This window comes from Paenibacillus sp. YIM B09110 (assembly GCF_037167145.1).
Lineage (GTDB): Bacteria > Bacillota > Bacilli > Paenibacillales > Paenibacillaceae > Pristimantibacillus.
Genome location: NZ_JBANSP010000001.1, coordinates 228,747 through 286,417, shown reverse-complemented (window position 1 = coordinate 286,417; position 57,671 = coordinate 228,747). Strand labels below are relative to the sequence as shown.

General features: G+C 43.5%; 48 protein-coding genes (2 of these 48 cut by a window edge). 39 read left to right on the top strand and 9 right to left on the bottom strand.

Features of this window, described 5'->3' with window-relative positions; translation table 11 throughout:
• The 8 genes from V8F51_RS01350 to V8F51_RS01315 all read left to right on the top strand — a co-directional run.
• On the top strand, positions 1 to 357 hold the 3' end of the coding sequence (locus V8F51_RS01350) for a cation diffusion facilitator family transporter (protein ID WP_337098232.1). The gene continues 537 nt to the left of window position 1, outside the view; only the last 357 of its 894 coding nucleotides appear in the window; its start codon lies off the left edge, out of view; its stop codon occupies positions 355 to 357.
• 206 nt (positions 358 to 563) lie between these two features.
• On the top strand, positions 564 to 2,162 hold the full coding sequence (locus V8F51_RS01345) for a response regulator (RefSeq protein ID WP_337098231.1): 1,599 nt from the start codon (positions 564 to 566) through the stop codon (positions 2,160 to 2,162).
• Positions 2,163 to 2,237: 75 nt separating this feature from the next.
• Positions 2,238 to 2,783 (top strand): hypothetical protein, encoded by a 546-nt coding sequence (locus V8F51_RS01340; RefSeq protein WP_337098230.1) that lies wholly within the window; start codon positions 2,238 to 2,240, stop codon positions 2,781 to 2,783.
• A complete protein-coding gene (locus V8F51_RS01335; RefSeq protein WP_337098229.1) occupies positions 2,695 to 3,972 on the top strand; it encodes a sensor histidine kinase in 1,278 nt (425 codons plus the stop codon). Before V8F51_RS01340 ends, V8F51_RS01335 begins: the two co-directional genes overlap by 89 nt.
• A gap of 17 nt (positions 3,973 to 3,989) precedes the next feature.
• Positions 3,990 to 5,279 (top strand): ABC transporter substrate-binding protein, encoded by a 1,290-nt coding sequence (locus V8F51_RS01330; RefSeq protein WP_337098228.1) that lies wholly within the window; start codon positions 3,990 to 3,992, stop codon positions 5,277 to 5,279.
• Positions 5,280 to 5,546: 267 nt separating this feature from the next.
• Positions 5,547 to 7,196, top strand: coding sequence for an extracellular solute-binding protein (locus V8F51_RS01325; RefSeq protein WP_337098227.1), 1,650 nt, complete (start codon positions 5,547 to 5,549; stop codon positions 7,194 to 7,196).
• 73 nt (positions 7,197 to 7,269) lie between these two features.
• Positions 7,270 to 8,160 (top strand): ABC transporter permease, encoded by an 891-nt coding sequence (locus tag V8F51_RS01320; RefSeq protein WP_337098226.1) that lies wholly within the window; start codon positions 7,270 to 7,272, stop codon positions 8,158 to 8,160.
• 84 nt (positions 8,161 to 8,244) lie between these two features.
• Positions 8,245 to 9,135, top strand: coding sequence for a carbohydrate ABC transporter permease (locus V8F51_RS01315; RefSeq protein ID WP_337098225.1), 891 nt, complete (start codon positions 8,245 to 8,247; stop codon positions 9,133 to 9,135).
• 88 nt (positions 9,136 to 9,223) lie between these two features.
• Here V8F51_RS01315 and V8F51_RS01310 read toward each other — a convergent pair whose 3' ends face one another.
• The 3 genes from V8F51_RS01310 to V8F51_RS01300 form a co-directional block, all read right to left on the bottom strand.
• Positions 9,224 to 9,826 (bottom strand): YqaA family protein, encoded by a 603-nt coding sequence (locus tag V8F51_RS01310; protein ID WP_337098224.1) that lies wholly within the window; start codon positions 9,824 to 9,826, stop codon positions 9,224 to 9,226.
• Between the two features lie 333 nt (positions 9,827 to 10,159).
• Entirely contained in the window at positions 10,160 to 11,575 is a 1,416-nt protein-coding gene (locus V8F51_RS01305) for an NAD-dependent malic enzyme (RefSeq protein ID WP_337098223.1), read from the bottom strand.
• A gap of 89 nt (positions 11,576 to 11,664) precedes the next feature.
• A complete protein-coding gene (locus V8F51_RS01300) occupies positions 11,665 to 12,780 on the bottom strand; it encodes an MGDG synthase family glycosyltransferase (RefSeq protein WP_337098222.1) in 1,116 nt (371 codons plus the stop codon).
• A gap of 202 nt (positions 12,781 to 12,982) precedes the next feature.
• Between V8F51_RS01300 and kapB the strand changes: the two genes are divergently transcribed.
• Positions 12,983 to 13,381 carry a sporulation phosphorelay system protein KapB gene (kapB, locus tag V8F51_RS01295; RefSeq protein WP_337098221.1) on the top strand — a complete coding sequence of 133 codons (399 nt, stop codon included), beginning with the start codon at positions 12,983 to 12,985 and terminating at the stop codon, positions 13,379 to 13,381.
• 47 nt (positions 13,382 to 13,428) lie between these two features.
• Here the strand turns inward: kapB and V8F51_RS01290 are convergent, their stop codons facing one another.
• Positions 13,429 to 14,745 (bottom strand): stalk domain-containing protein, encoded by a 1,317-nt coding sequence (locus V8F51_RS01290; RefSeq protein ID WP_337098220.1) that lies wholly within the window; start codon positions 14,743 to 14,745, stop codon positions 13,429 to 13,431.
• Positions 14,746 to 15,234: 489 nt separating this feature from the next.
• Between V8F51_RS01290 and gltB the strand changes: the two genes are divergently transcribed.
• From gltB to V8F51_RS01270, 4 genes are all read left to right on the top strand, one after another.
• On the top strand, positions 15,235 to 19,845 hold the full coding sequence (gene gltB / locus V8F51_RS01285) for a glutamate synthase large subunit (protein WP_337098219.1): 4,611 nt from the start codon (positions 15,235 to 15,237) through the stop codon (positions 19,843 to 19,845).
• 231 nt (positions 19,846 to 20,076) lie between these two features.
• Positions 20,077 to 21,543 (top strand): MBOAT family O-acyltransferase, encoded by a 1,467-nt coding sequence (locus V8F51_RS01280; RefSeq protein WP_337098218.1) that lies wholly within the window; start codon positions 20,077 to 20,079, stop codon positions 21,541 to 21,543.
• Positions 21,544 to 21,558: 15 nt separating this feature from the next.
• Positions 21,559 to 22,647, top strand: a complete 1,089-nt coding sequence (locus V8F51_RS01275; protein ID WP_337098217.1) for a hypothetical protein — start codon at positions 21,559 to 21,561, stop codon at positions 22,645 to 22,647.
• A 153-nt stretch (positions 22,648 to 22,800) separates the two neighbouring features.
• Entirely contained in the window at positions 22,801 to 22,935 is a 135-nt protein-coding gene (locus V8F51_RS01270) for a hypothetical protein (RefSeq protein WP_337098216.1), read from the top strand.
• Here V8F51_RS01270 and V8F51_RS01265 read toward each other — a convergent pair.
• Positions 22,924 to 23,292: a helix-turn-helix domain-containing protein gene (locus tag V8F51_RS01265; protein WP_337098215.1), complete on the bottom strand. Its 369-nt coding sequence runs from the start codon at positions 23,290 to 23,292 to the stop codon at positions 22,924 to 22,926. The genes V8F51_RS01270 and V8F51_RS01265 overlap by 12 nt on opposite strands.
• A 132-nt stretch (positions 23,293 to 23,424) precedes the next feature.
• Between V8F51_RS01265 and V8F51_RS01260 the strand changes: the two genes are divergently transcribed.
• From V8F51_RS01260 to V8F51_RS01235, 6 genes are all read left to right on the top strand, one after another.
• Positions 23,425 to 23,913 (top strand): hypothetical protein, encoded by a 489-nt coding sequence (locus tag V8F51_RS01260; RefSeq protein WP_337098214.1) that lies wholly within the window; start codon positions 23,425 to 23,427, stop codon positions 23,911 to 23,913.
• Positions 23,910 to 25,172, top strand: coding sequence for a sugar phosphate nucleotidyltransferase (locus V8F51_RS01255; RefSeq protein ID WP_337098213.1), 1,263 nt, complete (start codon positions 23,910 to 23,912; stop codon positions 25,170 to 25,172). Before V8F51_RS01260 ends, V8F51_RS01255 begins: the two co-directional genes overlap by 4 nt.
• Positions 25,173 to 25,182: 10 nt before the next feature.
• Positions 25,183 to 25,653, top strand: coding sequence for a hypothetical protein (locus tag V8F51_RS01250; protein ID WP_337098212.1), 471 nt, complete (start codon positions 25,183 to 25,185; stop codon positions 25,651 to 25,653).
• Positions 25,654 to 25,742: 89 nt separating this feature from the next.
• Positions 25,743 to 25,988 (top strand): hypothetical protein, encoded by a 246-nt coding sequence (locus tag V8F51_RS01245; RefSeq protein WP_337098211.1) that lies wholly within the window; start codon positions 25,743 to 25,745, stop codon positions 25,986 to 25,988.
• A gap of 144 nt (positions 25,989 to 26,132) precedes the next feature.
• Positions 26,133 to 27,053 (top strand): ABC transporter ATP-binding protein, encoded by a 921-nt coding sequence (locus V8F51_RS01240; protein ID WP_337098210.1) that lies wholly within the window; start codon positions 26,133 to 26,135, stop codon positions 27,051 to 27,053.
• Entirely contained in the window at positions 27,046 to 27,852 is an 807-nt protein-coding gene (locus V8F51_RS01235; protein WP_337098209.1) for an ABC transporter permease, read from the top strand. Before V8F51_RS01240 ends, V8F51_RS01235 begins: the two co-directional genes overlap by 8 nt.
• Positions 27,853 to 27,946: 94 nt before the next feature.
• Here the strand turns inward: V8F51_RS01235 and V8F51_RS01230 are convergent, their stop codons facing one another.
• The 3 genes from V8F51_RS01230 to V8F51_RS01220 all read right to left on the bottom strand — a co-directional run bounded on the left by V8F51_RS01230 (position 27,947) and on the right by V8F51_RS01220 (position 31,781).
• Positions 27,947 to 28,396 (bottom strand): bactofilin family protein, encoded by a 450-nt coding sequence (locus V8F51_RS01230; RefSeq protein ID WP_337098208.1) that lies wholly within the window; start codon positions 28,394 to 28,396, stop codon positions 27,947 to 27,949.
• Between the two features lie 5 nt (positions 28,397 to 28,401).
• Positions 28,402 to 29,367: a peptidoglycan DD-metalloendopeptidase family protein gene (locus V8F51_RS01225; RefSeq protein ID WP_337098207.1), complete on the bottom strand. Its 966-nt coding sequence runs from the start codon at positions 29,365 to 29,367 to the stop codon at positions 28,402 to 28,404.
• A 155-nt stretch (positions 29,368 to 29,522) separates the two neighbouring features.
• On the bottom strand, positions 29,523 to 31,781 hold the full coding sequence (locus V8F51_RS01220; protein ID WP_337098206.1) for an O-antigen ligase family protein: 2,259 nt from the start codon (positions 31,779 to 31,781) through the stop codon (positions 29,523 to 29,525).
• Positions 31,782 to 32,015: 234 nt separating this feature from the next.
• Here V8F51_RS01220 and V8F51_RS01215 point away from each other — a divergent pair, with 234 nt between their 5' ends.
• The 7 genes from V8F51_RS01215 to cysQ all read left to right on the top strand — a co-directional run bounded on the left by V8F51_RS01215 (position 32,016) and on the right by cysQ (position 39,519).
• On the top strand, positions 32,016 to 33,926 hold the full coding sequence (locus tag V8F51_RS01215) for a class I SAM-dependent methyltransferase (protein WP_337098205.1): 1,911 nt from the start codon (positions 32,016 to 32,018) through the stop codon (positions 33,924 to 33,926).
• 73 nt (positions 33,927 to 33,999) lie between these two features.
• Positions 34,000 to 35,049: a class I SAM-dependent methyltransferase gene (locus V8F51_RS01210; protein WP_337098204.1), complete on the top strand. Its 1,050-nt coding sequence runs from the start codon at positions 34,000 to 34,002 to the stop codon at positions 35,047 to 35,049.
• Positions 35,050 to 35,233: 184 nt separating this feature from the next.
• Positions 35,234 to 35,794, top strand: coding sequence for a dTDP-4-dehydrorhamnose 3,5-epimerase family protein (locus V8F51_RS01205; RefSeq protein ID WP_337098203.1), 561 nt, complete (start codon positions 35,234 to 35,236; stop codon positions 35,792 to 35,794).
• Positions 35,795 to 35,812: 18 nt separating this feature from the next.
• Complete coding sequence (locus V8F51_RS01200; RefSeq protein ID WP_337098202.1) at positions 35,813 to 36,745, top strand: Gfo/Idh/MocA family protein; 933 nt, start codon at positions 35,813 to 35,815, stop codon at positions 36,743 to 36,745.
• Positions 36,746 to 36,831: 86 nt separating this feature from the next.
• The gene (locus tag V8F51_RS01195; protein ID WP_337098201.1) at positions 36,832 to 38,013 is read left to right on the top strand and encodes a glycosyltransferase family 2 protein; all 1,182 of its coding nucleotides are present in this window, start codon (positions 36,832 to 36,834) and stop codon (positions 38,011 to 38,013) included.
• Positions 38,014 to 38,111: 98 nt separating this feature from the next.
• Complete coding sequence (gene cysC / locus V8F51_RS01190; protein WP_337098200.1) at positions 38,112 to 38,747, top strand: adenylyl-sulfate kinase; 636 nt, start codon at positions 38,112 to 38,114, stop codon at positions 38,745 to 38,747.
• Between the two features lie 16 nt (positions 38,748 to 38,763).
• Entirely contained in the window at positions 38,764 to 39,519 is a 756-nt protein-coding gene (cysQ, locus tag V8F51_RS01185) for a 3'(2'),5'-bisphosphate nucleotidase CysQ (RefSeq protein ID WP_337098199.1), read from the top strand.
• Positions 39,520 to 39,631: 112 nt separating this feature from the next.
• Here the strand turns inward: cysQ and V8F51_RS01180 are convergent, their stop codons facing one another.
• Positions 39,632 to 41,632: a hypothetical protein gene (locus V8F51_RS01180; protein ID WP_337098198.1), complete on the bottom strand. Its 2,001-nt coding sequence runs from the start codon at positions 41,630 to 41,632 to the stop codon at positions 39,632 to 39,634.
• Between the two features lie 225 nt (positions 41,633 to 41,857).
• Between V8F51_RS01180 and V8F51_RS01175 the strand changes: the two genes are divergently transcribed.
• The 13 genes from V8F51_RS01175 to V8F51_RS01120 all read left to right on the top strand — a co-directional run.
• Entirely contained in the window at positions 41,858 to 42,874 is a 1,017-nt protein-coding gene (locus V8F51_RS01175; RefSeq protein ID WP_337098197.1) for a glycosyltransferase family 2 protein, read from the top strand.
• Positions 42,871 to 43,656, top strand: a complete 786-nt coding sequence (locus V8F51_RS31520; RefSeq protein WP_442956386.1) for an ABC transporter permease — start codon at positions 42,871 to 42,873, stop codon at positions 43,654 to 43,656. Before V8F51_RS01175 ends, V8F51_RS31520 begins: the two co-directional genes overlap by 4 nt.
• A 12-nt stretch (positions 43,657 to 43,668) precedes the next feature.
• On the top strand, positions 43,669 to 44,412 hold the full coding sequence (locus V8F51_RS01170; RefSeq protein WP_337098196.1) for an ABC transporter ATP-binding protein: 744 nt from the start codon (positions 43,669 to 43,671) through the stop codon (positions 44,410 to 44,412).
• A gap of 58 nt (positions 44,413 to 44,470) precedes the next feature.
• The gene (locus V8F51_RS01165; RefSeq protein WP_337098195.1) at positions 44,471 to 47,905 is read left to right on the top strand and encodes a glycosyltransferase; all 3,435 of its coding nucleotides are present in this window, start codon (positions 44,471 to 44,473) and stop codon (positions 47,903 to 47,905) included.
• Entirely contained in the window at positions 47,902 to 49,062 is a 1,161-nt protein-coding gene (locus tag V8F51_RS01160) for a hypothetical protein (RefSeq protein WP_337098194.1), read from the top strand. The genes V8F51_RS01165 and V8F51_RS01160 overlap by 4 nt, the downstream gene beginning before the upstream one ends.
• A gap of 38 nt (positions 49,063 to 49,100) precedes the next feature.
• Positions 49,101 to 51,359, top strand: a complete 2,259-nt coding sequence (locus V8F51_RS01155; RefSeq protein ID WP_337098193.1) for a hypothetical protein — start codon at positions 49,101 to 49,103, stop codon at positions 51,357 to 51,359.
• A gap of 64 nt (positions 51,360 to 51,423) precedes the next feature.
• Positions 51,424 to 52,167, top strand: coding sequence for a sugar phosphate nucleotidyltransferase (locus tag V8F51_RS01150; protein ID WP_337098192.1), 744 nt, complete (start codon positions 51,424 to 51,426; stop codon positions 52,165 to 52,167).
• A 15-nt stretch (positions 52,168 to 52,182) separates the two neighbouring features.
• Positions 52,183 to 52,740, top strand: a complete 558-nt coding sequence (gene rfbC / locus V8F51_RS01145; RefSeq protein WP_337098191.1) for a dTDP-4-dehydrorhamnose 3,5-epimerase — start codon at positions 52,183 to 52,185, stop codon at positions 52,738 to 52,740.
• Between the two features lie 98 nt (positions 52,741 to 52,838).
• Positions 52,839 to 53,822, top strand: a complete 984-nt coding sequence (locus tag V8F51_RS01140; RefSeq protein WP_337098190.1) for a class I SAM-dependent methyltransferase — start codon at positions 52,839 to 52,841, stop codon at positions 53,820 to 53,822.
• Between the two features lie 219 nt (positions 53,823 to 54,041).
• Positions 54,042 to 55,064, top strand: coding sequence for a dTDP-glucose 4,6-dehydratase (rfbB, locus tag V8F51_RS01135; protein ID WP_337098189.1), 1,023 nt, complete (start codon positions 54,042 to 54,044; stop codon positions 55,062 to 55,064).
• Complete coding sequence (gene rfbD / locus V8F51_RS01130) at positions 55,061 to 55,915, top strand: dTDP-4-dehydrorhamnose reductase (protein WP_337098188.1); 855 nt, start codon at positions 55,061 to 55,063, stop codon at positions 55,913 to 55,915. Before rfbB ends, rfbD begins: the two co-directional genes overlap by 4 nt.
• A gap of 169 nt (positions 55,916 to 56,084) precedes the next feature.
• A complete protein-coding gene (locus tag V8F51_RS01125; protein ID WP_337098187.1) occupies positions 56,085 to 57,491 on the top strand; it encodes an undecaprenyl-phosphate glucose phosphotransferase in 1,407 nt (468 codons plus the stop codon).
• A protein-coding gene (locus tag V8F51_RS01120; protein WP_337098186.1) for a glycosyltransferase family 2 protein crosses the window boundary here: on the top strand, positions 57,481 to 57,671 show its 5' end (the start). 766 nt of this gene lie beyond the right edge of the window; the window shows 191 of its 957 coding nt (coding positions 1-191); its start codon is at positions 57,481 to 57,483; its stop codon lies off the right edge, out of view. The genes V8F51_RS01125 and V8F51_RS01120 overlap by 11 nt, the downstream gene beginning before the upstream one ends.

Sequence of the window (57,671 nt, the reverse complement as noted above, 5' to 3'; positions counted from 1 at the left end):
GATCCTGTAGCGGCCATCCTTGTAGGCGTCATCATCTGCAAAACGGCTTGGGAAATCTTCTATAGCTCGACTCATGCGCTTACTGACGGCTTCGATGCAAAGGAGCTGATTTCGCTTCGTTCGATGATTGCCGGAACGAAAGGGGTCAAGTCGATCAAAGATATAAAAGCCCGCGTACATGGGAGCAATGTGCTGATTGATGTGATCGTACAGGTTGATCCCGGGTTATCGTTGATCGAAAGCCATCGCATTAGCGACGAGATTGAGAAGAAGATGGGCAAGAAGCACAATATTATGAGCGTTCATGTCCATGTCGAGCCGTTCGAGGATACAGTGAGTCCGCTCGGGCAGCAATAGAAGAGAATAGAGATGGTTCGGATGCAATATCTGTTCCATCTTTTTTGTTATGGGGCGATGCTGCAAATTTCAGCATCGTAATTTACGGAATGAGTAACAGAGTGTATAGTGAAGTTACTATTAATCGATGCGCAAACCATTTTTATGTAAGCGGTTTCTATTGTTCGAAATCCGCGTAAATCATATTATCACAACGAGGGATCCCAATGTTAAAGCTAATGATAGTGGATGATGAATTGTTAATGCGTATCGGCATCCGTTCTATGATCGATTGGGAAGCGCACGGATTCCGAATCGCCGCCGAGGCAGAGAACGGCAAGGAAGCGCTCGAATTAGCCCAAACGTTGAGACCTGATCTGATCATTACGGATATCAAAATGCCCGTCATGGACGGCTTGCAGCTGATCCGGGAAACATCAAAAACGGTTGCCGATTGCAAATACGTAATATTGAGCAACTTTGACGAATTCCGGTATGTGAAGGAAGCGCTGCAGCTTGGCGCAATCGATTACTTGATCAAAAGCGAGATAACAGCGGATGCTCTGGCCGAATTGCTTGCCGGTATCAGGCGGAAGTGGGAGCTCGGAGGAAGCGCGAAACCGAATATGCTGCTGACCTCGCACATTTCGCAAAGCTTATCCCATCTGAAGGAAAGCTTGTATAAAGACCTGATCAGCGGCTTACTGGGCGATAGTGAAGCGGCCGAGAAGGCAGAGCAATTGCAGTCGCGCTTGCGTTCGGAGGATTTGACGGTCGTCAAGCTTCGCATCGACCGATTCGCGAGTATACGTCAAAAGTACGTGGAGAAGGATGAGAAGCTGTTAAGGTTCTCCATTCTCAATATATTGGAGGAGATTATTCCGGGCAAATGGCGCAAGGAGCTGGTCGTCGAAAGCTCCTCTGAATATTTGCTGATTGCCAATACACTGGGGGATGCGCGCTCGGACATCGCCAAGCTTTGCGGAGCCATTCAACGGACGATGAAGGATTTTATGAATATGTCTATCACAATAGGCGTAAGCTCCGTCGTTCCGGGATTTCGGTATATGAAAGCAGCATATCGGGAAGCTGATAACGCGCTCCTACGCAGTTTTTTTGCGGGGTACGGATATATTTTGTTCTTTGAAGACAAGGTGGATTGTCCGAATGAGGAGATTATAGCGCCTGAGCCAAGCGAAGCGAACGAGTCAAAAGATCTTGCGTTGCGCCGCGTTCTCGATAGCAATAATGAGGCAAAGTTGACAGAGTTTCTGATCGATTTCCGAGGCGAATTAGCGGCCAAACGGGCGAATGAGCGCATGATCCGCGAGGCGTACGTGGGACTGGCCGAAATGGTCGGAGCGCATATGAGCTATTTGACGAGGCCCCGACTTCAAGTTGCGGACAAGCTTCCTTATGAAGCGGTCCTTTCCGCAGAGACCTGGGATGACGTTCACCGCATTGTGCTTGATTATGCAACACTTTGCTTAGCTGCGGACAGCGGCTCGACAGAGCAAAGAAGCTATGCGGACATGGCGGTCGAGATGATGCACCGTTATTATGCCGAGGATATCTCTCTTCAGAGCGTTGCCGGTCAAATTAACGTCAATCCCTCGTACTTAAGCCGAATCTTCAAGCAAGAGAAGGGGGAAAACTTCATTTCTTGCTTGACTCGCATCCGGATTGACCGGGCGAAGTCGTTTCTGGAAAGCCGTAAATTTAAAGTGTACGAAGTGGCTGACAAAGTCGGCTATCATAATTACACGTACTTTAGCAAAATATTCAAGAAGGTCGTCGGAGTCAGTCCGGAAGATTATCGCGGATAATACGGTCCGTCGCGGCCTTGGAATGCGAGACGATGTATGCGAAAACGATTTCCATTCATTAGTATCAAATCGAAAATGCTGATTATATGCTTGACTGTCATTATCGTGCCGATTTTCGTCATGACGGTTATATCTTACGCTTCATCCCAGCGGCTGCTTGAGCAAAAGTATACGGAGCTGCTGATGGATATTGCCAATCAGACGAACGTCAGCATCGACGATTATCTAAAGGAAGTGGAAAAAATATCTCTGGTTGCCAGCTTCGGCATGAACAGCAGCGTAAAGGCGGCAGCCGAAGACAATTATCCGCTTCAGGAATATTTGCGCGACGACAACGAGGAGAACGAGAACACGGCTTACGGCATGCTGATGAACTACATTATGATGAAGGACCGGGAAATTTCCTTTTACATCTATAACTTGAACGGGGGGCAGGACTTGTTCGTCGGCACCGATCTCCCCTACGATTACAGCTATGATGCGAAGGAAGAAGAATGGTTCAAGTTTTTTCAGGTGTCGAACGAACAGCAAGATGATGACGCTGGATACGCATGTCGACCACCAGACAAAAAGCAAGAAGCTCGCCATCTCTCATGCCAGAAAAATATTGGATATGGATAGCGGTACTCTGCTCGGGATTATGGTTGTGCGAATCGATCTGAGCGTCATCGAGGTCGTCAACAGCAGGTTGCAGCAGGCGCTGCGTTCGCGGTTCACGATCGTGGACGAGGCGGATAACATTATTTTCAATGCCAATACCGGTCTTATCGGACAAAAGTTTACGGAAACGATTCAGCCGGATAAACGCGACCATATTATCGTGGCCAGCCCGTTCGATCGGCAGCGATGGACGACCTATCTCTATATGCCGAAGAGCGAGTTGACGGCGGAAGGCGATCTTTTGCGGCAAAACATTTATCTTCTGGCGGTTCTGATGCTCCTGTTTCTCGCGATTATTTCAATCTACTTGTCAAGCGTCATAACGAGGCCTATCAAGAAGCTGATGAGCAACATTTTGCTAGTGGAGAAGGGGCAGTTCGAGCATGTCGAAGACATTCATTCACGCGACGAAATCGGATTGTTAGCGACAAGGTTCAACCGGATGTCCCGCGAGCTGAAAGGACTAGTCTCTCAAATTCAGCAGGAGGAAATGAAAAAGGCTGCCGCGGAAATTCGAGCGCTGCAATCCCAAATCAACCCGCATTTTCTGTACAATACGCTCGGATCGGTGAAGTGGATCGCCTCGATGCAGCAGGCCGACACCATTGTGGTCATGACCGATGCGTTGATTGCCATGCTGCGTTATGCCGCCCGCGCTGAGGGCGCAATGGTATCCGTACGCGAAGAGTTCGATAATTTGCGGAACTACATGACCATTCAGCAGGTTCGATATTATAACCGGATTCGGATGGATGTGTTTGCGGACGATACGCTGCTCGAACAACGAATGCCTAAGCTGATTCTTCAACCGATTGTCGAAAACGCTATTTTTCATGGACTTGCGGAAACGGAAGAGGATGGCGTCGTAACGATTCGCATTGCGCGCGGCGACCATTGTTTTACGATTGACGTTCATGATAACGGCGAAGGGATGGACGAGGAAACGTTAAGGCTCATCAAGGCCTCGCTCGCGGGGGAAGCGGATAATGGGGAAAGTATCGGCCTGCATAACGTGCAGCGCCGGATTCAGCTTCATTACGGAAATAGATACGGAATCGATTGCAATAGCGCTCAGGGAGCCGGCACGACGTTCCGCATTTGTTTGCCTGTGGAAGAGTACTCGATCGAAATGGAGCACCGAGGCGCATAAACGAGGGGGACGGTTCGGTGGCAAGAGGTTTAAAGCTTTTGTTGTGGATTGGCGCAGCGGCTGCCGTTCTGTTGACAGGTTGTTCAGAGAACGACCCGGCAGCACGTTCCGATACGGAAACGCCGCCTAAACCTGTCGTGCTTAGATATACAAGCTTCATGCTGGATTCGTCGCAGACGGCAAGCTATTACTTCGATGCTATCGCCGAATTTGAAGCTTTGAATCCAGGGATACGCATTGAGGTTGATCATATTCAGAACATTAATTATATGGCCGGCTTAAAGACAAGACTGCTCGGAGGCGAGCAAATGGACGTGTTCGACGTGTGGTCGCCCAGTCTGTTCGAGGAACTCAGGCGGCTGGATGACAACGTCTATTTGGATTTGAGCGACGAGGATTTTTTGAACGATTTTTTGCCGGCGGCTTTGGAGCCGGTCACCTTAGACGGTCGCGTGTACGGCGTTCCCGGTATGATGCATACGGACGGATTGCTCTATAACAAAACGATGTTTCAAGAGCTTGGGCTTTCTGTACCTGGAACATGGGATGAGTTTATTCGGCTATGCGAAAAGTTGAAGACTCTAGGAATCGTTCCGATAGCGCTTAATTCCGAATGGTGGGTTCCGCAATTTTTTTTCGGTTCGCTTATGTCTAATGCCGGCGCGGGTGAGGCCTGGACCGCAGAGCTGGAGCAGGGCCTTGTGAAAACGGAGCATCCGATACTAATTAACGCCATGAAGATGACAAAGGAAATCATCGATCGCGGCTTTGTGCCGGACGACTGGGAACAGCTCAAGCATGAACAGTCAAGAGATCTGATTACAGGCGGCAAGGCTGCCATGATCATTACCGGTACCTGGGATCTATCGGAGCTGAATGCGAGCGGAACCGGACAGGAAATCGACTTTATGATGGTGCCCGGAAAGGAGCACACGATTCCGAACCTGAATATCGGCTCCTATAAAGTCGTTAGCGGGAGCAGCGAGCATCCGGAAGAAGCCAAGCGATTTCTGGCCTATATGAACGGAAAAGAGATTCAAGAAAAGCTGGCGGATAAAGTGATGGCTGTACCTTCCGTTAGCGGCGTTTCGCTCCATGACCCCATTGTACGGCGCATATCCGATCTAATGACAGGCAGAGAAGCAATGATTTATTGGCCGCATATGGTGTCGACGGAGTCGCTGCAGTTGTCGGTGATCGACAGTCTGAATGAGTATCTCAGAGGAGCCGATCTGGAAGGCGAATTGGAGAAAATACAGCATGCGATTGACAGAGCCGGCGATATGGAGACGCAACCGACAACTTAATCAGCTTTGGCAATTGACCTCAATCCTTCTCGCAAGAGAAGGATTGTTTGTTTTGTCATGATTTGATTGAAGGATGTTTATTACACTGCTTCTTGCACTTTTTTTAGGTGCACATCCATTATTTTTACTTTTGGGCCATGAATGCGGAGAGCTCGTTCCAACGAGTAAAGAAAAGAACAGCAACTTGTCAATTGCGTTGATTTATCCGATTGTCTGTTTTTTTTACAATAAACTAGTATCCTACAAATGACAAATGGGGGGCTAAACATGAGTAAAAAGCTGTTGACTATCGTAACGGTGCTGACGCTCGTCTTTCTGGCGGCATGCAGCGGAAATTCCGCAAATAAGGAGAATGATTCGAAGAACTCGCCTGCGCCTGAGCAATCGGTGAACGAAGAAGGCGAAGTCGATTACGCGTTCGGAGCCTATGAGGAGCCGGTCACTGTTCATACCGTTAGAGCTGAATATTCCTCGGCACAATTCCCGGAAGGCGACAATATGGCCAGCAACATTTGGACTCGCGCCTACAAGGAACGGTTCAATATTGACGTCGTGACGGATTGGGTAACCGACGAATACGATACGAAACTTAATCTTGCCATTTCGTCCAACCAATTGCCCGATGTGTTCCACGTCAACGCTACGCAACTGCAGCAGTTGATCGAAGCGGATATGATTATGGATTTGACGGAAGTGTTCGACAAATATGCGTCAGAACGCTTGAAGGGTTATATGGAGGCGGACAGCGCCAGTTACGAATCAGGCAAAAAGGACGGCAAGTTTTACGGCATTCCGCAAATGCACTGGGGATTCATCGACCAGCCTGACTACATTTGGATTCGGAATGACTGGAAAGAAGAGCTTGGCCTTCCCGATCCGAAAACAATTGACGATATCAAAAACATTGCGCTGAAGTTCAAGGAAGCGAAGGGCGGATACGGAATTGCGGTCGACCAGACGCTGGATTACTTAAATCTGCTCGCAATCGGCTGGGGAGCGCATCCGGACATGTGGATTCCAGGCGCCGACGGCAAGCTCGCGTACGGCTCGGTGCAGCCGGAAATGAAGGATGCCCTTGCGGCATGGGCCGAATGGTTCAAGCTTGGACTTATTGATCCGGAATTCCCGATTAAAGATTTCAGCGCGATGAACTCCGGCGTTGTATCCGGCAAGTCCGGGATGCAGCCGTACTATCAATGGTGGGGCTATAACCCTGGCGTCGATACGGTAACCAATCAGGGCAAAGAAGCGGTGTTCTACCCGTATCTGATTCCGACCGTCGACGGTCAAGTGGCGACGCAATCCGTATTTTTCGCGAACGGCTCCTACACGGTCGTGAACAAGAAGTCGAAGCATCCTGAAGCGGCCATCAAGCTTCTTAACTTCTATGCATACATTCTCGACGAAGGCACCGGCAATGAAACGCCTGAGACGCTTTCCGCCATGCTGGACAAAGACATTGCTCACGTTACGGGCGCGTTCAAGATCATTAATCCAATGACGGATTATGAGCAGTTCTCGCAAGTGAGCGAAGCGCTGAAATCAAAGGATACGAGCAAATTCACGACAAGCGGCATGTGGCAAAAATACAATAACAGCGTTGAATTTTTGACTAACGGCACTCCGGCGGCAACGGGCGACTATTTGCAGCAAGGCTCGCCGAAACCTGCTTACGGTCTTGCCAAATCCATTCTCGACAACAATCAATATATCAAGACCGCAATGTGGGGAGCGCCGCCGAAAGAGCTTGCCAAATACGGTTCAACGCTCGATGACATTTTGACGGAAGGCTTCACGAAGATCATTATGGGCTCGGAAAGCATCGATTATTTCGATACGCTCGTCAAAAACTGGCATGCTGCCGGCGGAGAGGAAGCGACCGCGGCCGTAAATGCAATGTACGGCGGTCAGCAGTAAGCTGAAACAAGGAGGCGAATATACGCTCGCCTCCTTTCTATTCACGCTACACCAGAGAACGGAGGAGCAGAACATGTTATTTAAGCTTAAGCAGCAACGGGCATTCCACCTTATGCTCATTCCGAGCGTTATTCTCGTTATTATATTCAGCTACCTTCCGCTTTATGGAATGATTATCGCGTTTCAGGACTATAATCCGGGTTTAGGCTTTGGCTCGCCGTGGGTCGGGATGGATAACTTCGAGCATGTGTTCAGACAGCCGAATTTCGTGCGGACGATCTGGAACACGTTGTATATGTCGTTCTTCAAGCTGATCGGAGGCATCGTCGTGCCGGTTGTGTTCGCTTTATTGCTGAACGAGGTAGCGCGCTCGGCGATGAAAAGGTCGTTCCAGACGCTCGTCTATATTCCGAATTTCCTGTCGTGGGTCATTATGGCGGGCATAATGATCGATATTTTAGGCTCGGATGGCATTGTCAATTCGTTCATTAAGCTATTGGGAGCTGAGCCCATTTCCTTTCTCGGCAGCCCATCGATCTTTCCTTGGACGATGATCGTGACCGATGTCTGGAAAGGCTTTGGCTTCGGAACGGTCGTCTATTTGGCTGCGTTGACCAGTATTGACCCTGGGCTCTACGAGGCGGCATTGATCGACGGCGCCAAACGATGGAAGCAGACGATTTACATTACGCTGCCGCTGCTCATGCCGACGATCATATTAATGACCGTTCTGTCGCTCGGCAATATTTTGAATGCGGGCTTTGACCAAATATTCAACCTGTATTCACCCGTTGTTTATGAGACAGGCGATATTATCGATACCTATGTGTACCGGCTTGGCATTCAACAGGCGCAATATTCAGTAGCCGCCGCAGTCGGGTTTTTCAAGTCGATCGTTTCTTGTATTTTAGTAATCGTATCCTACATTCTTGCTTATCGCGTCGCAGGATACCGTATCTTCTAGAGAAATGATGTTTTGCTTACGCAAACATTAAGCCTATGCTTACGAAGTATGTTTGCTTACGCAAACATTTAAGGAGGGATGATCGTGGTTCAAGATAAGAGCCTGGGGCGAAAGCTGTTCCATGTCGTCAACTACATGATTTTGATTTTGGTTTCGCTGATCTGCGTGCTGCCGTTCGTTAACCTGCTGGCCGTCTCTTTCAGCAGCAGCGCCGCGGTGTCTGCAGGCGATGTCGTATTTTGGCCAAACGGATTCAATACAAAAGCCTATGAGTTTGCGCTAACCGGCGATGCATTTTTTCGGTCTATGGGAATTTCGGTTCAACGCGTCGTATTAGGAACGCTGGTTAACCTTATATTGATGGTGCTCGCGGCATATCCGCTATCGAAGACGAAGGAAAAGGTGATGGGACGCGGTTATTATATGGGCTTTTTCGTCTTCACGATGCTATTCAACGGGGGACTGATTCCAACCTATTTGATCGTCGTCAAAACCGGGTTGATCGACTCTATCTGGTCTCTGATTTTGCCGGGAGCGATCCCCGTATTCAGCATGATTATTCTAATGAACTTCCTCAGAGGGCTGCCGGAAGAAATAGAGGAATCGGCAACGATTGACGGGGCAGGGCCCGTTCAAATTTTGGTGATGATCTTGTTGCCGCTTTTGAAGCCTGCGCTGGCCACAGTCGGACTATTCAGCATCGTCGGCCATTGGAATTCGTGGTTTGACGGCATTATATATATGAACGATACGGCGAACTATCCGCTGCAAAGCTATTTGCAGACGCTGCTGCTCAGCTTCGAGCAAATTATGCTGAGAGCCAGCACCGACTATACCCAACTGCTTGCGATGATGAACGTGCGCACCGGCCGCGCGGCTCAAATGTTTCTGGGGGCACTGCCGATATTGGCGATTTATCCTTTTCTGCAAAAGTATTTTACGACCGGCCTCGTTCTCGGCAGCGTAAAGGGTTGAGCATGACAAAGTCGAACAAAATAGAAACGGGATGGAGCAGATATAACATCTGGCCATCCCGTTTCTATTTTGTCATATGTTCTCATTATTAGCTGCCGCTGCTGATTGACTCCTGATTGTCGGCTGCTGCGCGCTTCTTACTGCGATGTCTGCGAATAAGCAGGAAGATAATGATAAGCGGAACGCCGACGAGGAAAATATAAAGCGAGACGTCCTTGACCATATGCTCCGCGGCACGGCCGTAGAAATAGAACAAACAGCCGACAATATAAAACTTAAGACCGCGGCCAATTGCAGCATAGCCGATCAGCCGCCATAATGGAAAATTCAAGCATCCGGATAGGATGGTGAACACTTTGAAAGGAATTGGCGTGAACGAGCCGATCAGAATAGCAGCCTCGCCGTTTTTCTGAAACCGGTCGGTTGCCGCGTCGATCCATTCTTTTTTGAGAAATTTGTAGAGGACGGATTTCCCCATTACTTTGCCTAGATAATATCCGACAGGCGTACCGATGAGGCAAGCGATATAACCGACAGTGGCAAGCCATAGCGCGGTAGAGGGATTCATAAGACTAAGCGTTACTTGCAAGAAAAATGCGGGTATCGGAAAGATGACTGCATCGAGGAAAGCATGAATGGCTAATCCCCAAGGACCGAAGTCGGCCAAAAAATCGACAATGTTCTGAAACATTAACAGGCTCCTTTACCGTTAGCGGACCTGCACATAAAGCTAGCTTAACAATGAAATGGCTAAGACTGGAATAAGGACTTTATATGCTTAATCATAGTATGAGTTGGCTTGGATATGTCATTGCTTGATAAGAATTTTACACGGCATAAGCCATAAGTCATGCATACCGTTTCATTATAGCACACAAACCAAGCTATAAAGTAAACAGCTATTCAATGCGCGCCATCCGAGGCCGGTGGTCATAGCAATACGGCTTAGAGCGCTTCAGGTTTCATAAAAATAGGAGCCGGACCATGTGGTCTCAGCTCCTAAAGTTATACTCCCTATCTAACGCTATTCTCTCGTCTGCCTGCGAGACACGCCGCTCTGCTGCGCCGCTTGGATGACGCGGCGGCGAACCTCCTCGACGACGCGGCCGTTGAAAACGCTTGGCACGATGTACATTTTATTAAGCTCATCGTCGCTTATGACAGAAGCAATCGCTTCCGCGGCCGCAACCTTCATCGCCTCATTAATGACGGCAGCGCGGCTGTCAAGCGCGCCGCGGAAGATGCCCGGGAAGCACAATACGTTATTGATCTGGTTCGGGTAATCCGAGCGCCCCGTAGCGAATACAGCAACGATATCTTCCGCAAGCTCAGGAAGAATCTCTGGCTCCGGATTAGCCATGGCGAATACGATCGGCTGTGGCGCCATTGTCTCGATATGCTCTCGCGTAAGAATGCCGCCGGCCGATACGCCAATGAATACGTCGGCGCCTGCGAGCGCCTCCGCCAATCCGCCGCTGCGGCGTTCTTGATTCGTGTTGTCCGCATACCATTGCCACATCGGATTATCGTAGCTGCGATCGGCCGTCAGGATGCCTTCGCGGTCCACGCCTACGATATGGTTGGCTCCGCCGGCAAGCAGCATCTTCGTGCAGGCTGTGCCGGCCGCGCCGATGCCGCAAATGACGATCCGTGCTTCGCTAAGGGTTCGCTCCGTAAGCTTAAGAGCGTTCAGCAGGCCGGCGTAGAGCACGACGGCCGTACCATGCTGATCGTCATGAAATACCGGAATATCGAGCTCTTCGCGCAGACGACGCTCAATTTCGAAGCAGCGCGGCGCGGATATGTCCTCGAGGTTAATGCCGCCAAAGCCCGGCGCGAGATGCTTGACCGCCGCAATAATCTGCTCTGTATCCTGCGTGTCCAAGCAGATCGGAAAGGCGTCGACATCCGCGAATTGCTTGAACAGCATCGCCTTGCCTTCCATGACCGGCATTGCCGCATATGGCCCGATATTACCTAGGCCAAGCACGGCGCTGCCGTCGGAGACGACTGCTACGGTATTGCGTTTAATGGTCAGCGTATAAGCTTTGGAAGGCTCTTCATAGATAGCTTGGCATACTCTGGCGACCTCCGGTGTATAGACGCGCGACAAGTCGTCGCGATTCTGAATCGGGGTTTTCGGTTGAATTGCTATTTTGCCGCCTAGATGGAGCAGAAATGTCCGGTCGGAAATATGAACAAGCTTTATACCGGGAAGTGACTTTAGCGCTTCTGTTAGCCGCTCCGCCGCTCCGTGTTCGGCAATCTTAACCGTAAGATCGCGAATGCTCTTATTTTTGTCTGTATGTATGACGTCAATGGCGATGATATCGCCTCTCGCTTGTTCTATGGCTGTAGCCGCACGGCCGAATTGAGCCGCATTGGTATCAATCTCAAGTCTTAAAATAATCGTCTTGCCGTCTGCCATCTGTGACTTCATCCTTCAACAGCTCCCTTCTTCAGTTATACTATGCATTTAACCAGATAGTATTTATGCTAACCAAGTCGCGCTGAAATAAAAAAAAGCCGTTACTGCATTAATTGCAGTACGGCTCTCGGACAGCTCTTCGGATCGTATTGTAGATTGCGTTTCGTTAGCAGGCTGTCACGGAATTGTCCTGACGCGTAAGGCTCATGGATCAGCTTGAACCAGCGGTCTACCGTATCGTTGGAATCAAGCATTTCGCCGAAGCCATTGCTTATAAAGTATTCGCAATTCTCTTCTTCCTGACCTGGAATCGGTTCGTAGAACAGCATCGGAATGCCTTTGCTCATGCCTTCCGTGCAGGTCATCCCGCCCGGCTTCGTCACGAGCAGATCGGAGGCGTCCATAAGCTTGTTCACCTCGCGGGTGAATCCCATGATGCGGACATTCGGATGCTGGAACAGCGGGTCCGCCTGCATTTTTTCTTTCATCTTCTCATTAGATCCGACACAAAAAATAAGCTGGGTCGTTTCACGCCATTTGGTCATATATTCAAGCGCGTTATCCTCGTACATAATGCCCCAGCCGCCGCCCATAATGAGCACAGTAGGCATCGCCTTCAAGTCGAATTGCTTTCGAACTTCCGCCTTCTCATATGTATGCCAAAAGTTAGGGTGAACGGGAATGCCCGTAACTTCTACGTGGTCTATGGATATGCCTTTATCAACCAACAGCTGCTTTACTTGCTGTGTAGATACAAGGTATTTGTTTACTTCCTGATTAACCCAAGAGCCGTGCGCATCGTAATCGGTAATGACCGTAAGCAGCTTTATGTCGAGTCCGAGCCGCTTGAGGCGAGCGACTACCGAGTTGGGAACGGGATGTGTACATACGATAACGTCTGGCTTAAGCTGCGAAATGACCTGGGAAGTCTGGGTATAAAACACACGATGAAGAGCGAGCTGCGTTAATCGATTCAGTGACTTCTTATAACCGCTGCGATACATAAGGCCGACCATCTTAGGCTGCTTGCTGACGGTTTTCCGATAGGCGGAGACAATCAAAGGGCCAATCACTGGATTCAAAAATTTGCCAAGCTCAATGACGCGTGTCTGAACATCCGGGCTGAGCTGCTTTAACCCGGTTGCAAGCGCATAGGCTGCTTGCGTATGGCCGGAGCCGAAGCCTTCTGAGAGCAGCAGCACTCTTTTCTTACGCATACATGTCACCTTCTTTTCTATTTCCATATTACGATGCAAGCGCTGTTAACACAAGTTATATCCGGTCAGGCTTGCTAATATTATGGACAATAAACTATCCTTAATGGCATACGCAAGCAAGGTCAAGCTGACTAATCGGCCTAATAGGCGATTGCTAACGAAGTGTGTTTGCTTCGCAAACACTTAAAGGAGGAGCATAATGATGGAAACGATAAATCGCAATGAGGTAGGCTTCAAGGTTGGAGATGTTGTTCGCGCAGAAGTACGCACGGGTCAATATGCCTGCGAGCTGATGGAGCTGAACGGTCCGCGTGCGCTTGTGAAGGTGCTGGCGGTATTGAAGCATCCGGAGCAGGGGGATCTGCATAACCCGTATAATCCCGACGTACCGATGTTTCACGAGCGCCGCGCGCTTAGCTATACAGAAAAAACAAATGTATTGCTTCGAGACCTGAATAAATATAACGGCCAAGTCCCCGATTACAAGCAATCGCTGCTTGCTGCGGCTGAAGCCGAGATCGCGGGTCTTGACCGTTTGCAGCGCTGGGCCGCCAAAGGCTTGGAGCAATTGATACAATTGAAGCAGGATTATGATAAGTAAGAATGATAGCATCATTACGTCGTTCTACATTATATCGTACTAACCAGCTACATATTTATAAAGATTGTTTTAAGTAAATCGCGATATACAACTTGGAAGCCAAGTCCTTCAGTCAATGCGGCTAGCGGTACGTAAGTCTTGCCAGTGCCGTTATTTTTGTAGATAAATGCCGGATCGGCGTTAAGCTTAATCGACTTGCCGTTCACCTTGATCGACGTTGCGCCGATCTGAATGTCGACCGTTCGATCCGCAAGCTTGATCGTCGCGATCTGCCCCTTGGCGTTCCAGTCGAGCTTAGCGCCGAAGCCGTCGATAATGTCTCGCAGGGCAACGTAGGTGCGTCCTTTGATGAGCAGAGGCGGATTTGATGTCGAGAGCTCCGTGCCTTTGACAATGATCGATAGCGGTACACCGGCTGCTCTAGGCTTCACTGTTCGATAATCGCCCCAGATCGTGCTGGTGAATGCTTTGCCGATAACGGAGTAGCCTAGACGGTTCGGGTGAATGTCGCCTTTGGCAATAGCGGTAAGTCCGAGCTCGTTGCCTGCAAAGCCGTCCGCTATGCCTGCAATCTTGATTTGCATCCCTTCCTTGGCTAGAAGCTCGGCAGTGCCGGCCAATATGTCCTTAATTTGCTTAACGCCTTCTAGGAGAACCTGCCGTATATCTTCATCGAATGAATAGATCGTTGTATTGCCAATCTTGTACGGAGTCGGAACAGGTAAATATTGATCGGCTATAACGATTTGCGCATTCCGATTTAGCTTGTGGACGAGGCGGAGCGTTGCAAGCAGATCGGCTTTATAATTATCCAGTACGATCTTCAGCTCAGCAGATACCGCGTCTTTCCCTTCTTTTCGAACGACGGTCAGAAAGTCGTTGCCGCCGATCGTCATAATGACAAGGTCGGCCTGCGTCAGTGATTCGCGGAGCTGCTTCGTTCCCGCGAAGAGCTGGTCAACCCTTGGATCGGGCAAGCCCTCTTGCATGTTGCTTGCCATGACGCTGTCTGCTCCGCCGACAGCAGCTTCAAGCCATTTCTTGAGTCCATTAGTTTTGAGTCCGATGACGCCGTAATTGGCGACCTCACTACGCAAGCCATGAAACAATGCTTGCTCGTATACGTGCTCGACGAAGCCGTATGGGACTGACTTTTCTGTGAATCCGAGCTCATATCCTGCCGTTAAAGAGTCGCCTATCGCAACGATTTTATAATCGTTAACCGAGGAGGACGAGCTGCCTTCCGCGGCAAGTGCGGGTACTGTCGTTCCCGGTAAAGCGGCAGCAAGAATGACGGCCAACATTACTGCTGCGAGCAGCGCCAGCTTCATTTTGCGCGAATGATTCCTTAATTTGCTATACAATAAATCCACGTCCTTTTGCTAATATGATATGGAGAAGCTTGTCCGCGAAAGCAGACAACTCCCCCTGGTGGTAAACAACTCTTATCACAATCATAAAAATATTAAATTGATTCCGTTTTGGCCTGATGTTAAAATAATATAATAATCGCGTAATGGCGGTATACGGCCCGGGATATGGTCAACATTAAACGGAGGCGCCAGGATAAGAGTCGCAAAGCCGTTTAACAAGGATGGCAAGGAGCAAGCCGATGCGCTTCGCTGACTACCATTCTATGATAAAACAAGCCAAAAATGAAGCTAACCGTGTCTTCATTCGAGCTTTTTTTTCAAAATATAAGAAAGTATAAATGATTTTATACTTTGCTTATATTTCATCCGCGAAACGTTTGCTTGCGCCGCCAAAGGACAGTGAAGCCGTTTACGCTTGTCTTCCTAAGTGAAAAACGAACATGCTTACCCAAAAATCTTCTGATAGAGAGGTTGCGCACAATGAAAGAACGTATTTTGGGATTGCCGCCTAAGCAGGGTCTTTATGATCCGCAATTTGAGAAAGACGCCTGCGGCATGGGCTTTGTGGCCAACATCAAGGGGAAAAAATCGCATAAAATCATTCGCCAGGCGCTGACGCTGCTCGAGAACATGGAGCACCGCGGCGGACAAGGCAGCGAGCCTAACACAGGTGACGGAGCAGGTATTCTGCTTCAAATCCCGCATGCATTCTTCTCGAACGAGATGAAGAAGCAAGAGATTGAACTGCCTGAAGAAGGACAATACGCGGTAGGTATGATCTTCATGCCTCAGAACGAGGCTGCGCGCAATGCGATTGAGCGCGAGCTGGAATCGATCGTTGAAGAGGAAGGCCAGCCGCTTATCGGATGGCGTACTGTTCCTACGAACGACTCGAATCTGGGCAAATCGGCGCTCGCGGTTAAGCCGTACGTTCGCCAAATCTTCATCGGCAAGAGCGAGGAGCTTCAAGACAAGGATGTTCTTGCATTCGAACGCAAGCTGTATGTAATCCGCAAACGCGCGGAGCTTGCTATTCGTTTTGCCGGCAAAGAAGGCGGAAATATGTTCTATTTCTCCAGCCTTTCCTCCAGAAAAATCGTATACAAAGGAATGCTTACGACGGAGCAGGTTCGCTCGTTCTATACGGAGCTGGGCGATGAGTCGGTTGTTACGGCTATGGCGCTCGTTCACTCCCGTTTCAGCACGAACACGTTCCCAAGCTGGGAGCGCGCGCATCCATTCCATTATTTAATTCATAACGGCGAGATCAACACGCTGCGCGGCAACGTCAACTGGATGCACGCGCGTCAGACGCTGTTCGCTACCGAATTGTTCGGCGATGATCTCGAGAAGATCAAACCGGTCATTAACCCGGACGGATCCGATACGGCGATGTTTGATAACACGCTTGAATTCTTGCATCTGTCGGGACGTTCGCTTCCGCACGTTGCGATGATGATGGTTCCAGAACCTTGGTCCAACCATGAAAGCATGAGCGATGAGCGCAAAGCGTTCTACGAATACCACAGCACCCTTATGGAGCCGTGGGACGGACCTGCAGCTATGGGCTTCACGGACGGCGTCCAAATCGGCGCTGTGCTTGACCGCAACGGCCTTCGTCCAGCTCGTTACTATGTAACGAAAGATGATCATATTATTCTAGGTTCCGAGGCGGGAACGGTTGAAATCCCGGCCGAGGACATTTTGTACAAAGATCGCCTGCGTCCAGGACGCATGCTGCTTGTTGACACGAAGGAAGGCCGCATCATTTCCGACGAGGAAGTGAAGGCTCAGATCGCTGCCGAGCATCCATACCGCGACTGGCTCGATGAGCATCTCGTTGATTTGGAAGATCTGCCAGACGCGCCGGAATTGCCGGAGCCGGATCACGCGACGGTGCAAACGCGTCAGCAGGCGTTCGGTTACACATTCGAGGACGTGCGCAAAGTGCTTGAGCCGATGGCTGGAAGCGGCATGGAGCCAATCGCATCGATGGGCTACGACGCTCCGCTAGCGGTGTTGTCGGAACGTCCGCAGCGCCTGTACAACTACTTCAAGCAGTTGTTCGCGCAAGTAACGAACCCGCCGATCGACGCGATCCGCGAGGAGATCATCACGGCAACAGGTACGACAATCGGACCTGAGCGCAACTTGCTTAACCCAGAGCCTGAGAGCTGCCGTCACATTAAGCTGGATACGCCGATTCTGTCCAATGAACAGTTCGCGAAGCTCCGCCATGTGCGCCGCCCTGGCTTCAAGTCGATCACTCTTCCGATCTTCTTCCCTGCAAGCGAAGGCGAAGCTGGTCTGCGCGCAGCGCTGAAACAAATGTGTGAAGCGGCTGACCGCGTTATCGACAAAGGCCATAATATGCTTATTCTATCCGACCGCGGCGTTGATAAGGAAAATGCGGCTATTCCGGCATTGCTTGCCGTATCGGCGCTGCATCACCACTTGATTCGCCAAGGCACACGTACGAAGGTTGCTTTATTGCTTGAGTCCGGCGAGCCGCGTGAAGTTCATCACTTCGCATTGCTTCTTGGCTACGGCGTAAGCGCAGTTAACCCGTACTTGGCATTCGAAACGCTTGACGATATGATCCGCCAAGGCATGCTGCGCGGCGTATCGCATGAGAAAGCCGTTAAGAACTTCATTAAAGCAGCGACTAAGGGCGTTGTAAAAATATTGTCCAAAATGGGTATTTCGACGATTCAATCGTACCGCGGCGCTCAAATCTTCGAAGCGCTCGGCTTGAAGGAAGAAGTCATCAACGAATACTTCACGACGACTCCGTCCCGTATCGGCGGCATCGGTCTCGATGTCATTGCTGAAGAGACGCTGAAGCATCACAACCGTGCTTACGCCGAACAAGAAGGCGCTGAGAAAGAGCTTGACTCCGGCGGCGACTATCAATGGCGCAAGGATGGAGAAGACCACTTGTTCAGCCCGCAGACGATCCACACGCTGCAGATGGCATCGCGTTCGAACGACTACAAGCTGTACAAGAAGTTCTCCGCGCTTATTCAAGGCGAAGACAAGAAACATCTGACGCTTCGTTCGCTGCTTCAATTCAAGGGCGGCCGCCAAGCGGTTGCGCTGGATGAGGTTGAATCGGTCGAATCGATCGTGAAACGGTTCAAGACGGGCGCGATGTCGTTCGGCTCGATCAGCAAGGAAGCTCATGAAAGCCTCGCGATCGCGATGAACCGTCTCGGCGGCAAGTCAAATACGGGCGAGGGCGGCGAAGATCCGGCACGATTCATTCCGGACGCGAACGGCGATTCCCGCCGCAGCGCGATCAAGCAAGTCGCATCGGGACGTTTCGGCGTAACGAGCAACTACTTGGTTAATGCCGATGAGATCCAAATCAAGATGGCCCAAGGCGCTAAGCCGGGTGAAGGCGGACAATTGCCAGGCCTTAAAGTATATCCATGGGTTGCCGAGGTTCGCGGCTCAACGCCGGGCGTAGGTCTAATCTCGCCTCCTCCGCATCACGATATTTATTCGATCGAGGATTTGGCTGAGCTGATTCACGATCTGAAGAACGCTAACCCGCGCGCTCGCATTAACGTGAAGCTCGTATCCGAGGTTGGCGTGGGCACGATCGCAGCCGGCGTTGCCAAAGGCCGCGCGGATGTCATCATGGTCAGCGGTTATGACGGCGGTACAGGCGCATCGCCAATGGGCTCGATCCGCCACGCGGGTCTGCCTTGGGAGCTTGGTCTTGCGGAGACGCATCAGACGCTTATGCTCAACAACTTGCGCGACCGCGTAACCGTTGAGACAGATGGCAAAATGATGACGGGCCGCGACGTAGCAATCGCCGTATTGCTCGGCGCTGAAGAGTACGGCTTCTCGACGGCTCCGCTTATCGTTCTCGGATGCATCATGATGCGCGTATGTCAGCTTGATACTTGTCCAGTCGGCGTAGCGACGCAGAACCCTGAGCTTCGCAAGAAGTTCATGGGCGATCCTAGCCATGTGGTTAACTACTTGCGCTTCATCGCGGAAGAGCTTCGCGAGATTATGGCTGAGCTTGGCTTCCGCACCATCCAAGAGATGGTTGGACGCGTTGAGCTATTGGAAACAAAACAATTGCTTGAGCACTACAAAGCGAAAGGCATCGATCTCTCCGGCATGCTGTATCAGCCTGAGATTCCGGAAGATGCTGCTCGCCATTGCGTACAAGAGCAGAACCATGGACTTGAGCTTTCGCTTGATATGCAGAAGCTGGTGCCTGGCGCACAAGCGGCTCTGGAGAGCGGCGAGCGCGTAAGCGGAACGTTCCCGATTCTGAACACGAATCGCGTAGTCGGAACGATTCTGGGCAGCGAGGTTACTCGCCGCTACGGCGCGAAAGGATTGCCTGAGGATACGATCTCGTACCACTTCGTAGGAACGGCCGGCCAAAGCTTCGGCGCATTCTTGCCGAAGGGTATTACGCTCTCAATCGAAGGCGACTCCAATGACTATGTCGGCAAAGGTCTTTCCGGCGGCAAGGTCATCGTTGCTCCATCGCCGAAAGCATCCTTCGTTGCCGAAGAGAACGTTATTATCGGCAACACGGCGTTGTATGGCGGTACGGACGGTCAAGCGTATATCCGCGGTATCGCGGGCGAGCGCTTCGCGGTTCGTAACTCCGGCGTCAATGTCGTCGTTGAAGGCGTAGGCGATCATGGCTGTGAGTACATGACAGGCGGACGCGTTGTTATTCTAGGCGCAACGGGCCGCAACTTCGCGGCAGGCATGTCGGGCGGAGTCGCTTATGTATACGACGCGGAAGGCGACTTCTACAAGCACTGCAACATCGAGATGGTGCTGCTCGAGCGCGTAGAAGAGGAAGCTGACATTGCTGAGCTTCGCGGCATGATCGAGAGACATGTCCAGTACACGGACAGCGCTATCGGTGCACGCGTTCTAGGCGACTGGAACGGATCGCTTGCTAAGTTCGTGAAGGTCATTCCGAAGGACTACAAACGTATGTTGGAACAGATCCGCAAGGCCGAAGATACGGGCTTGCAGGGTGAAGCGGCATTGCTTGCTGCATTCGAAGCGAATAAGAAAGAGCTCGCTCGTTCAGGCGGCAAATAAATCGCATAGACAAAGGGACTGCGCCAAAGAAGCTGATGAAGCTTTTTTGGCGGCAGTCTCTTTTTTTTTCTATGACTGACCTATCGATATGCGAAATTTCGAATGAATTAATCGGAAATTCTCTCGTTTGAAAAATAATAATTATTTTTTAGCTTATTGTGATAAGATTACAGTATATTCATTGAATCTAAATCAAAGCTAATTAATATTTTTTATATAGGACGTGTATTTATGCTTTTCAATTCGCATTTGTTTATTTTTATTTTCTTGCCTATTGTATTTGCGGGTTACTTCTTCTTTGCTTCAATTGCCCCCGCTTATGTTTCAAGAACATGGCTCGCAGCAAGTTCTCTATTTTTCTATGGTTTTTGGAATCCTAGTTATTTATTTCTTATCCTTATATCTATCACAATCAATTTTTTGTTAGGTCGCTATCTTATCCTTCATAAAAACAGATTACTCTTAAGTGCAGGAGTCGTATTAAATTTAAGCTTACTCGGATACTTTAAGTACACTGACTTCTTTATTTCTAATATGAACCTTATATTATCAAAGGACATACCTTTATTTCATTTCGTGTTGCCTTTAGCTATTAGTTTCTTTACGTTTCAACAAATATCATATTTGGTGGATTGCCAAAAGGGAAAGGTCTCTAACTACAATTTTATTAATTACACATTATTTATTACTTTTTTCCCTCATCTGATTGCTGGCCCCATTGTTCACCACAAAGTAATGATGCCTCAATTTCAAAGCGCTCAGAATTTAAAAATCAACTTTCAGCATATCGCACTGGGAATGTTCATTTTTTCTATAGGCTTATTTAAAAAAGTAATACTCGCCGATCATTTTTCGACTACCGTCATTGACGGTATGAATTATTTGAATTCGATTACATTTTTTGACGCTTGGACAGTCATTCTTTCCTATGCTTTTCAATTGTATTTCGATTTTAGCGGATATTCTGACATGGCTATAGGATTGGCGTTATTATTTAACATTAAGTTGCCAATTAACTTTAACTCTCCATATAAAGCTACTAATTTTCAGGAATTGGCTTCACGGTGGCATATTACACTAACCCGTTTCTTATATGAATACGTTTATAATCCTATGAACCGTTGGTTAACCAAACGTTTTTTTATAAATATTAAAATAGGGACGCGTGCTAAAACCTTAATAAATGTAATGCTGCTTTTTCTTCTAAGTGGCGTTTGGCATGGAGCTGGATGGAATTTTGTGATATGGGGTTTTCTGGTCGGACTAGGCATTGGTGTATATCGATTGTGGAGAGCATTTAGCATAAAGCTTCCCCTCATCTTAGCTTGGGGGCTTACTTTTTTTTATTTTAATTTCTCGCTCGTTTTCTTTAAAATCAGCGAACTAGAACAAGCCTCATTGCTCATCAAAGCTATGCTTGGATTAAATGGCTTTATATTACCTGAACAGTTATCACAGTTATTAAACCCGCTTGAAATTTTTGGGGTTCATTTTGAAAGTACGCCCCTAAAAGATAAATTCCGTGCATTAGGTCTGATCATTTTAGGATTCCTTATTGTATTAGGATTCAAAAACACTTCGGAAAAGATGACTACTTTTAAGCCTAATATCATATACGCCTTTTTTATTGTTATCATTTTTGTTTATTCCGTATTGCATCTTACAAAGGCAACCGAATTTTTATATTTCAAATTTTAAGTATCGGGTGAACCCATGACAACTTACAAAAAGTGGACATTAATCACGCTCTCTATAACTGTAATTGCACTTTCTGCAATAGCATCCGTTAATTATGTGGTCGATCCGTATGGAATTTATCATTATTCAGGGAAAAGCTTTAATTATCAAAAAAGCATTGATAGCGACCCCTACATAATAAAAGCTTTTCAAAGCAAAAAAGTCCAGCCCGAGGCTATAGTTTTGGGAACATCTAGAGCTATGCGCCTTAATCCGCCTATAATTGAACGTATGACCGGAAACAGCGCATATAATTTAGGGCTCGCCGCCGCTACTCCTTATATAAACTTTAAATATTTGGAGTATGCCATAAAGGTCGATAAAAATTTAAAGACCGTATTTCTAGGGTTAGATTTTGAGGTATTTAATTCTAATTTTCAAAACCACGCCAATTATGATGAGGGCAGATTAACTTCCCCTTTGTACATGCAGGATCTATTGGTGACTTTACTTTCTGATAAAGCTTTAATAGACAGTGGAAAAGTTGTAATCGATAACATCAATCATACGACTAGATTTACAGAGCATAGGTATTTAGGGGACGGCAGTTTTGACGAAACTTTTGTATTCCCACCAAATACTAATCAAGCTACTTTGCAAGTAATTCCTACAAACTTTCAGCTATCATCGACCAGTATGAACTATATACAAAAAATTAAAGAACTATGTGACCAATATCATCTCAATTTATATATATATATCAGCCCCATTCATGCAATTATTTTAGATACGTATTGGCAAAACGGCATATGGAATAGTTTTGAAGAATGGAAACGTCAACTGGCAGGTATAACTCCTATATGGGACTTCTCGGGCTACCATGAAATATCAATGAGCTCTTTGAACCAGTCAGAAACCTATAATGATCTTTCTCACTTCTCAAAAAAAATAGGTGATCTCATTCTAAATAGAATGCTGGACAAAAAAACAAATAACCTTCCCGCATATTTCGGTATCCGCATTACGCCAGACAATATAGAAGAGCATCTTAAAAAACTGCGCTCGGATAGAGAGCAATGGCCGGAACGGGATGAAAATATGTTTGAGCTTTTAGATCGTTACTGATTTGTTACGTTACCTATTATTATTCGACAAAATGCCCCCAAAATAGAAAAAAGCCGCAACCATTATCCGACAGTCTCTATCTATGAGCTGGTTTATAATGGATATATTGCAGCATTAAAGATCTATTAATAGATGTGGGAGACGATTGTGCCAGTGAGCGATGGAATGTATCAATCCGATGAAGAAATGAACGCAGCATCTACTAAAGTGCTGCTAGAGGTTTCAATAATACTAGCGGAAATGGGCATTCAAGACGTGAACTGGGCTGAGAAGCATCTAGAAGGCTGAACGTCTCGCTCTGAGGTAGGCAATGAAATGCTTCGTCTCATCTAGCGTAAGCAGTCTGCCATCTAAAGTGAGGCTGTACTTGCTTAACAATTGCTCGTCCGTCAGTTCAAGTCGATCAACGAAGCTGCGAATCTCTTCTGTTAGAACTTGCTTAGGAATTAACGTCCGTCCAACCAGATAATCGATTGTGACCTCATATAAGTCCGCGAATTTGGCCAACAATTCGTTGCCGACTTCCCTCCGGTTTTTCTCATAATGTGATAATGAGGCGCGAGAGATACCGAGTTTAGCTGCGGTCAATTCCTGTGTCCAGTCCCGTACAATTCTCAATTGAGCGATTCGGTCGCCGATATTCATTGCTCTTCCTCCCGAAATGTCTGAATGATCCGCTGCCTGCTACTTATAATACTAATACGTAATCGCACGATTTGCATGCTTTTCTATTAGAAATGACGAAAAAAACATTTCATAGAATTGGAGGAATGCTTTATGTCGCTGCATGACAAAGACAATTCCAGGGCACATATCCGTTTGCGTTTTCAAGAAGGTGTAGAAGCAGAGCTTCGTCTGATGGACAAGCGCGGACAGTTGCTGTCGCGCGGAGTAAGCACGGTTGTTCTAATGAACTTAAGTCATGAAGGATTGTGTTTCTCTAGCAAGGTTCAGCTTCCGGTTCAAGAGAATTACATGGTCGATATTCGAATGACGATTTATCAAATTCCAATTGTGCTGCGCGGGACGATTCAGTGGAATAAGAAGGCCTTGGATACATATCTTCATGGCATGTCCTTCCAATCTTCTGGTCTGTTGCGCTCTCTGCTTGTCAGAGTCATGAATCAAGAGTTGCTTGCCCAACAGCCGCAGCAGTTCAAGATACATCAATCCTATCAACGGATCGTTCATCAGAATCATTGGAAACGGGTTCTCGGTCAACCCATACTCGGACAACCTGCGCAGGCAGGGGGACGAGGCTATTGAAAATTATATTGTTGTCGGGAGGCTCGGGCAAGCGTTTGTGGCCCTTGTCTAGCAACACGAGGGCGAAGCAATATTTATCCTTATTGGAGGCGCCTAATGGCGATCTCGAGTCTATGGTGCAGCGGTTATGGCGTCAGCTTGGCGACGCCGAACTTCAGGAGCATACGAGATTTGCAACAAGCATAGAGCAGATGGAGCTTCTGAAGCGGCAGACAGGCGAGAGGACGCCGCTTATAATAGAGCCGGAGCAACGCGGGACTTTTCCCGCTATTGCGCTGGCTGCTTCGTATCTTTACTCCATCGCAGGTGTCTCGCTCGCCGAGACCGTCATAATTATGCCGGTTGATGCATATGTTGAAAGTGATTTTTTCGAATGGGTCCAGGAGCTTCCGGATCGGCTTCGCGAAAGCGGCTCGCAGCTTATGTTGATCGGGATGGCGCCGAAGTCCGGAGATGAGCAACAGCCGCCACTGGGCAGCGGAATATACGCTTTCTCTCTCGATTATATGATCTCGAAGCTAATCGCGCTGAGTCTTCCTATTCATTACGACGAGCTGTATAAGCAATATTCGAAGCTGTCTAAATCTAGCATCGAGACTGCGTTATTGGAATGCGAGACATCCCGATCGGTCATCTACTACAATGGCTTATGGAAAAATCTTCGCTCATGGCGGACGATATCGGAGGAAATCGCATTTCCTCTGCAGGAGCAGGAGAAGATCGAGCGTGCTCATGATCAGTCGCAGCTTATTAATCATCTCGATATACCCATTCAAATTATCGGTCTCAGCAACCTGCTCGTAGCGGCGAGCCCCGATGGCATTTTAATTGCCGATCGATTGCATAGCAATCAGATCAGTGAGATGCTGCAGGCGATGAATGCCAAACCCAACTATGAGGAAAAGCATTGGGGGCACATGATCATTGTCGATAAGGCGCGTCTAGCGTCGGGAGGGCAGGTCGTGTCCAAGCGAGTCTTCATCGCGGCAGGAGAGAATATGAGCTATCATCTTCATTTTAATAGAAGCGAAACGTGGACGATTTTGTCAGGCGAAGGAGTAGCTATCATTGATGAGGAGCTGAGACCGGTCTCAGCGGGTAACGCTGTAACGATACCCGGACGTACCCGTCATAGCCTGCGAGCAATTACCGACCTGGAACTGCTTGAGGTGCAGAGCGGGGCAGAACTGGCCGAAGATGACGTAATTAACTTAGGCATCAAATGGGATGAGATTATAAGTCAATCGAACTTGGTGTAGGAGCAGATTTATGAAAGCTGTAGAGAAGCGTATGGGGCTGCCTGCAATAATAGCGGCTATCGTTGAACGTCAGGGTGAGATCGATGTTACTTGTTATGGGGATGCCATGTTTCCACTGATGCGCGAGGGCAATATATCAACGTTCTCAAGAGTAAATGAGAAAGAGCTTCGACCAGGCGATGTATGCTTATACGCAAGCGTGGATGGGGAGCTGCTCATCGAACGAATTGTATATGTGGAGAAAGCGATGAATGCAACCCAGTATACTTTTCGAGGTGACACTAGCAGGCTGAGGAGAGCTCCGGTCGATTTTACGAGTATTATTGGCCGATTAAAGGCTATACATCGTGATGGCAGAATAGTCTACGTTTATGGGTGGCAAGCGAGATTGCTGGAAGCGGCGGCATTGCAGCTGCCTTTATGGCCCAATCTGGCGAGATTTGCTGCAAAAAGACGATATCGACGAAGAGAGGTTATCTGATCGTAAATTTTACGCTAAAAAGATACATAATGTAGCATGAGGTGGAGGATTGACCCATTATATATAGACGAGAGGGAGCGATCTAGCCAATGAACCGAATTGATCAGCGTTATTATTGCGTAACATGCGGAGAACTGGTCCCAAGTCCGAAGACTAATGTACAATTCCGAACCGGGTTTTACAGAGTCGTGCATCCGATGTGCTTCTGCACAGCATGCAGTCTGAAAGAAGAGAAGACGGCCAATACGATAAACGCGAAATTCGATCATTATGACTACAAAGTGTTCCTTCGAGCAGACGCCAAGGTTGCCGAGCATTCCGAGCATATCTACTAAGGCGGACGACATTGAAGGCCTTCACTCTACGGAAAGTTGTAGATGAAGGCTTTTTTCAATGTACCAATCATTAACTTCCATTTGTTTCCTATATGATTTATAATGAATAAATTGATTAATTGCAGTACAAAGGAGTGTAAAAGAGTGGAGCAACCAGTAGTCCGATTGCAAAATGTAACGAAGCGAATTGGCGGCCGTACGATCATCGACCGCTTAACCTTGGAATTGCCGCTAGGGGAAGTATTTGGTTTTCTTGGTCCTAACGGCGCGGGCAAGACGACAACCATCCGTATGATGGTTGGATTGATTTCCATAACAGAAGGCGAAATATGGATTGAAGGCCATAGCATCTCGAAGGAATACGAGAAAGCGATTAAGCATGTAGGCGCAATCGTAGAAAACCCGGAAATGTATAAATATTTGTCCGGTTATCAGAATCTGATGCACTTCGCTCGTATGTTCCCTGGCGTCACGGAAGCAAGAGTGAAGGAGGTCGTTCGGCTAGTCGGGCTGGAGGGGCGCATTCATGACAAGGTGAAGACGTACTCGCTTGGCATGAGGCAACGACTTGGCGTAGCGCAGGCCATTCTACATAAACCGAGGCTGCTTATTCTTGATGAGCCTACTAATGGTCTTGATCCGGCCGGTATCCGAGAGCTGCGCGATTATTTGCGCGAGCTGTCCAAGGTCGAAGGGATTGCGGTTTTCGTATCGAGCCACTTGCTTGCGGAAATGGAACTGATGTGCGACCGTGTAGCTATTATCCAGAACGGTAAGCTAATCGACGTCCGAGTGCTTCAGGGCGGCAAGCCGACATTAGAGAGCGTGCGTACGCTTATTGAGGTGGATCAAGTAGACGCTGCGATTAAAGCCCTTGCGGCTGCTGAGTTCGTTGCTCAAGCTGAGGGCATCGGTGCGATCGCGGTAGAAGTTGATCGCGAGCAGACGGCTGCTATTAATGCGCAATTAGTCTCGGCAGGCATTAAAGTGTTCGGTATTCGCGCACAGATCAAATCGCTGGAAGATCAGTTCTTGGAAGTGACGGGAGGCGAACGAATTGGGTGATTTTATGCAGCTAGTTCGAAACGAAAATATTAAAATCTATTTCCGGCCGCGGACCTATATTATGGCGGGCTTACTGATTGGCTTTGTTATACTGATCTCGGTCATGTGGCTCATTCTAGATGGTCGGGAAACATCGATGTGGACGGTCGCCTACTGGGAGTCATTTATATTATTTCTGCTCGTAACTATTTTCTCCGTCGTTATTGCGGCAGTGAGCGTAGCGGAGGAGTTTACTTCAGGAACGATTAAGCTGCTCCTCATTCGACCGTGGTCGAGATCCAAAATATTGCTGTCCAAGTATATTTCGGTCGTATTATTTGCTGCTCTGTTGACCGTAATGCTGTTCGGCAGCGTATGGCTTGTGAACTGGTTATGCTTCGGTCTATTCCCGTCGGATACCGTTAAAGCAATACAGGAGCAATTTCCGGGACAAGAGAATATGAATATGTCATCGTTACAGTTCCTGTTCCAGTTCTATGTGCTGCAATTTGTCACGCTGCTCGTTATGATTACACTGGCGTTCATGCTGTCAACGATATTCCGCAGCAGTGCTCTCGCAATTGGTCTTGCCCTGTTCCTATTGTTGTCCATGAGTATCGTTAATTCGTTGTTATCCCTGCTGAATTACACTTGGATCGACTATTTACTGTTTACTCATCTGGATCTTACGAGGTACATCGGAAACACAACGGATGGTGACATGACACTTGGATTCTCATTGGGAATACTCGCCGTCTATTACGCGCTATTTATTGCGTTCACCTGGTACATATTCAACAAGCGAGATGTAGCCAGTTAAGTCAACAAGCCGTTTCAGCAACTCAGTCTCTTCGGAGAGGAGAGCGTGCTGGAACGGCTTTTTTTTGGAAAAAGTAAGTATTAGACTTTGCCTGTTAACCGGCTTGTCTCGATTTCTCCTTGCCTTCTCTGCCGCCTTGCTCCTTGTTATTAGCGGCATTATGGCTGTCTGAGTCGGAAGCGCCTTTGCCCTTGGCTTCCTTAGGCACTTCCATCTGGCAGCTGCCGTTAATGATGCCGCCGTCTTGGACAATGAGTATGTTCGCATACAGATTGCCGTTCACTTGGCCGGATGCCGTAATAATAAGCCGACCTTTCGTCGTAATATCGCCAATGACTTTTCCGGCAACGGTAACGTCCTGAGCTGTAATGTTCGAGCGCGCTACGCCGCACTCGCCAATAATGACATTGCCTTTGCATTCAATGTCGCCACGATATTCTCCTTCGATGCGCAAGCTTGCCTCGCATACCATTTTGCCTTCCGTCAGGGTGCCCTGACCGATGAGCGTATCAGTTGCGATGACCCGTTTGTTCTCCTTGAACATAAATTTCAATTCTCCTTTACGAGAGCGAGATATTTCAGTGGGTTCACCGGTTCGCTCTGCTGTAAGATTTGAAAATGCAAATGCGGGCCCGTGCTTCTGCCGCTAGAGCCGAGCAGGCCGATTTTCTCGCCGCGAACGACGAGATCGCCTTCCTTAGCTTCAATCTGTTTCAAGTGCATATAAGTAGTCTTTAGGCCGCCCAAATGCTCGATGACAATATACTTGCCAAATACGCCGTCGATGCCCGTCTCCGTCACGGTTCCTTCGGCCGCGCTGAACACAGGGTCTCCGAGCTTCCCTGTTATATCGATGCCGGCATGGAAGGCGGTCTTTCCGCTGAAAGGGTCTTTGCGGTAGCCAAAGCCTGATGTTAATTGCCTGGAACGCGTCGGCCAGCCGGAGGGGTAGCCGTCGACCGTCTCTCTTCTCGCTTGCGCATGCCGCAGCGTCTGCTCCATCGATATTTCCATGGCATCAACCATACCGCTAAGCGCCTGAAGATCAAGGCCTGTATACTGAGCAAGTGAAGCAAGCTGCCGGGCATTGCCTCCCATGAGGGGGGAAGAATAAGAGGTCCGGGTCTCGCTGCCGGGTGGAGCGATTCCGCTGCCGTATTTCTCGATGAACTGCTTAAGCTTATTTTCCAGCTCTTGAAGCTCAATCAGCTTTTGTTTCATTTCTTGCGCTTGGCGCGACAGTTGGAGCAATTCCTGCTGCAATGAGACGATCGCCTCGTCCTTTCCGGAGACGGTTTGTGTGAACTGTGCAGTCTGATTAGACAATTGCTCCTCCAGACCGTCGATTTCATCGGTCGCTTGCATCTGGAGACTTGCAATCCAGCCTGAAACCGCGAGTACGGCAACAGTCGGTATAACGACGACCGACCGCTTCGATACGTGAAACTGTTTAACGGTTTTGTCAGCGCCGCGCATCACCACAAAAGACCATTTGGGATTCCGCGCTCGTTTCAATTGGCTTCTCCTTCCTGCCAGAATAGATTTGGGCGTACTATTGCTATTTATTCTTGGAAGCCTCGAAACATACCATTAAAATTATGATCGTAGGAGAAAGAAAGACCGCAGAGACGCATCTGGATGCGCTTCTGCGGTCTTTCTATACAGGTAAGTTAATTGCTTGCTAGAAGTGTCTGCAGCGCTTCTTGAGCTGGCTCTGACAAGCTGAAGGAGCGTCCTTGCTGCTGCTCAGGCGGCAGATCGGCAAGCTGGGCCGTTCTTCGCTCGACTTCTTGAGCGATTTCGCTCAGGCGGGATTTGTATTGGTCCGCAGAATCGCTGTCTTGCTCTGCATTAGCAGTATCTATGCTCACTCTATATGCCAGTATGGCATTATTGTAGAACTGAATGTCCCAAGGGAACTTAGTGATGCCTTCCTCCAACAATTCAATCGAAGTAGACAGCTGATTGTTAAGCTGATAGAAGTCTAGCTGCATCGCAATAATGCTGCGATTGTTAGGATCATGCTTCTTGGCCTCTTCCAAAGTGAATAGCGCACCGGCAAGCACTTCCCCGTCCTTGCTATTGTCATAAGCTTGTCGAAGCCAGTTCGCTTTGGTAAGATTGAACGTCGTTTGGTTTGGCGATCGTTTGATCGCTTTGTCGAGCGCGGGCAGTACATCGCCAAGAGTTGTGCCTTTCTGTGAAGCTTGGCGGATCGTTTTGTTATACAACTGATTGGCGCTATTGTTGGAAATGGTTATAACAAGCAGAACGATAGCTGATAGGCCTATGACTGCCGGATAGATGAGACGGCTCCAGCTTGCGAGCTTTATCTTTTGCAAACGCGCAATAGGGAGCTTGCTGCCGAATGGGGCAACTATACAGCCTAGCGATAGAAATACGATGCCGCTTATAAATACAAAGCTCATGTCAAAGTCGAGAGCGCTATGCATAAGTAGCGCAAGCGAGAAGATGAAGAAGATGAGATGACTTCCTCTGCGCTCTGGATGACGAATATAGGAACGAATATAGAACCAGTACGCTCCGCCAATGAGGAGGATGAGAGCCGCTAGACCGATCCAACCGGTCTCAACGAGCACCTGCACGAAGAAGCTATGGGCTTGTCTGCTCCAATACGGGTTGTTCTGATATTGCTCGAACAGTGACTGCCATGCTCCGCCTCCTCCGCCGAGCAACGGATAGTCTTCAGCTAAGCGCAAGCCATCCTTATAGAAGGTGAAGCGTTCCTGCACGCTATGCTGCTGGAAGTTGATGCTCTCGAAACGCTCGGCAATCTTATCCGGCAGCAGACCTCGTACGGCGCTGCTTCCTAACAGTGCGCCAGCCGCAATTGCGCCTAAAATGATTATCGCAGCGGGAACGGCAATGAAAGACCATTTGAACGATGCAAGCTTCGTTGTTTTGGCTTCAATCCAGCTGATTGATTTAGCTTCAATGAGCAGTATGATGCCGGCAATGGCTGCTGATGCAACTATGAGCAGCGACCAGCTTTGCAGCGGCAATGAGCTGAACAGCGAGATCGTGTCGACTTGCTTATCTGCGGCCGGTTGAACCAGCTCAGCAATAGCATTGGCTTTTGTCGTTATTGGTCCTAGCACAGCCATTGCAGCTAGAACTGACAGGGACATATATACGATGTATGTAATCTGACGAGAGAGACGTAGGAACGGAAGAACAGCAAGTACCATGACCGGAATTATGACGATAGCGCCGCGCGAATAGGTAAGCATGAACGAAATCCATATCGGAACAAGCATGAGCGAATGCGCCAGCCTTGCCTGCCATCTTGTGCAGTGTGATGCATAATAGAGGGCAGCTAGGAACACTGCGACAAGGAAACCTGCATATGTATTTGAGTATTGGAAGACAGCTGTAAGTCTGTATCCATCATGAGCAAGCCATAAAGCATCGCGATAATACGTTTGACCAAACAAATTGAACAAACCGAACAGTACAATGATATAAGAGGAAAGCATTAGCGCATATTCGATCAGCTTGCGCGTCTGCACGCTTTCCGCAAAGTAGAGTCCTGCGATAAACAAAGCAGCCAGCAATACGAATATGAAGGTCATGAATGAAGCGTAATAGCTGGAAACCGCCTGAAATGAGGCTAACCAGTAGATGAAAGGTGGCAGTAGAGCAGCGATCGAGAGCATGCCCCGATAATCGTCCAGCTTCCAGTGCTTAAGTAAATATATGGCCGTTAGCAGCAATAAGACGAGTCCGAAGAATATCGCCTTGTAGATCGACGACTCGAAGTTGAAGGAATAGCCGTTGAATAAAGCCTGATTGTACGGAGAAATAAGTAGAAACAAGGCGATGCCGATTGCACCGATCCAGCTCCATAACGAAATAGTTGTCGCATTAAGCGGTCTCATGCCGCTCGTTGTGCTCTTTCTTGCGCTCATTAAGTCAAAACTCCTCGTCCGTGTATATGATTTAGCATTTTTCGACATTTGTTCTTTATGTATTTTAACAAATTGGATAATGGATTACTATATAAGTGATAAGTAGTTTGTATGATGTATACAAAAATGTTTCCTCGAAGTGGAAAGTTTGATAAGTTAGCAGGGAAGATGATTGGCATGATTAGTGCACATAAAGTTGAAAAATAAAAAGTTATTGGTTTGGAGGCTTTAGAAATGATTGTTTCTACGGAGATATGCTATGTATGTGGCGAAAATTCAGACTTCACTATCATTGAAAACGCTACACTACTTAGAGAAGCAAACTGTCAGTTTTGTAATGCAAGTATTAGAAACTCAGATACTGCCCGGATTATAATGCACCATGCTACTGGGAAAGAGATACCTTTGTCTAAAGGCATAAATCTTCTTATACAATCCAATATTACTATTTTAGAAGCACAGGCTAGTGGAGCGATTCACAATATATTAAAACATATTCCTAACTACATATGCTTTGAGTACTTTGATGACTTTGAGCCAGGTACCTACAAAGATGGTGTATTGATTAATGATCTTGAACGATTATCTTTTAAAGATGATTCATTTGATATTATTATTAGCCAAGACGTATTTGAACATATTGAACATCCAGATAAAGCATTCATGGAAATAAATCGAGTACTTAAGAACGATGGATATCATGTATTCACAGTCCCTGTTCATGAATCTTCAAAAACAAAATTCAGGACAAATCTAAGACCTGTTTATCACGGGGATTCATTAAGGGAGATTGGAGCTTTGGTGTACACGGATTGGGGATATGACATTTCGCAGATTATTGATAGTAACTATGGGATGGACACTAACCAAACAATTCTTCATCAATTTTATAAGCCATCCCAAATAACGAATGTCGATCAAAGCTATGCTGAATATTTGGACATGGCACCTTTACACTATTATCGCTATAACTCAGTGGTCATCTCTTCTCAAAAAAAAATGAAGATTGAACCGATTCGGGGGCAAGTTGAACTACGTTTACTTCAATTTGGACCGACTGATATCAAAGCAGGAACTGATTTTAACATACAATTATCAGGGGAGAGCGCAGTATGGGCAATTGTTGAAAATGCAACTAATTCTACTGTTATCAAAATTGACGATGTTACTTTGAAAAGTAATTATAATAATCAAGAAAATGTAGTTACTGCTATTGTACCGTCTTGGTTATACAAGTTTGAGGGTGAGCACAAGATTTACCTTTATGATCAAATTACTAAGAAAAAGTCAAATAATCTTCCATTTAATGTTAATTTTGGAAATGGTCATTATAATCTTAATCAATTAAAGCAAGAGTACTACACTCTCGCAAAAGAATTATACAATCAGCAAAAGAAAACGAATAACAGATTTGAAGGATGGGGGATGACTACAAATCATCAGCATCCTTGGGATGATAAATATAAATGGACTACTTTTCGGGAAACTAGCAATGAAATTAAAAGAGTTTTTAATTTTGGGTTAAAAGCAGACATTGGCGTAAATGCAGGGAATATTGATACTCTACTCTGGAGACATTGGATTGTTGTATTTGCATTAAACTATGCACTAGAATTTAAAGTGAATGCAGATACAAAGTTAAATTTCGTCGAGTGTGGTGTGGGTGATGGTATGTCTGCTTATTTTGCTTTAAAAGAACTGGAGAGATATACGACTCAAAATTCTGATATAGATTATAGGATGCATTTGTATGATTCTTGGGATTTAATTCAAAATAAAGGCTTAACAGACACGGAATCATATTTAGAAGGCAAATACAAAGAAAATTCACTAGAGAGAGCAAAAAACAATCTGGCCTGCTATGAAAAAAAAGTGGTTTACCATAAAGGGTACATTCCTGACACATTAAAGGATACCCTATCGAATCTGATATATTTGCATATAGATTTGAATTCATCAAAAGCAACTTTAGATACTTTGGAGTTTTTTTATCCGTCTTTGGGAAAAGGAAGTATAATACTTTTTGATGACTATGGATGGTTGGGATATGAAGATACTAAGGAGCTAATTGACAGATTCTTTTTCGATAAACCCGGAAGTTTACTTAAATTACCAACAGGGCAAGCTATGTATTTTTACAACTAGATTTGTGGAAACTTTTCTTACCTGATTGATGTGATTTCCCGTTCAAATAAATATAGTGTAAAGGAAGGTTAATATGGAATTCACTGGTGAACGAGTCGTACCAAATAGAGTCTCTGATGATCTTTTTAATGAACATATATCTAGATATATGTTTGCTGCACGTTTCATTCAACCAGAGCATTCTATTATCGATATAGGTTGTGGTGCTGGATATGGAACATATGAACTTTCAAAAACTGCAAGCACGGCTGTAGGAGTCGATATTTCCGAGGAAGCCATTAATTATTCAAATCAGAATTATTCTAGTGAAAATTTATCTTACATCTGTGCTGACAGTAAGAAGTTGGAGTTAAATTATACGTTTGATATAGCTGTTTCTTTTGAAGTCATTGAACATATTGATGAGGTTGATTTGTATCTTGAGTCTGTTAAGCGATGCTTAAAAGATGAAGGCTTATTTATAGTTTCGACGCCAAATAAGAAGATGTATTCTGATGCAATTGATGGTTATAACAATGTGTATCATGTAAAAGAATATTATCATGATGAATTTGTAGACCGTTTAAATAAACATTTTAGAAATGTTGTCATCTATTCTCAGCAGTTTTTACAAGGCTTATTATTTAGAAGAAACGATATTGAAATTATGAATAGTGACATTGAGTATGCAGAACATGAAATTTTTGATAAGGAAAGTGCATCTTTTTTTATTGCTGTTTGTTCTAACTCCCCTCTTCAGCTAAGTAATGATCAATCAATGTTATATACAGTTAGTAACAATAACATATTATCTGAGAAAGACAGGCATATTAAGGCACTTAAGAATGAAGTGGAAATAAGAGATTTAAGTTTCGATATGGAGACAGAAAGGCTTAATTCGGAAATAGCAAAGAGAGACATAATTATAGAAAACTATCAAGCTATAGCTGAACGATTAAATGATGAAGTGCCCAAAAGGGATTCCATTATTGAACATTATAAAAAAGACAATGAAAAACTCCTCAATTGGATAGAGATAGCTAATAATGAAACATTGAAACGTGATAGTACTGTAGCTCATTTGCAGCGTGAAATAGAAACATTAAATGACTTTATTAATCAAATTCAAAGGGAACGAAGATGAGCTATGCAAAGAGCCCTCAAAACCTAGTTCTTATGCGGTTTTATAGCGTGTATTTGAGTGTTCAGCAAGTCATAAATAATGCTATAATGCTAACTGTAGTTCACACCGTTATTGCAAAATGTATCAAGAAAATAGGATTGAACTTGTTGAATCTTGTTAACATATGGATTTGGAGGCACTTGTTATGAATGAAGATTTAACAAATGATTTACCTGATGGTATACGTAAGTTATCTTTGAAACAAATTAGCGATTCTCGGGGATCTCTAATGGAAATTTACCGCGCTGAATGGTTTGCCGATGCTCCTTTCGCTTTACAGTGGAATGTAAATTTCAACAAGTCTGGAACATTTCGCGGTTTCCATGTTCACTGGGCTCATGATGACTTTCTTTGCGCTATTTCTGGAAAACTGCATCTTGGGTTGCAAGATATGCGTCCTTGGTCCCCAACGTATGAAATGGCTGTTTTGACGACTCTAAATGCTGAGAAACCTGAATTGATTCATATCCCACCAGGTATCGGACATGGATTTTGGTACGATCAAGAAGCCATTCATATTTACGGTGTTTCCGAATACTGGAACCCACATGACGAGCTTGCATGTCGTTGGGATGACAAGGATATTAAGGTTCCTTGGCCTTTCACTGAGCCTGCAATGCTATCCGAAAAAGATCAGAAGGCAGGAACATATGAACAAATGAAAACAAGTCTGTTATCACAATTAATGCCACCGACATCGACCTAACCTGAGGGGGACTACCAATTGAATACTTTTACTAACTTACATATTGGTCTTGTGGGATGCGGAAACTGGGGACGGTATATTTTGCGGGATCTTAAAGAACTAGGGGTCCAAACAAGTGTAGTTGCACGTTCTGAGACAAGTCGAAACAATGCAACAGCTTATGGCGCGGATTATATTGTTGAATCGATAGAGGAATTGAATGAGAATATTAATGGTTACATAATTGCAAGCAGTGCTAGCGCTCATGTAGCAAATATCCGCGCTTTGTTACCTCGTAGGAAGCCTATTTATGTAGAAAAGCCATTAGGAATCCATTTCGATGACCTCAACAAGCTTGCGTCAGAATCACAAGGATTAGTTTTTGTCATGCATAAGTGGCGTTATCATCCAGGTATTGAGGCACTTGCAACATTGGTGCAAACAGAAGAACTAGGCCGGGTCAAAGGTTTGCGTCTGCAGCGAACGAATTGGGGTAGACAGCATAACGATGTGGATTGCGCTCTCCACCTTCTTCCTCATGATTTGTCGATAACCCTTCAAATTTTGGGGTACTTGCCTCCTATGGACACTGTAATTCGCAACCCTTTGGGGGATAACCATTTCGGTTTATTCGCTACTTTGATGGATAAGGATCAAAACATTTATGTGACACTCGATGTTAATAACATCGCTCCTGGTAATGTACGCTCTATTGCGGTTGGATTTGAGAAAGGCGTAGCGGCTCTAACCGATAGTTTTGCGGAGGGAATCACAATTTTCCGAGAGTACGGTGTAAACCACTCGCCGGAGGTTCGTCAGATCTCACAAGAAATGCCGCTTATGCGTCAAATAAAAGCCTTTCTTCAATATCTATCCGGAGGTCTTCCACCATTAAGTAATATTCAGGACGAATTGCAGATTCTGCATCGTATACACGCTATAAGAAATAAGCTTTATGGTGATCAGACATGACCTCTTACTTTAATCGATTAAAATCAGGTAATTATTTATCTTTCGCAATAGTGCTAATAATGAGGACAGTAAAATTATTTCGAAATATGCTAAAAAAGTCTGCCCAAGAAAATCCGACTTTTACAGTTTTGGTACCTACATATAATCATGGACGTTTGCTGATGTATGCACTGAATAGTATCTTACAACAAACTGTTCAAAGTTTTGAAGTATTCGTCATATGCGACGGCGCTGTCGATGAAGGACGAAAGCTTGCTTGGCAATATGCGGTTAAAGATCATCGAATCCATGTAATCGATCGCCCTAAAGGAGCGCGCCACGGCGAGGCTTATAGGCATGAAGCTCTGTTAGCCGCAAAAGGAAAATATGTCTGTTATCTTGGAGATGACGATTTATGGTTTCCTGATCACTTACATCTTATGGGGCAGGCACTTGCTACTAGCGATTTTGTGCACAGCCGGTATGTGGCTGTAAATAATTACAATATGGATATCCTGCGAGGATCTCTTGAAAACATCGAAATCCGCAATCGGATGTTAAATGACAGATTTAATATTGTCAGTCCTACTATTGCCGGGCATCGATTAGAAGTTTACCGCCGCCTTCCTGAAGGCTGGTCACCTAGCCCCCTAGACATATGGACCGACTTAAATATGTGGCGAAAATTTATACGACTTGAAGGCATAACGTTCTCTACGATACCAGTTGTAACTGCTCTTTTGCTGCCCTCTCCTTTTAGAGCTAACCTAACCTTGCAAGAGAGGGAGCAGGAGATGGTCTATTGGTCTGTAAAAATAAAGAGTTCTACTTTTGGCGATACTCTGCAGGAGTTGTTTGACCAAACTACGACGTTATTATTTAGAAGAAACGATATTGAAATTATGAAGAGTGATATTGAGTATGCAGAACATGAAGTTAGTAATAATAACATATTATCTGAGAAATACAGGTATGTAAAAATACGTAAGAATGAAGTGGAACTAAGAGATTTAAGTTTCGAGATGGAGACAGCAAGACTTAATTCTGAGATAGCCAAGAGAGACGTAATTATAGAAAACTATCAAGCTACAGCTGAGCGATTAAGTGATGAAGTTTCCCAAAGGGATTCCATTATAGAACATTATAAAAAAGACAACGAAAACCTCCTTAATTGGATAGAGATAGCTAAGAATGAGACATTGAAACGTGATAATACAGTAGCCTATTTGCAACGTGAAATAGAAACATTAAATGACTATATTAATCAAATTCAAAGGGAAAAGGGATGAGCCAACAGCTTTTTCCTTCGATGCGAAATCTTGTTTCATCTACATGTGCATTAAAGAGATGAACTATGTATTTTTATAATATTTGAGGTGAGTGTTTGATGACAGGTCAGGTGAAAAACATCGTTTGGCAAGAAACTAAAATTTCCAGAGAAGAACGCTATATATTAAATACCCATAGGAGCTGTCTGCTATGGTTTACAGGTTTATCTGGGGCTGGGAAATCGACACTAGCAATAGCAGTTGAGAAAGAATTGCATCACTATGGAATTCGTTCTTACGTATTGGATGGGGATAACATTCGTCACGGATTAAATAACAATCTGGGGTTCAGTCCCGCAGATCGTAAGGAGAATAATCGAAGGATTGGAGAAGTATCCAAACTGTTTGTTGATGCAGGGATGGTTACTCTGGCAGCATTCATCTCTCCTTATAGGGAAGACCGTGATATGGTCTGTAAACTTTTCCCTAATGATGAGTTTATAGAAGTCTTTGTAAAATGTCCTTTGGAAGTATGTGAAACAAGAGATCCTAAAGGCATGTATAAGAAAGCGAGAAAAGGTGAAATTCAAGAATTCACCGGTATTTCCGCACCTTATGAAGAACCATTAAGTCCAGAGATCGTCATAGAGTCGAATACGCAAACGTTGGAACAATCTGTCAAGCAAGTGATTCAATATTTAAAACAAAATTACTATTTGGATTACATCGGGAGAAGTGAATTCGACACGATGTAATAAGGAGTTGTTTTGAATGCGCGAGCAGCTAATTATTATTGCCAGGAAAGCAGGAGCAAAAATTCTAGAAGTGTATGAACAGGATTTTCTAGTGAATTATAAAGATGATCGTTCCCCTCTAACGGAAGCGGACCGTCTATCCCATCTTTGTATTATCGAAGGTTTGAGTGCGATTGATCCGAATATTCCAATCTTATCAGAAGAAGGTATGCACCTTACCTATGATGAACGGGTGAAGTGGGGAAAGTTTTGGCTAGTTGATCCGTTGGATGGAACCAAAGAATTTATTAAGCGAAACGGTGAATTTACAGTTAATATAGCACTAATAGAAAATAATTACCCCATAATTGGCGTTATATATGTACCTGTCACGGATACTTTATATTACGGCGAGCACGGTAAGGGCGCTATTAAGATTAAGACGGACTCGGAAGCTCAAAATATCACAGTCTGCAGGCCAGATAATGACGGTGTAACCATAGTAGAAAGCCGATCACATCCTTCACCAGAGCTAGAATCGTTCATGCAGGACATTAATCAAAAATACTCCAATATAAATAGAGTAAGCAAGGGCAGTTCGTTAAAATTTTGTGCAATTGCAGAAGGGAACGCTCATTTATATCCTCGAATGGGACCAACAATGGAGTGGGATACGGCAGCTGGTCAGGCTATCGTTGAAGCAGCCGGAGGCTACGTTAGATGGTTGAATGGAGATCGAGTTCACTATAATAAAGCAATACTCAGAAATGAATTTTTTATTGTAGAGTCATGAAAGATTACGCTGTCAAGGAGGAAACTATTGGTTTACTGGAAACTTGGCAATGCTAAACGACTGCCTTCCATTGTTACAGGAAAGGCAGTCGTTTTATTTGGCGGCTATTATATCACTTCCGTACGATGCGTTTAATTGTATCACGTAGTTTATAATACTTCGTAAGTACTTTCCAAGCGTTTGAATTATAGATTTTTTGTAACTTTTCCCGTGATGATGCTAGTTCTGATTCACCAACAAGCAAAGACTGCTTCAATCGTAAATGTAGCACATGTTCCTTAAGCCAAGAAATGCCTTCTGTCGGAAGTCCGGGATAGTCCATAAAGTCTTGTGATGCTGTCGTTACGTCCTTCAGCAAGTAATGATAATGAATGTGGACGAGTGTGCCGAACTTACCGCTATCCACTTCGGAGCGAAGAGCCTCGATTAAATGTAAAGGAAAATTCAAGTTTTGCGGCAAGGCTCGAGCTGTCAGGTTTGCGCCCCAAATAGCCAGTGACAGGCAGGCTTGGTCGCTTCCCCAATATTCGCTGCCCTCAACACTAACAAGACCATGCCCCGCATTAATCTTTAATCCCTCATTTGCGAACGGCCTTAGTCCAGCTTCCACAGATTTCAGAAAGAATTCAGCTGTTCGCTGGAAAATATGACTGCTCCTTCGGACGATAACAAAGCCTCCGTTATAACTAGCCTTCACAGTTTGACGATCAACAGTTGATTCTACATATGGAATCAAGTCATATTCGACCCCGCAGATTCGGCACAGATTTTGCCAGTAAATATCTCGAGGATCTTCTAATCCTTTAGTACACATACCAACAACATCAACTGGTCTTACTGCTGCATGGTCACTCCCTATTTCCAGATCTGGCTCAGCCAAAAAAACCGTGTCACTGTCTAGCCCGATCAATACATCTGCAGTCGATATTTTTTCATACTCTGACCAACCGAGCACTTTGAAGCTAGCGCCGAATTCTGGGCATGGTGAGTTAATAGTGAGGGGAACATATTTTACATTGAGTTGTTCTAAACGTTGTATCGTCGACTCTTTTGGACGGTGATCGGGTCGTGGAGATAAGACAGCTATAAACGCATTGGCATAACGACCACCGAATATACGGATACTTTCACAAAGGATCAAAGCCTGTTCTTCCAATAGGCCTGCTTCGGCAATCAAGACAAATTCATATTTCAAATCATCCTTATTGGAATTTGAATCATTCCAACTAATGCCATATCGTTCAGCCAAAGTCTTTTCGCTTTGCGCTGACAATACTTTCACCTGTTGCCGGAATTCTTCGGAGGCTGTAATAGGTTGGCTGGATGAACTTAAAATTTTATCTAAACTGCTAATTGTCTCAAAAACATCTTTTCTCTGCGAGTCAGGAAGATTGAGACTATTCAATCGTCGTAATAAATCGATTCCTAGATTACTGAGAGACTCGTTCAATCGTGGAACATCCGGCAATACATGGTCAGCAACCCCTAGTATCATTCGTGCTTGAACCAAAATATCAGCTGATTCATATTTAGATGCGATGAGTGATCCCTGTCCGAATAATGATTCAACGCTATCGATAAAACTTGCATAGTCAAGCCGTTTACGAAACGTTGGATATTGGATAATTTCCTCCATCGAAAGTGATGTACTGTTTTCAGGGTGAGATCCAGTAACTGGATTCTTTACGGACTGTCCATAAAGAGAAACAGCGAAAGTAACTGGCATTCGAAAAAAACACCAGATCGAGACATTGAAGAAATCGGTTAGTTCGCCTAATAAATCTCTTGCTTCTGGCGAATAGTCGAACCAATGATTATAAATACCCTCAGTTGATAGCACCACCATCGTTGCATTCAATTTAATAGCCATTTCATGTAACTCATGAAATCTGGATCGTAAACCTTCCTTGTTATTGGTAATTAAATAATTTACCAGCCACTGATGTTTTTTTGCTTTTCCTTGCCATATCTCCAGGTCGGGATATAGAATTCCTTTTTCTAATAAACGATCACGATTCGTATACATAGCTTGCTGTAATGTAGTTGAACCGGTTTTAGGTGTGCCTGCATGAATAAGTAGTTTAATTTTTTTATTAGAGTCCAACAAATTCAATCATCTCCAAATACTTAAATTGCTTTCATATCTTCTTAATGTACTACAATACTAAACGCTGTGAATACAATCTAATCGCAGTTCGACAAAAATCTTGCGACTTAGGCCGTAGTAGTAACATATGTTTAATTAAATAGGTCAATTATCGTAGATTCATAGATAAAGATGTCGGGTTTTGGTACAATAATTAAAGTATGTAATCTACAAGTAGAAGGATGCAGTCTAATGAATGTTTCAATCGTAATTCCAAATTATAACGGAGAAAACTATATTTTAGATTCTATCGCCAGTATTTATGATCAGATTGCTAATAAAAGTTCTATTATTGTAATTGACAATCATTCTAGCGATAGCAGCCTTGCACTTATTCAAGTTAAGTACCCTGATATTACTCTAATCGTAAACAGTGAGAACATTGGATTTGCTGCAGCGGTGAATCAGGGTATCAAAGCTTCAGACACGACGTACGTCATCCTACTCAATAATGATGCTTTTGCGAGAGAGGGATATGTGCTAGAGCTTCTTAAATGCATAGACTCCGATCCAAATATATTTTCAGTCTCCTCTAAGATGCTCAGGTTTTCAGAACCAGGGATCATAGATAATGCGGGAGATGAACTAACCATACTCGGTTGGGCATACAAAACTGGTGATGGCAGCTCGAGTGAGGGGTATTACAAACAACGTACTGTATTTAGTGCATGTGCTGGAGCGGCCATATACCGAAGAGAAACTTTTAATCAGATCGGATATTTCGATGAGAGTTTCTTCGCTTACTTGGAAGATGTGGACATTGGTTTTAGAGCTAATCTGCATGGTTATAAAAATGTATTCTGTCCTTCGGCAGAAGTGGAACATATCGGGAGTGCGACTTCGGGCAGTAAATATAACGATTTTAAAGTGAAGATATCGGCACGAAATAATGTTTGGTTGTTGGCGAAGAATCTACCTTTTGCATTCATGATTGTTAATTTCGGATTTATTTTAATGGGATTTCTAATTAAAGGACTTTTTTTCATGGTTAACGGATTTGGCATGTCATATTTTAACGGAATAATAGAAGGGCTTCGGGGTTTAAGTAAAATGACAAGAACTAAACCTAAGACGCGCACCTTTAAATATATGATACGAAATGAGATCATGATGATTAAATCAACAGGTGATTATATGGGATCTAAGATGTTCGGAAGGAAGCAGGACAACCTTACGAGTGAGAGAAAGCAAGATGGGAGATCGCTATGACTAGGTATATCACGTATCTAAAAACGTTTCAGCAATATTCATACTTGCTGTCACTGCTTGTTAAGAAAGAGGTTAAGAAGAAGTATAAGGGTTCATTCTTAGGCATATTGTGGAGTTTATTAAATCCTTTGCTGCATATGCTCGTATTGATGTTAGTATTCTCAACTTTGTTTGATACGAGCATTCATAATTTTCCGGTTTATATGTTATGCGGTTTTTTATTGTTTAACTTCTTCTCTTCTAGCACAATGTCGTCAATGAACTCCATGATCTCCGCATCGAGTTTAATCAATAAAATATACATTCCGAAATATATCATCACACTTTCTACGATCTTATCGAACTTTATATTCTTCGTTATATCTTTAATTGACCTGCTGGCTATCATGTTAATTACAAGAATGGAGATAACAATTAATATTCTATACGTTCCATTGTATCTAATATTATTGCTATTATTTAGCAGCGGGATTAGCTTGATACTTGCAACTGTGACTGTGTTTTTTAGAGATGTAGAACATATTTATGGAGTGCTTTTGGTAGCATTACAGTTTACATCGGCAATCTTTTATCCGACAAGCATCATACCTGATGAGTTTCAGTTTGTCTTGCAGTATAATCCCATTTTGTATTATATCGAGGGCTTTCGTGATGTTCTGTACTCTGGAATTGCACCAGATATAACGAATATACTTGTCTGTTTTATATTAGCGATTGTCAGCATGATAGTTGGCTTATTCGTCTTTGAAAAAAAACAAAATAAATTTATCCTCCATATATAAGGGAGATTGGACATGGGGAATACAGATATAGAAGTGAATAGTGTCTCGATGAAATTTAGGCTGGCTAATGAGAAAGTAGACAGTTTAAAAGAATTTATATTGAGAAGGTTGAAAAGAAATATGAATTACACTGATTTCTATGCACTGAATTCAGTGGATTTCTCAATAAAAAAAGGCGAGCGTGTTGGCATCATCGGACATAACGGGGCGGGGAAGAGTACGCTGCTGAAGATTATATCGGGCGTGATGAAACCAACGGAGGGGAATGTGAAAGTTAATGGTAGTGTAGCTCCATTACTAGAACTTGGCGCTGGATTTGATAACGATTTGACAGGTGCTGAAAATATATATTTGAATTCTGCCACTCTCGGGAAATCTAAACAGTATATCAATAATAAGTATGATGAGATAGTTGAATATTCTGGATTAGAGGATTTTATTCATACTCCCGTGAAAAATTATTCATCTGGTATGAGAGCGAGATTAGGTTTTTCTATTGCTACTAGACTTGAACCTGATATTTTGATAGTTGATGAGATTCTTGGTGTTGGTGACGAGCAGTTTAGAAAGAAGAGTACTGAAACAATGAAAAGACTGATGAATAGCGGAAAGACTGTTATTACTGTTTCACATAGTTTATCTATGATTAGGGAAATGACAGATACAGTTATTTGGCTGCATAAGGGCCAAATAAGAGAGATAGGTAATACAGAAGAGGTATGTAATGCTTATTCTAGTCTAACAACTAACATTTAGGATACAACATCAATCTAGTAATGGATGAAGTTAAAAGACGAATTGCAGGGGTGTAGAAATGAAGAATGCAGTATTTGTTCTCGGCATGCATAGAAGTGGTACTTCAATGTTGATGAGAATATTGAATATTCTTGGGGTTTATTTGGGGCGGGAAGAAGACGTTATGTTTTATGGAGAGGATAATCCGGAAGGTTTTTGGGAACATTCAAAAATCGTCAGCATCCATGATGAAATAATGAATCAACTGAATAGAAAGTGGGATAGTGTCACTCCTTTGCCAGATAAATGGACGGAGTTACCTGAGATTATTGAATATAAAAAGCAACTTGTTAATATTGTGAAAACAGAATTTACGGATGCGCCATTGTGGGGGATGAAGGATCCGAGGGTGTGTATCCTTTTACCACTATGGCTTGAAATATTTGAAATACTGAACATTGAAGCTAAGTTTATTGTATCAATAAGGAATCCTTTAGATGTCGCTAACTCATTGCAGCATAGGAACGGTATGAATCTCCAAAAGGGGATTGCATTATGGCATTATTATACAATCAACATAATGGAGCACACTAAATCTTTCAATCGGTTGGTCGTAGGGTATGATTCATTAATAGAAGAGACTATTGATAAAACAAAGTACATAGCACAATTTTTAAATATTCAAATTGATCAGGAAAAATTGGAGAGCGTTCAATCAAGCATCAAAAGCAATTTGAGACATAGTAAATCTACTGATAATGAGCTGTTATTATACACGTCCCCACAAGTTGTCGAGTTATATAATCATGTATCAGAAGACAAAAATAAGTTGCTTGTCTCTGAATCTAGTTTGGAGATTTATAAGTTTTTTGCTTGTTTAATAGAGTTAGATAGTCTTGAAAAATTGGAACAAGAGAGCAATACAAAGGTATCGGAAGTAGATTTTTTGAACAAAAAGTATGAACTGTTTATCGACGAGTTAAAGAAGATAGCTTCAGATCTTGAAAATGACAAAGAAGATTTCCTTATTTCCTCTAATCAAAGCACAATGATGGAGTTAAATGAAATCCGTAAGTTAATCGGTCAAATTATTTTGAATTCGATTAATGTTAGCCATGAGAAGGAAGAAATAATACAGCAATTAACTAGTCAGATGGAATTGATGGAAAGCGAAAATACTGGTTTACTAAATAAGATTTCTAAAAGAACAGAAAAAGATATTATGGAAAACTCCGAACAAGCTCAATCGGTAAAGGAAAAATTCGATCAAATCATTCAATATGAATCGGAAATAATGTCAATACGATTAATCATGGATCAAGCAATAGAACAAAGTCTTCGACTAGCATCAACGAAATTGTTTAAAGTCGTGCACTTTCTGTATAGATTAAAACATCAATTCATTAAAGGTGATTTAATATCCAAAGCGCATTTTTTCACCTGGTTAAAGAAAAGAAAAGGAAAATATATCACTGACCATTCTTACAATCCTATTTACCAAACAATAAACATATTAGATCAATATAAACAACTTAATATTAGGACTGGGTTTAGTTTGGATCCTCAAGTTGCCGGCACTAAGACTGCGAATAATAATGATAAGTCTATTTTGAAGTTTGATTTAAAAGAGAAATACGAGAAGGTTGATATCATAATACTATCAATCATCAACTACGACTTTAGATATCAGAGACCTCAACACTTGGCGAACTCATTTTCCAATAATGGCCACAGAGTGTTTTATGTTAACGCTAACTTTGAAACAGAATTAAGAGTCAGAGCGGAAGTAGGAACCAAAATAAACGTATGCAGCATGGAACATTCCGCAGCAGGCAACATATATTCCTTACATTCAAAAGATGAGATCAACGCCATTACGAATCAATTAGAAACTATGGTCACCCAATATGGAGTGCGAGATTGTTTCCTCGTTGTTGAATACCCAACATGGACTCCGGTTGTGAAATATTTGAAGAATAAGTATGGATTTAGAGTTGTTACTGATTATCTAGATGATTTTACTGGATTTAAGGATACTACAGATAAAAGGCTTCATTCATTATCCGTGGAGCTGCTGCGCTCAAGTGATCGGATTATTGCGAGTTCAGATTACTTAGCAGACAAAGCTCAAGTCTATAACTCTAATGTTGAAATAATACGTAATGGCACTGAGTTTGAACACTTTAATAAAGTATATAATAAAAAGCAATCAAGCTTTGGCCGTCGGAAAGTTGTTGGATACTACGGAGCAATCGCTCATTGGTTTGATTTCGAGAAGGTCGAATATCTTGCTAAGAGACTAGAAGACGTTGATATCGTATTAATAGGAAGCGTTACTGAAGGTCACGACAGATTAAGTAAATATCCAAACATAAAGCTGCTTGGTGAGAAAGCTTATGGAGAACTACCTGAGTATTTAAAAGGTTTTGATGTTTGTTTAATACCTTTTGATACTTCAACAGATCTGATTAAAGCAACTAATCCAGTTAAATATTATGAATATTTAAGTACTGGAAAGAAAGTAGTTGCTACGAGCATTCCGGAATTAATGCCTTATAAGAATAAGTACGTTTACCTTACTAACGATAATGAGGAATTTTTTCAGTATGTGAAGATGTGTCTTGAAGGAAATGATGAATTAGCACCCGCACAGGAATGTATAGAGTTTGCGAAAGAACATGACTGGAAGGTAAGAGGAGATTCGTTTATAAGCATTGCGAAGGAAGCATTTCCGAGTGTATCTATTATTGTACTGACTTATAATCAGTTAGATTACACCGTACAGTGTATATCGAGTATTATTGAAAAAACAGCCTATCCGAATTACGAGTTGATTATTGTTGATAACAATTCAATGGACGATACCCCGAATTATTTAAGGAAGTTAGAAAAGACGTATAATCATGTAAAAGTTTTTTTGAACAATGAGAATCTTGGTTTTGCTGGTGGAAATAACGTTGGTCTTCGTCATGCAACTGGAGATTATATCATTTTGTTGAATAATGATACGTTGGTAACTAGAGGCTGGATAACAGGTTTTATTAAGCATTTTGAGGCAAATCATAAGCTAGGATTATTAGGACCTGTTACAAATTCCATAGGAAATGAAGCCATGATAAATGTGGGTTATAAGTCTATCGATGACATGGAGCAATTTGCTTACAACTATACTTTAAACCATATGGGACAAGTTTATGGAAATATAAAGGCACTTGCAATGTATTGTCTGGTTATATCGAATAAAGCCCTCAAAGATATAGGTTTATTAGATGAGAATTATAAGGTAGGAATGTTTGAAGATGATGATTATTCAATAGCTGCTTTGAAAAAGGGATACGAAGTTTTGTGTGCTGAAGATATTTTTATTCATCATTATGGAAGTGTTTCATTCAAGAAACTTGAAAATAAAGAATACGCAAAAATCTTTGACGAGAATAAGAAATATTTTGAGGAGAAGTGGGGAATTCAATGGGCTCCTCACAGATATAGAGAAGGTATACTCATAGGAGAGTGATTGAAGTTAAAGTAGCGTACTTCTCGCCTATCTACTGGGATTTTTTGAAACAAAGACCTCAACATATCGCGGAAGAGCTTTCTAAGCATTTAACCGTTTACTACATTGAACCATCTATTAGTATCGTTTCTTCGCTTCTTAGAAGGCAAAAGAGTTATCAAGCTGTTGAATTTAGCATTAATAAGCAACTTAAGGTAATAAGATTAAGCGGCAAATACAGATTGCCAAAAGTTATAGAATTAATCGATATTGTCGGCATTAATCGTGTTTACGAAAAGCTCCAGTTGCAGCGGATCGTGACCGATTGTGATTTCATTTGGCTTGGAAGTCCGGTTTTTTACGATTTGATTAAAGACAGCGGAAAAACAATTATTTACGACAAGATGGATGATTATCAACAATTGACAAAGAATAAATTGTTGAAAAAAGTGATTAGAAAAAATGAGCGGATGTTATTAGACAACGCCGCTCTTTGTATTACTTCATCCGAGTACCTTTACGATGAAGTAGCAGCGAGCTATTCCGTTCCATTGGTTTTGATTCGAAACGGAGTAGATAAAAAGATACATCAAGTTGAAAACGAAGAATGTTATGTTGCGAATGAAATCAATCAAATTAAAAGGCGAAAAACTAGAATTTTCGGATATGTCGGATCAATTGATCATTGGTTCGATTTTGAAGTAATAAAAGTTATTTTGGATCATGATTATTGCAATATAATCGTAATTGTTGGTAATAACAATATGCCAAAGATGAAGCATGACAGAGTTTTTTATTACGAAGCGGTTCCAAAGTCTGAAGTGCCACTTATTATTCAAACGTTTGATGTATGTTTATATAATTTTAAAAAAGATTCATTTTTAGACTCAATAAATCCTGTGAAAGTCTATGAGTATTTGGCCCTTAATAAAAAGATTATTTCAGTGAGTAGTAAAGAGACTAATAGATTTTCAGAGTATGTTCAGTTGTATAAAAATGATGACGAGCTTAAAGCAATTTTGAACGAAATAGATACGCAAAAATTGCCTCTTGATAATACAAATGATGTCCAAAAATTCATTACTGAAAACTCATGGGAAAGTAGGGCATCCAAAATTATTGAGGTATTAAGTAATATTAATATTTTATCATTTCGTGAAGAAGTAAATGAAAAATAATTCCGTGCAGTAATCTGGAATGGAGCGTAGATATTCACATGAAGCTTTTGAGATATATCCTTTATGGATTGCTTGTGTTTTTTTTGATTGAAATTATTTACTATAATGTTGTATTTGATATATTATTAGTTGCCTTATTATTCGTAGTGTCTTACGCTTTAGGAAGCTTTTTCAAAATAAAATTAGGGCCACTGGACAATCTTTTTATTAAATTATCGATAGGATTAGGCATAGTCGGTATATTTGTATGGTTGACGACATTCATTGATATACATAAAAAATCACTGTTCATTGTGTTATCGATATTAGTAATTGCAAAGCAGTATAAAATAATATTGAACGCTAGTAATAAAATCAACACCATCATAAAACTGCATGTACGAAAGCAACCCTTATTTCTTTGTTTATTTCTATTAATACTAATGATATACATCGTTCCAGCAGTTTATCCGGTTTGGCAATATGATTCACTTTCAAAGCACGTTGCAATAGCGACTCAGATGTCAATGAATGCTTGGGATTACAATGTAGTTGAATTTATTGGGTATGGGGATTACGCTATTTTTTCTCATCTTTTGTTTACGTTCTTGATGTCTTTAGGAGGTACAAAAGCACTCGTATTACTAAATGTATCATTTTCTTTCTTCATTTATTTAGCTTTAATAAGATTATCTCGGAGTGTCATAAAAACGAAGATGCTTCCGTTTCTTATAGGAATAATTTATTTCTCAACTCCATTAATCTTAAATTTATCTACGACAATGTACGTTGACATTATTCCAGTTTTCTTCATCATAGTGGCCTTGTTGGTGGTTAAAACGTTAAATCCTTCAATTGTTTATAATCACTTGACTTATATGTACTTTATACTTGGATTATCTTTTTTCTCTAAACAATTTTCTGTTTATTTTATCTTACCGATAAGTATTGTATTAGCAGTAATGCTTATTTTGAAAGTTGGATGGGTCAAATCAATTGTAAAGTTTAGTATGAGTTTTCTAATTTGCATATCCTCATTCTTTCCTGTTCTTATACTGATATGGTATAAAACAGGTAATCCGGTTTTTCCGTTTATAAACAGCATTTTTAAGAGCGCATACTTTCCTGTTACCAACTTTGAAGATCCTTTTACCCATGAATTAAGTTTCTCATTTAAATCTTTATTCTCGATCGTGTTTAATACGAGTAGCAATATTGAGCTTGAGAATGGCGGGCTAGGATATATTTTGTTGCTATTGCCAGTAGCTGTTGTCGCTTCGTTTTTTATTAAAAACAAGTTTCTCTACTTTGCGAACTATCTAATTCTTGCTTCCTATTTCTTGGCGACTTTAATGACTTACAACATACGCTATTTTCTAGGATCTATTGTTTTATCCATAATGGTATGCGTTATTGCAGTATATATTATTTTTAGAAAGTTGCTAAGGAGCAATTTCAATAATGTATTGCAAGTAACGGTTATGGGCGCACTTTTGATTATCAATATGTTATTTAATATTAATCCTCAGAATTATCATTCTATTAAAAAATCGATGTTAGCAGCGAATGAAGAGTTTTTGAAAAACGATAATGAAGGGATTCTTAGTTCGATTAATGAGAAGGGAACTCGGCTACTTTCAAATAATGATGTGTATAGAGGAGCTTTCCTTGGCGAGTTTTATACGCTTACTTGGTACAATATGATTTTTACAGATAAGTTGAGTAATAATGAAATTGCGCCAGTGGATTTCTTATTATCTTTTGATTACTATCTTGTGGATAAAAGGCAGGATTTAAGGCTTTCTAATTTATTTACATTGGAAGAACCGGAGATCAGAAAGATATTAATCGAAGAGGAAGAGACGGCGACACATATACTGTATCGAGTTAATAATACTAAAAACGTAGACATAATTACGAGCACTTACCAGGAACCCCTTCATGTTAATGCTAATAATCCGGTAGTAATCCCATTTGAAAATCAATATAGCGATTATAAGATTGATTTGGAAATTGAAGGGGATGACAAAGGCGAAGTAGGGAGATGGCAAATTAATTGGATGAATAAATCCGGGGTAATGATTACGACAAGTTTGGTTCCTTTCGAAGTGAAGAGAGGGAATCATCATTACATTAATATTGTAACCGACGTTCCGAAAAACGCCTCTTCGGGTCTATTGTATTTAAATAGCCATACTGAAGAATCAATAAAAATTCATTCAGTAAAATTAAGCGCCAATGCAAAAACAGGAAATCATATATTGGACCAAGTGCTGGAAAGATACAATAGAAAGTGGCCATATTTGTATAACCAATAATTGTTATAGAGTGCCCCTTTGTTGATCGGAGAGGGAATTAACGTTTAGGAGCGAGTGAGACACAATGAAAGGAATCATTCTAGCAGGAGGAACAGGGTCGCGTTTATTTCCTCTAACGAAAGTAACAAATAAGCACCTATTGCCGGTGGGCAAATACCCTATGATATTCCATTCAATAGCAAAGCTAAAAGAAGCGGATATACAGGACATCCTTATCGTAACAGGGAAAGAGCACATGGGTGATGTTGTTAATTTATTGGGCAGCGGCTTTGAGTTCGGCGTTACTTTTACTTATAAGGTACAAGACGAAGCGGGAGGCATCGCGCAGGCATTAGATTTGGCGGAGCACTTTGTTAATGGCGATCAAATGGTCGTTATACTTGGCGATAACGTATTTGAGGATCGTATTGATTCGTTCGTCAGCAATTTTAGACAACAAAAAAATGGGGCTAAAATTCTAATTCAAGAAGTGCATGATCCTCAGCGCTATGGCGTACCGGAACTTGAGGCCACGAAGATTGTATCGATCGAAGAGAAGCCTAAGCTTCCGAAAAGCAATTATGCTGTTACAGGCATCTACATGTATGACAGTAAAGTGTTTGATATTATTAAAACGCTAAAACCTTCAGGTCGTGGAGAGCTGGAGATTACTGACGTGAACAATTCGTACATAGAAGCAGGAGAACTCAGCTACGATATATTGAATGGCTGGTGGACAGATGCGGGGACACATGCTTCGCTAACGAAGGCTAATGAACTAGCAAAAAATATTACGTTTGGAGAAGAATTCGGAAAGTTAAAATTGTAGGTAAGAAGGTGTCTTATGAAAATATTCGAAACGAAGCTACCAGGTGTTAAGCTGCTTGAACCTGAGGTATTTGGTGATAACCGTGGTTTTTTCATAGAAAGCTATAATGAACAGGCTGCCCATGCAAATGGGATTTCATATGCATTTATTCAAGATAATCATTCATTATCGGTTGAAGCGGGAGTTATTCGTGGCATGCATTATCAGTTAAATCCAAAATCACAGACCAAGCTGGTTCGTGCAACCGCAGGTGCTATTTATGATGTCGTTATCGATATTCGTAAAGGCTCGCTAACTTTTGGTGCGTGGCAAGGGTTTATATTGAGCGCAAGCAACAAACGTCAGCTGCTCGTGCCGCAAGGATTTGCGCACGGCTTCTGCACATTAGTACCTAACTGTGAGGTTCAGTATAAAGTGGATGCGCTGTATTCCCCAGAGCACGATCGTGGCATTGCATGGAATGATCCTGCCTTGGCAATCGATTGGCCGACGTCTAATCCGATTCTTTCGGACAAGGACGGTAAGCATCCGGTTCTGGCCGAGGCTGAAATCAACTTTGTATATGAAGGGTGAGCTTTAATCGATTATTTATTGATTGCATGAAAATAAGTCACATCGGCAAAGACGTACTTTCACTCTCATAAAAAAGCGAAACGGAAGTGTTATAATATATGTCAGATGATTTGTTGAAAACCATCGATCAACTATCTCCTGCCCAGTTTATAGAATTATGCGATACGTTTTTTGATGTTCTCTCAAAAAATTATATGAATAGAGTGCCAGGTGTTTATCACCCTGATAATGAGATTGTCGAATTAGCCCAAAAACGAAACCTTATATGCCTGCCTGCTCATTTTTATTCTCCCATTCCGACAAAGAAAGAGATTCGTGAGTATAAAAATGATCAATATAGCACTATAGGAATTAACTGGAATGATGCTGTTCAATTATCCTACCTCAATGCATGCAAAAACATACAGAATGATCTGCTTAACTGCTCGATTGATCAGAAGAATGAATACGATTTCTACTGGAATAATAGTTCGTTTTCACACTCAGATGCCGCTTTTTACTATTCTCTAATTCAAATTAAGCATCCTAATAAAATTATTGAAGTGGGTGCCGGAAATTCCACTAAGTTGGCAATCTCATCATTATTAAAGCAGAATTCTAATGTTAGCAACATTCTATCGATTATCGAGCCCTATCCATCAGATGAGTTAATCAGTACCGCCCAAAAAAACAACGTTGAAATTATTGAACGCAAAATCCAAGATGTACCCATTGAATATTTCACGCAACTTGAAGAAAATGATATTTTATTTTACGACGGCTCCCATGTATCCAAATTCGGTAGCGATGTTAATCACTTTATTTTCAATATCCTTCCAACACTTAAAAGCGGTGTGCTTATTCATATTCATGACATCTTTTTGCCGAATGAGCTCCCTTCTAAATGGGTAGATGAACTTAATCTCTTTTGGAATGAGCAGTATCTTTTGCATGCATTTTTAATGTACAATGAAAGCTTTGAAATCGTATTTTCCTCCAGATATTTGGCTACTCACCATAGAAAAGAAATGGACGAAGTACTAACAGGGCCATTAAAGCATTTGGGTAATGGTGGAGGAAGTATATGGATTAGAAAAAAATAACAGCTTGAGTGATTTGATAATGTTGCCGAAATAAAAAGAAGCCTACCTTGATTGAATGGAAGTGTCCAGCGACCATTTAACGGCAGTGCTTCTTTTCTAGTTCCAATTTAGGCTTAAATTAATAGATCTTTTCCTGATGTCGTGAACTTGTTAGGACAGCAATTAAGGAAAGCAGAAAGTGTGCCAAAATCATACAGATTATGAAAGGTGAGTTGAATCGTGAAAATCGTAGTGACGGGCGGCGCCGGTTTTATCGGCAGTAACTTTATCCTATATATGCTTAAGCAGCATACAGACTATGAAATTATCAATGTCGATGCCCTTACATATGCGGGCAATCTAGAAAATTTGAGGTCTATCGAACAGTATCCGAACTACCAGTTTGTTAAAGCTGACATTGCGGAGCTCAGCGAGCTAGAGCCGATTTTTCAAGGCGGCATAGACGCGGTTATTAACTTCGCGGCGGAATCGCATGTGGATCGGAGTATTCTGCAGCCAGATATTTTCGTGAGGACCAACATACTTGGTACTCAAGTTCTGCTTGATCTAGCGAAGCAATACAATGTTGGCAAGTTCGTTCAAGTGTCAACGGATGAGGTATATGGAACACTTGGAGAGACGGGGCTGTTCACGGAGGAGACGCAGTTAGCACCGAATAGTCCTTATTCGGCAAGTAAGGCAGGCGCGGATATGCTCGTACGCGCATATCATGAGACGTTCGGAATGAACGTGAATATTACGCGCTGCTCAAACAATTATGGTCCTTATCAGTTTCCCGAGAAGCTGATTCCATTAATGATTCAGAATGCATTGAACGATAAGCAACTGCCGGTATATGGGGATGGTTTAAACGTACGTGATTGGCTGTATGTAGAAGACCATTGCAGCGCTATTGATCTCGTTCTTCATCAAGGACGTGGCGGTGAAGTTTACAATGTCGGCGGCCGTAATGAGCGCAATAATTTACAGGTCGTTCGTACGATACTCGACGCTTTAGGCAAGCCGGAGTCACTTATTACTTATGTCAAGGATCGTCTCGGACATGATCGCCGTTATGCTATCGATGCAGATAAAATACGGCGCGAGCTCGGTTGGGAGCCTAAGTTCGACTATGAGAGTGGTATTAAATCGACGATTGATTGGTATCTTTCTAATAAAGAGTGGATGGAGAAGGTTGTATCGGGAGCGTATCAGGAATACTTTGATGTTCAGTACAAAGAGCGTCTAGGATCAGGAGCATGACAATTCCGAAACTAAAGATTTTAGTTACTGGTGCGAATGGACAACTTGGTCGTGAACTTGCTTTATGGACAACCGATGCAGCGGACATTATTGGTTTTAGCCGGGAAGATCTCGATATTACAAGCTCCGAGCAATGCAAGACTATCCTTAAGAGATTTAAGCCGGATGTCGTTATCCATTGCGCTGCTTATACAGCAGTGGATAAGGCGGAATCTGAACCGGATGCTGCTTTTCTTGTGAATGAAGCGGGGACGCGGATTCTGGCAGAAGCCACGGCGGCAATGGACGCTAAGCTATGTTATATAAGTACAGATTATGTATTCGATGGGACAAGCAGTTCACCGTACGAAGAGCAGGATCAACCGAATCCGCAGACCGTATACGGGAAGTCCAAGCTTGCTGGCGAGGTTGCGGTTCAGTCGGTATTGGAACGTTACTTCATCGTCCGTACATCATGGGTTTTTGGGAATTATGGCAATAACTTTGTAAAGACAATGCTGAACCTGGCAGGGGAGCGTGATCATCTGACGGTCGTCACTGATCAAGTAGGTTCACCAACTTATACATATGACCTTGCTTCCTTTCTAATCGAACTGGTCCAAACCGAGCATTACGGGATTTACCATGCTTCTAATACGGGAAGCTGCTCTTGGTTTGAATTTGCTGAAGCTATTTTTGAGGAAAGCAAACAGAAAGTGAAGTTGGAACCGTGTACGACAGCCGAGTTCCCTCGTCCTGCTCCTCGTCCTGCCAACTCGGTCATGGCACATGGCGCGATTTTGGCGAATGGATTACAAGATCTGCGCTCGTGGCGGGAAGCTTTAAAACACTTTATAATGAACGAAACATGATTGAGATTCGCTTGAAATGATGATATCGATGTAAGTTAGCGCGCCGGATGACTAGAATGGCGCGCTAATTAAATTTTAATTGTAAAAAAAAAGTTTGGTAGTTTCCTTCCATTTTGCTACAATGCAGATAGAGTCGAATTATAGTAGATTGCAGGTGAAACTTAAGCGAATGATCCGACAAAATCAACGATTTTTGACACAGCTTTATATGCTGGCTGACCTAATTATTACGCTGATCGTTTTTTTGACAGCCTATTGGCTTAAGTTCGAGAGCGAATGGCTTCCGCATAATGCCTCTGTTCCGTTCAAAACGTATCTGCTATGGGGAACGATCTACTCTTTTGCGACCGTATTAATTGGAATCTACTTGCAATTCTATTCGCCAAAGAGACGAAAAGCATTTTCCTTTGAGTTGTTTAAATTTCTACAGGTGCAGTTTATTAGTTTCCTCGGCTTATTGAGCTTATTGTATTTCGTCAAAGAAGTTCACGTCTCGCGCGAATTTCTAGCTATTTTTATTGCTATGAATATAGCAGCTGTTTCTTTCTATCGATTCGTACTTAAGAGGGTATTAGTCTCGTTCCGGCGCCAAGGATTCAATAAGAGGTACATCGTTATTCTAGGTGCAGGTTCTGTCGGTCGTCGATTCTATGATAATTTGCAAAATAATCCAGAGCTCGGTTATGAAGTCATTGGATTCCTCGATGATTTTCAATCCGAGCATGCGCCAGATCATCGGTATATGAAGCCGATTATGGGGAGACTTGACGAGCTGGAGCAGACCATAGATAGGAAAACGGTAGACGATGTCATCATAGCTCTGCCATTGGCCGCCTACGGCAAGTACAGCGAGATAATATCAATCTGCGAGAAGTCGGGCGTCAAGACGCTTATTATCCCGGATTTTTTCGACGTGCTGCCGGCTAGACCGTTCTTCGATAATTTCGCAGGCATTCCTCTCATTAACGTAAGGGATGTTCCGCTTGAAGAGTTAAGCAACCGAATTATGAAGCGTTGGTTCGATATCTTGTTTTCGCTCGCGGCGATTCTCGTAACGTCTCCGCTTATGCTGTTCGCAGTGATCGGCATTAAGCTGACGTCGCCTGGTCCTGTTCTATTCAAGCAAGAGCGGATGGGGCTTGACCGCAAGACATTCCATATGTATAAGTTCCGATCCATGCGTCTATCTTCGGGCAAAGACTCAGATACGCAGTGGACGGTGAAGAACGACCCGCGCCGAACGAAGTTCGGTAGCTTCCTCAGGCGAACAAGCCTGGATGAGCTGCCGCAGTTTTTCAACGTATTGCTTGGACATATGAGCGTTGTAGGTCCTCGTCCGGAACGTCCTTATTTCGTTAATCAATTCAAGGAAGAAATTCCGAAATATATGATTAAGCATCAGATCAGACCGGGAATCACGGGTTGGGCGCAGACGAACGGCCTGCGTGGCGACACCTCGATCGAAGAACGTATCGTTCACGATATTTTCTACATCGAGAATTGGACATTCCTATTCGACATCAAGATTATTTACAAGACGGTGCTGAAGGGTCTGATAAATAAAAATGCATACTGAGCAACAATCGGCTTGCCGCGTGTCCGTCATTATACCTACATTAAATGCAGGGCCTGAAATACATATCCTATTAGAAAAACTTAAGCAGCAGACGATTCAGCCCCATGAGATCATAGTGATTGATTCTGAATCGACCGATGGAACACCGCAGGCATCAGAGAAAGCGGGAGCTAAGGTAAT

Coding starts and splice junctions, on each gene's coding strand:
- V8F51_RS01210 (WP_337098204.1), top strand. CDS start 34,000: ATGGAATTCACTGGTGAACGAGTCGTACCAAATAGAGTCTCTGATGAT.
- V8F51_RS01245 (WP_337098211.1), top strand. CDS start 25,743: ATGAACCGAATTGATCAGCGTTATTATTGCGTAACATGCGGAGAACTG.
- cysC (WP_337098200.1), top strand. CDS start 38,112: ATGACAGGTCAGGTGAAAAACATCGTTTGGCAAGAAACTAAAATTTCC.
- kapB (WP_337098221.1), top strand. CDS start 12,983: ATGGAAACGATAAATCGCAATGAGGTAGGCTTCAAGGTTGGAGATGTT.
- rfbD (WP_337098188.1), top strand. CDS start 55,061: ATGACAATTCCGAAACTAAAGATTTTAGTTACTGGTGCGAATGGACAA.
- cysQ (WP_337098199.1), top strand. CDS start 38,764: ATGCGCGAGCAGCTAATTATTATTGCCAGGAAAGCAGGAGCAAAAATT.
- V8F51_RS01310 (WP_337098224.1), bottom strand. CDS start 9,826: ATGTTTCAGAACATTGTCGATTTTTTGGCCGACTTCGGTCCTTGGGGA.
- V8F51_RS01320 (WP_337098226.1), top strand. CDS start 7,270: ATGTTATTTAAGCTTAAGCAGCAACGGGCATTCCACCTTATGCTCATT.
- V8F51_RS01300 (WP_337098222.1), bottom strand. CDS start 12,780: ATGCGTAAGAAAAGAGTGCTGCTGCTCTCAGAAGGCTTCGGCTCCGGC.
- gltB (WP_337098219.1), top strand. CDS start 15,235: ATGAAAGAACGTATTTTGGGATTGCCGCCTAAGCAGGGTCTTTATGAT.
- V8F51_RS01280 (WP_337098218.1), top strand. CDS start 20,077: ATGCTTTTCAATTCGCATTTGTTTATTTTTATTTTCTTGCCTATTGTA.
- V8F51_RS01150 (WP_337098192.1), top strand. CDS start 51,424: ATGAAAGGAATCATTCTAGCAGGAGGAACAGGGTCGCGTTTATTTCCT.
- V8F51_RS01275 (WP_337098217.1), top strand. CDS start 21,559: ATGACAACTTACAAAAAGTGGACATTAATCACGCTCTCTATAACTGTA.
- V8F51_RS01140 (WP_337098190.1), top strand. CDS start 52,839: ATGTCAGATGATTTGTTGAAAACCATCGATCAACTATCTCCTGCCCAG.
- V8F51_RS01305 (WP_337098223.1), bottom strand. CDS start 11,575: ATGAAGTCACAGATGGCAGACGGCAAGACGATTATTTTAAGACTTGAG.
- V8F51_RS01220 (WP_337098206.1), bottom strand. CDS start 31,781: ATGAGCGCAAGAAAGAGCACAACGAGCGGCATGAGACCGCTTAATGCG.
- V8F51_RS01175 (WP_337098197.1), top strand. CDS start 41,858: ATGAATGTTTCAATCGTAATTCCAAATTATAACGGAGAAAACTATATT.
- V8F51_RS01250 (WP_337098212.1), top strand. CDS start 25,183: ATGAAAGCTGTAGAGAAGCGTATGGGGCTGCCTGCAATAATAGCGGCT.
- V8F51_RS01155 (WP_337098193.1), top strand. CDS start 49,101: ATGAAGCTTTTGAGATATATCCTTTATGGATTGCTTGTGTTTTTTTTG.
- V8F51_RS01125 (WP_337098187.1), top strand. CDS start 56,085: ATGATCCGACAAAATCAACGATTTTTGACACAGCTTTATATGCTGGCT.
- V8F51_RS01340 (WP_337098230.1), top strand. CDS start 2,238: ATGCTGATTATATGCTTGACTGTCATTATCGTGCCGATTTTCGTCATG.
- V8F51_RS01335 (WP_337098229.1), top strand. CDS start 2,695: ATGATGACGCTGGATACGCATGTCGACCACCAGACAAAAAGCAAGAAG.
- V8F51_RS01195 (WP_337098201.1), top strand. CDS start 36,832: ATGCTAAAAAAGTCTGCCCAAGAAAATCCGACTTTTACAGTTTTGGTA.
- V8F51_RS01265 (WP_337098215.1), bottom strand. CDS start 23,292: ATGAATATCGGCGACCGAATCGCTCAATTGAGAATTGTACGGGACTGG.
- V8F51_RS01165 (WP_337098195.1), top strand. CDS start 44,471: ATGAAGAATGCAGTATTTGTTCTCGGCATGCATAGAAGTGGTACTTCA.
- V8F51_RS01260 (WP_337098214.1), top strand. CDS start 23,425: ATGTCGCTGCATGACAAAGACAATTCCAGGGCACATATCCGTTTGCGT.
- V8F51_RS01230 (WP_337098208.1), bottom strand. CDS start 28,396: ATGTTCAAGGAGAACAAACGGGTCATCGCAACTGATACGCTCATCGGT.
- V8F51_RS01170 (WP_337098196.1), top strand. CDS start 43,669: ATGGGGAATACAGATATAGAAGTGAATAGTGTCTCGATGAAATTTAGG.
- V8F51_RS01325 (WP_337098227.1), top strand. CDS start 5,547: ATGAGTAAAAAGCTGTTGACTATCGTAACGGTGCTGACGCTCGTCTTT.
- rfbC (WP_337098191.1), top strand. CDS start 52,183: ATGAAAATATTCGAAACGAAGCTACCAGGTGTTAAGCTGCTTGAACCT.
- V8F51_RS01205 (WP_337098203.1), top strand. CDS start 35,234: ATGAATGAAGATTTAACAAATGATTTACCTGATGGTATACGTAAGTTA.
- V8F51_RS31520 (WP_442956386.1), top strand. CDS start 42,871: ATGACTAGGTATATCACGTATCTAAAAACGTTTCAGCAATATTCATAC.
- V8F51_RS01345 (WP_337098231.1), top strand. CDS start 564: ATGTTAAAGCTAATGATAGTGGATGATGAATTGTTAATGCGTATCGGC.
- V8F51_RS01215 (WP_337098205.1), top strand. CDS start 32,016: ATGATTGTTTCTACGGAGATATGCTATGTATGTGGCGAAAATTCAGAC.